Here is a 57,671-nt window from a genome sequence, read left to right on the forward strand (position 1 = left end):
TTTTATTATTCTGCTCCGGCTTGAGCATCTTGCTCATTACTCTATTTCCCCCTTTATGGAGCCGGTTTCATGACAACTGCAACAACTTTAACGATCCGCCGCCCAGATGATTGGCATGTTCATTTTCGCGATGGTGATATGCTGAAAACTGTAGTGCCCTATACTAGTCAGTTTTTCGGTCGTGCCATTGTCATGCCAAACCTTGTCCCCCCAGTTACGACCATTGAAATGGCTAAAGCCTATCGTGAACGCATTATGCAAGCGGTTCCTGTGGGTCATCAATTTACGCCATTAATGACTTGTTATTTAACCGATACGACGAATGCCGATGAACTCATTCGTGGTTTCCAAGAAGGGGTATTTACAGCGTGTAAGTTATACCCTGCTAATGCGACAACCAATTCAAGTCATGGTGTTTCTGATATCAAAAATATCTATTCAGCACTTGCTGCAATGGAGCAAGTTGGCATGCCACTATTGATCCATGGTGAAGTCACTTCAAGTGATATCGATATTTTTGACCGCGAGGCGCGTTTTATCGAGCAAGTCATGGAACCACTCAGAAAAAGGTTTCCTAAATTAAAAATTGTGTTTGAGCACATCACGACAAAAGAAGCTGCTCAATATGTACAAGAGGCAGACAATTATTTAGCTGCAACATTAACACCGCAACATTTAATGTTTAACCGTAATCACATGTTAGTGGGTGGTGTACGCCCTCACCTATATTGCTTACCTATTTTAAAGCGTAATGTGCATCAAGAAGCACTACGTGCAGCCGTTGCATCTGGTAATGAGCGCTTTTTCTTAGGGACCGATACGGCGCCTCACGTACAACATCGTAAAGAGTCATCTTGTGGTTGCGCGGGCGTATTTAATGCACCGACCGCACTCGCAGCTTATGCAACGGTATTTGAAGAACTCGGTGCACTGGCACATTTTGAAGCCTTTTGCTCATTAAATGGGCCTAAGTTCTATAATCTTCCTGTTAATGAGGGCTTTATCCAATTAACAAAAGAAAAAAATATCACTGCCTCATCGATTGATTGCGGTCATGATAAATTGATCCCATTTCTCGCTGATGAAGATGTATCTTGGTCTGTACGCGTTGTTAGCTAATCATTTTGACGGGAAGCTAATCACTTCCCGTTAGTCTATTAATCCCTTTTCTGTGACTTTTTTGCATAATCTGTCATTTAGATGCAAAAAAAACGACTTTCCTCTTTTCAAATGACAAAATCCTTTTATACTAAGTGATACTCGTTATGAGTATCTCGCCCTTAGTCAGTTATCGATATGTATTTATCACGTAGTATGATTAGGAGGTGTCTATGAATAGAAAAAATGATGTGATTCAAACCCACCCTGTTGTTGGTTGGGACATCAGTACCGTTGATGCCTATGATGCAATGATGCTGCGTTTGCATTATTTGCCAGAAAAAAGTGAAAATAGTGAAAGTGCTGTTGTTGACAAGACAATGTGGTTAACAACCGATGTAGCAAGGCAGCTGATTAATATTCTACAAGCCGGTATCGATAAAATAGAATCTGGTGATTATGTAGAACCAGATTTTAAAACGCACTAGAGAAAGTAATGGATATTCGGGTTTATCCCCAATATCCATTAGCACATTCAATGCCTTCTTATTCTTAATTTAAATAGATTCAATCTTTATATTTAATATAGTTAATATTAATAGCATAAAATTGATAATTGTTATTTTCGATTTATTATCAAAAACAAACAAAATTAATTATTTTTTATCATTAGTTTATTGACTTTAATATCCCTTACAATTTATTGTAATATTCTTTTCGAACAAGGATGTTCCTTATGAGAATACTAGTGATTGATGAGTGTTATTATACTCGAATTGGCATTACTGAATATTTATCATCTAATAAAAAATTAGAATTTATCAGTGTGGGGTGTATTGATGAAGCGATTAGTTGTATTAATGACACCAAGCCGACAATAGTCCTTGTGAATTTAACTTACTATTGCCATCACTCTAATTATTGCTTATCACTAAAAAAACTTTTAACATCATCGAATGAAACAAGGTTTTATATTTATATCAATGCCACCTACCCAATATCAGACAAGCCATTACTATTAAAGGACAACTATTTTATTATGTCTAAAAAAATCATTATTCCTACTTTAGATAAAGTGATTAATGATTCAGAACATATCAAGGAAACAATAAAACTAACAAATAAATCAAACTCATCAATATTTACATTAAAAGAACAGTGCATTATTAATAGTTGGATGAATGAAACACCTAATCACCTTATATCTAAAAAATTGGGGATCAGTAATAGTACGGTTTATTCACAAAAGAGGCATATCGTCACAAAAGTGTATGTTAAAAATCGTATAGAGCTTTTCTTTATTTATAATATTTTTAAATATCTCTATTAAAAAAAAGCCCTACATAGGGCTTTTTTAAAAATTAATCATCACTATTTAATAAGCCATCCTCTAAACGATGACGTGATTTATTAAATATTTTATTGCTGACTTCACGGCCTGCTCGGCGGGCACGTTGCTGCTCTTCAGGTAATTTCATTTCTTCAGTACATGCAGCGCTACAGCAGCCTTCATATTTCTCAGCACAAGATGGGCATTGGATAAATAATAAATGGCATCCATCATTCCGACAGTTAGTATGTGAGTCACAAGGTTCACCACATTGGTGACAATGCGCTAATACTTCATCAGTGATACGCTCTCCCATGCGGTTATCGAACACAAAGTTTTTCCCTTTGAAACGCAAAGGTAAACCCTGTTCTCTCGCTTTACGCGCATACTCAATAATACCACCTTCAACATGGTAGACGTTTTTAAAGCCATTATGCAGCATGTATGCGCTAGCTTTTTCACAACGGATCCCACCAGTACAGTACATGACAATGTTTTTATCTTTTTGTTGTTGCAACATGTCAACAGCCATTGGTAGTTGCTCTCTGAAAGTATCAGATGGCACTTCCAGTGCATTTTCGAAATGGCCTACTTCATATTCATAATGGTTGCGCATATCCACAAAAACAGTGTTTGGATCATCAATCATCTCATTCACTTGTTCCGCTTTGAGATACTGTCCCGTCTTTGAAGCGTCAAACGAATCATCTGTAATACCATCAGCAACCACACGATCACGAACTTTCATGCGAAGTACCCAGAAAGATTTTCCGTCATCGTCGATAGCAATGTTAAGGCGTAAGCCATCTAATTCAGGGCTAGTCTGATAAATAAGTTCGCGTAGTGCGTCAACCTTTGATGAAGGTATGCTGATTTGCGCATTGATACCTTCTTTAGCAATATACACTCGCCCAAACACATTAAGTGCTTTGAATTTCACATACCAATCATTTCTAAACTCGACCGGATCTTGGATATTGAAATATTTATAAAAAGAAATCGTTGTTCGCGGCTCAGTCTCAGCCAACATACGTTCTTTAAGAATTTTATTCGAAACTTGATTGTGTAACACTGGCATGGTGTTCTCTTTTCCTTTGTAACTAACTCATCGTTAAAGCTTAAAATCAGATGGTGTCCACGAAGTGTCCACACGAGCTCATTCGCCAATATTATCGCTGTTATTTTGTTAATAAAAAACCCCTAATGTTAAGGGGTTTTGTTTTTCAGTAATACAAAAGGGAAACTTACCGTAATAGATGAGTTTATTTCAACGTGAAATTAAGTTACATTATAACATTAAAATTTGACATTATTTACTCAATCCGACTCATTAACATAGATCGCCTATGAAATTCAAAGCGTTGCTTCTTGTTCTCTGTTTAATATTCACAGCAAAAAGTATTTCTCATCCTCATAGCTTTATCGATATGCAAGTAGTGCCAGATATCAAGCAACAGCAATTTATTGGCCTAACGTTTACTTGGAAAATGGATCCCATGACGTCCGCTGATATTGCTTATGAACTGAAAAATAGTAAGGAAGATGACCCTAAATGGAAAGCTCAGGCAGCAACGCTTATGGCAAATATTCTAGCTCAAGACTATTTCACCGATTTTTATTCGCAAGGCAAAAAAGTGGCCTTCCACACAATACCGAGCCATTACCAATTACGCCGTGAAGGGCTGCAACTAATTTTCTCTTTTAGCATGGTTTTGAAACAGCCTATCGCGATAAAAGGTTCAAATATCGAGTTCATGACCTATGACCCCACCTTTTTTGTCAGCATGACTTACCCCAATCAGCAATCGGTGATTGCCCCACAAGCGCTTAATGCCGCATCATGCCACCTCACCTTGCAAGAGCCTAACGTGTCTGACGAATTACGTTTCTATGCTTATTCACTTGATATTAATCAGACACCTGAAGAGGACACAACCTTAGGGCTGCAATTTGCTCAGAAGGTAAAAATACAATGCCAATAAGTCGATTAGCTCAAGTTTTACGCCCCAAAATTGTCATCAGTCTCTTATTATTCGTAACTCTTAGCGCTGTTGCTTATCAAATTTACCAGTACTGGCCCCTTTGGTTACAAACCAGTGTTGCTTGGCAACGTCAGTTAAATCTTTCTCTGACTGAGTTATTGCAATCAACTCAACGAGCCCCTTTACAAGCAGGAAGCTTACTTGTCGCGGTCAGCTTTCTCTATGGCTTTTTACATGCGGTTGGCCCTGGCCATGGTAAATTGATTATTAGTACTTATATTGCAACACAACCAACTCGCCTAAAACAGAGTGTCCTACTCAGTTTACTGGCCTCCCTGTTACAAGGTGGTGTGGCGGTTGTCCTCGTCTCCGTTATCTTAGTCGTTTTCCAATTATCCACCCGCCACCTCAATATAGTCAGCTTATACAGTGAAAAACTCAGCTATGCATTCGTCATCTTGCTCGGTTTTTTGTTCTGTTTAAAGGCGATTCACCAGTGGTATAAAACCACTCAAAGACGCCCAGCATCTGTATGGAAAATACACACAATTTCACCATCGAAACTAAGCCATGGCGCCGTTCTTAAACCGACACTTTCCACGGATGCTGTTTGCGGTTGTGGTCATCAACACGTTGTTTCAAGTAGTCAATTACAAACGAGTATACGTACACAAATCCTTGTCGTGCTCTCTATGGGGCTACGCCCTTGTTCAGGGGCGATACTTGTTTTGCTATTTTCGTCAGTAATAGGCGTTTATCTGTGGGGAGTACTTGCCGCCCTAGCGATGGCAATGGGAACAGCCTTAACGATTTGTTTAATCGCTTGTTTTGTCTATTTTATGCGTGATAGCGCAATGCGGATAACGAAAACGCGCAGTCCCCTTTTTTCGCCGTATTGGGGAATAGCGATTAGCTTATGTGCTGGGATTGTGTTTATCTTGTTAGGTGTCTTGATGTACCAAAGCTTAACACTCAATGAAGTGAGTTCACCTTTACTTACGCCTCGAATACACTGAGTAATATGCGAAAAAAAGGAGGGCTCCCCCTCCTTGGCATCTGCCGAAGTTACGATGAGGTAGCTACATCGTAAGCGCAATGTCAACTGTCTAAACTGAATGTGACCAGAACCCTCCTCTCTGGCCACCTGTTATTTCTAACCAATAAGTTCAATACGAGCAGGCAATCCTTGTCTTACCGATGCTCCTGAAACCCAATCTAACCACGTGTTTGCCACTTCACGCGTTGGGTCGGCAAAACCTAGGTCATTTAGGTTGATACCTGAACCATTCGCTGCATTCATCGGCATCGGTTCCCCATCAAGAAAGTGCTGTTTCGCCCCCATTTCTTTGTGACCATAGCCATGTTCAATCGCAAGTACCCCTGGCATCACACCGTCTAATACACTGATTTGAGCTTCTACATGACCTCCTGGCGTCGTGATTTTGACCCAATCGCCATGTTTAACCCCCATTTTTTGTGCATCATTAGGGTGAATAGCCACAAGGTTGGTCGGCTTCACATGGCGTAAGCGTTCAATCATCGTGGTAGAACTGCTCATAACATGTGATTTAAATGACATGAGTTTTAATGGCCATTCGTTTGGTGGGAAGATATTGTTGACATCCTCACCATTAGCTAAACGCGGTGGATAATAGGTTGGACATCCACTGTAACGCTCGCCTGTAATGGCATGGCGATTAACCGCAACCGTTGGGTTCCAAATCTGTAAACCTTTTTTCCATTGTGGCCCTGTCGCATCACCATCCCATGCTTTTTCATAAGGAGCAAAACGACCACCACGTGTATAGATATAGGCTACGCGTCTGATCTCTTCAGGTTTTAGTGTTTTCTCCATGGCTGGCATAATGCGTTCCACACCACTGAGCTGAATGTCTTCGCTTGCCGCTTCTGGTACAGGCTTCTCACCCAACCAAGCCATATTCGCTGCCACACGTAGATAATAATCTTCTGCACTGTTCAATGAATGTTTATTGCCATCCATATCTTCAATAACGTTATCACCAAATCCTGGAAGGTTTAGTTCTTTAGCGACCGCAATACAGAATGCTTCCATCGAAATAGGCTGACCATCCGCCGTTTTCGCGGTACGCGGCTCAACAATCGGCCAGCGAGCTGTACTTGCTTTGACCTGGACGCCAGACCAAGGAGCACTGAATCCCCAACTTTCAAAATTATGAGTATCAGGAATGATATAGTCAGCCAATGCGGTGGTTTCATTCATAAAGGCATCAATACCAATGATAAGAGGAAGATGTTTTGGATCTTTCAGTTTCTCTTCCATCACTTGACGGATCCCTGCAATACCGTAAACAGGGTTCGTCATATTGGTGATCCACGCCTTCAATTGATAGGGATATCCCATCAGTGCCGATGCTAATTGCTCTGTTAATTGGCCTTTAGCAAACGGATACCAAGGTGCTTTCGCAGGATAAGGTGATTCACCCGCAGCGACACGAGCCTTGAATTCATCAGATTTTTCATAGACTTCGTTACTACGTGATAATACGACACCCTTTGGTTTCACTTTACCTGCATAGCTCGCTATCTTATAACGAGGACCATCGGTTTCGCCGTTAAATTTGCCGCCACCAACAGAGACTCCCCCTTTGAGGTTTAAGTTACCAATCAGTGCATTCAACATAATGACCGACCAAGCGGTATAAAAACCATTGCCTCCCATCATCCCACCATGGGAAATTACAGCGGCTTGACGATCATAAGAGGTCAAGGCGCGACCCAATGATTCGATCGTCTTCACAGGAACTTGGCAACGTTCGCTATACTCTTCTAGAGTCATGCGCTCAGCCGCTTCTTTTAAGCATTGGAAACTTGATTTCACAGTAACTTCACTACCATCATGTAACGTTACTTTACGCGTCACAAACAGTTGTGCATTCGTGACATCATCAGCAAGTTTTAGCTCACCCGATGCATCCTGTACCAAGTATGCTTTTTTACTTTGTTCATCATCCGCGACTTGTCCATTCAAGTGTGAAGCAAGTAATAATTGTCCCGCTAATGGATGTGCGTCATCAGTGATCACCAAGTGCGTCGAGTTAGTCCAACTCTTCTCCCCCGCTGCTTGCATCGATTTTTCGCTCGGCACACTCAAATAGGCCGCATTATAACGCTCATTTTCGATGATCCAGCGGATCATTCCCATGACGAGCGCGGCATCAGTACCCGGTTGAACAGGTACCCAATGACCATGATCGTTAGCAAGTGTTGTCGTTAACGGTAATGCAGGCGCAACTACGACATAGTTAAAATTATCTCGTAAACGAGCAGACGCTAATTGGCGACCTTGACGTTTAAATGGGTTACCTGACTGTGCTGGTGAGGTTCCAATAAATAAGGCAAAACGAACGTTATCCCAATCGGGTTTGACGTGTGCGTTTTTATCCAAATCATCCATTAATGCACCAGAACCCGCACGATAGGCTAAACCACAATAGGAGCCGTGAGCACCAAAGTTCTTGCTACCAAACGCATTTTGCGCAAAGCGTCGAATGAAACCATCTCGGCCATCATCCCCAGCATTAGTGACTAATAATTGGTTTGCTTTTGGACCTAATTTGGGTTGTGCAGGATCCAGAGGGGTTTCGAGGTCACGAATAGCACGTAGTCCATCAACATGTCCCTCTCCAAATAAATCACCGCCCTCAACCACTTCTTTAATCAGTTGCTCAAAACTAATACGTTCCCATTTACCTTCACCACGCTGACCAACACGCTTCATTGGCTCTAGGATACGTAACGGACTCGTTAGTCCTTCCATCAACGTCGCACCACGTGCACATGCCGTTGAACGATGCTCTAAACCACTTTCTCCCCCCATTTTGTTGAAGGCCGTTTTCAAAGGCATACCATAAGGAAAATGCTTTTCATGAGAAAGTGGATGGTATGGGTTACCTGCAATACGTAATACTTCATTCTTTGCCGTATCAACACGTGCGCGAATACCACACTGTGTCCAACAACCGAAGCATTGTGTCATGGCAACGACTTGTTCTGGATTTTCCTTCCAGCCACCATTCGCTTGGCCTTCAGGACGTAATGAGTTGCCATTGATACGATCTAATGTCACTTTACCGGAGGTGCCATTGGCGAGGCCATCGACTGCACGCTTAGCAACGTCACGGTAACCTGCACCAAACAGTGCTAATCCACCGACAACTAAACCACCTTTAAGCCATTGACGTCTTGAGAATTTAGCCATGTTGCACTCTCCTTGCAAACCAACGAACACCTTCACGAACGATAATAATTAGTGCAATCCACAATCCGAATGTACCGAGTAATGCGAGTAGCCCATCAGTGCCCATCGGGAAATGATATGGATTAACGATAACGTTGTATTTTGGTACCGCTTGAACTTCCATCAAGAATACCCAACGTAAACTCCAAGTTAGCCCCATCGCGACTAATGCAGCAACGGTGATATAACCTATCGAACGAGTCGCCTTCAGATTGAATACTGACATCAATAACGCGGCAACCCATAGTGCACAAATCCCCATTAACATCCACCAGCCAGGGCTTGCTACATCGAGTTGATGACGTACTGCAATACCTGAAATGGTGTCACCTGATAACCATAATGCGAAGCACACGGCTAATAAAAGTAAGGTGATAACCTGAAAACGTGCTAGACGTTGTTGATATTGTGGCTCACGTCGTGCACCTAAACCGATTAAAGCGGGCACTGCTTGCATTGCACTGAAGAATAGCAATACTGGGATCCACCAGCTAAACCAAATTGGTCGTGCGATTAATACTGACGCTTCACGTCCGGTATACAGCAATAACCCTATGGCGGATAGAGCAGACAATAGCGCAACCCAACGCGTTGCTTTAAACTCTTTTTTCCAAATAAACTTAACCAAGAGTGCGATGAAATACAGGCCAGTAAAGGTCGTAAATAAAGGTAACAGCACAGATCCCCACCACATCCATGACCAAATGGTTGGATGGGCATAGAAATGCCATACACGAGCCGTTTGGTGCAGATCCGCTGTCAATGCTAATGGTGCTGTAATACCCATCGTTATCGTGATAAATACCGCTATCATTTCTAAACGGCTATTTTCACTCTTAGCTTGCCAGTGTAAGTAACAAGCGTACAAGGTTGCACATGCTGCAATACCGATAAAAAAGAAATACTGAACCGCCCAAGGCAACCAAAAAAACTCTTGCGGTTGAGCCATAATTTCTGAGATATAAGCCACTTGTTCACTCATCAGAACACCTCCTGCCACAGTGCTGGTTGCCCTTTGCCGGCTAACGGCTGAACAAAAGCATCATCCAGACCTAAATAAAACACTTGCGGTAATGTGCCACTTTCAGGTTTAAGAACTTTAATTTCTGCTTCATGTTCTGTGAGCATTTTCCGAATAGTACTATTCGGATCTTTTAAATCACCGATAATGCGTGCCCCACCAACACAGGATTCAACACAAGCAGGTAATAATCCCACCTCAAGGCGATGAGCACAGAAAGTACATTTATCTGCGGTTTGTGTTGTGTGGTTGATAAAACGCGCATCGTATGGGCAGGCTTGAACACAATAGGCACAGCCAACACAGCGTTCATTATCAATCACCACGATGCCATCTTCACGTTGGAACGTTGCTTGCACAGGACAAACAGGCACACAAGGCGGGTTATCGCAATGGTTACATAAACGGGGCAACAGGACGTTTGTCAGCCCTTCTTCACCTTGCAAAGAGACTTGATATTGGTTAACCGTCGTCCGGAATTGGCCTTGTGGCGTCTGATTCTCAACAGCACAGCTAACAGTACATGATTGACAACCGACACAGCGGCGTAAATCGATCAGCATTCCATAACGCTTTTCAGGATTACCTTCACGACGAGTTGGAGCGAAATTAAGTCCTGCTTCAGCAATCGGTATCAACGATGCCCCGGCAGTCACAGCTCCTAATTGTTGTAGAAATTTTCGTTTACTCAGATCCATAATTGGCTCCAGTAGGACATTGCTAATGCTAAAATAGAGGATAAAAATTGCTATTCTTTTGGTTTTACAGGTTTTATTTACCTGTTACATCAAGCTATTTTTGATAACCCCAGTAATTCTTATTTCTCTTTAAAAACGGTGTGTTATCTTTAATTGGTCTTATTGTAAGAGGGGCAGCGTAACGACCCTATTGTGGTTTACCACATACCCGTAGCTAAATTGATCTAACGCAACTAATAAGCCAAATATGTTAAAGAAATACTCTATGTCTTTGTATCGATTACTGATAATCATTCTTATTGCCGGGTCATTTCCGGCCATGGCAGCAGAATGGAAAATTGGGGTGCTTGCCTTACGCGGTGCTAACTCAACCCAAACCCATTGGCAAACATTAACTGATACATTGAATAATGCGCTGCCTGATGAGCATTTCACTTTGCAGCCGCTTAATTTAGATGAGATGCGTAATGCGATTTCAGAACGCAAAATTGACTTTTTACTCACTAATCCCGCACAATTTATTCAATTAGATAGCCGTTATCATCTACGTTGGTTGCTCTCTTTACGCTCTTCCGTCGAACCCGATAGTACAACGCGCAATGTGATTGGTAGCCTTATTTTAGTGCGCGCTGATAGCGACGTTAACGAAATAAAAGACCTCATCGGTAAGAAGGTGGGGGCAATTTCTCCGGATGCATTTGGAGGCTATCTGTTAGGTTATAAAGTATTGCGAGATATGGGCTATGATGCCGAAAAAGATTTTCGCATGCAGTTCCTCGGCTTTCCTGCCGATGCATTATTGTATGCGTTACGGGATGACTCACTTTCTGCGGCCATTATCCCTGTCTGTTTATTGGAGAATATGGATAAAGAAGGGTTAATTGATAAAAACCATTTCCGTCCTTTAATCGAACATGAGAGCAATTTACCCTGTAAAACCAGTACAGAACTCTACCCGAATTGGTCGTTTGCCGCGCTGAATGATGTTCCTGATAATTTAGTTGATAAAGTGACTAAAACACTGCTTTCATCGGATAAGTCAGGTATGCGCTGGGGAGCCCCCGCCTCGGTCAATCAAGTTGAGACGCTATTGCGTGATGTGAATCAACACCCACAACAACGCCAAATTTGGCAAGATATTGTGAGTTGGCTGATCCAGCATCAAATCACTATCAGCATCGCGGTACTGTTTTTTATTCTACTTGGCATCAACCATGTTTGGATCGCATTTTTAGTTCGTCGCAAAAGTCGACAACTCGAAGACGCGCACAATCGCTTACGACAACAAGAAGCCAACTTAGCAAAGGCGCAACGGCTGAATATATTAGGCGAAATGGCTTCTGGGTTTGCTCATGAGTTAAACCAACCTCTTTCGGCAATCCGCCACTATGCCCAAGGCTGTATTTTACGTCTTCAAAAAGAGTCAGATGAACATCCACTGATTAACGCCCTCACTAAAATTGATAATCAAGCGCAGCGCGGTGGTGATATTATTCGCAATCTTCGGTTATGGGCAGGAAAACCAAACCAAGAAGTTGCGTTACCTTTAAGTGAGCAATATGTCATACCGACCATACAACATATCTGGCAGCTACTACGAGTTCCACAGCATTATCCACTCGTCAAACTGATTTTACCTAATAGCCATGATGTCTGCTTGAAGCTCCCAGAAACACTACTTGACCAATTACTCTCCAATCTAATCAGTAATAGCTTACAGGCTGGTGCAAAGACTTTATGTTTTAGTTTTCACTTTGCACCAGAACGATTTTTATTGGTTTTACAAGATGATGCCGGTGGTATGGCGCCTGAACAGCTCACTCAAGGGATTACGCCCTTTGCGACGACGAAAAAAGAGGGACTCGGACTTGGCTTAGTGATTTGTCAGCGGCTGATTCAAAGCCAAGGAGGGGATATTCGTATTGAAAATAATCTGAGTGAGGAGGGGTTAAATGGCCTAAGAGTGACCTTAATCTTTCCTTATGAGGAAAAAGTATAAACACCAACCGCCTTCATACATCGACGGATAACATGAAGGCGAGGGTCATCTATTTTCAAGGTGATGTTCAATGAGAATGGAGTCATATCCCCTCACGCTAAATTTTAATGAATGTCGATTTACTTTCGCATACTATTGATAACATTAATCATGTGAATATGAGACAATCACGCTTCACCCGTTTAGATATTGATACCCCAGTTTGATGAAATGAGGTACTTATTCATGCCTGTTATACATCTGGTGGACGATGATCCTGCTGTCACGGATGCCTGCCAATTTCTTCTTGAAACACTCGGTTATACCGTTGTGGTTTGGAATGACAGTGAACAATTTATCCAACAAGCAAATCTTCATCAAGAAGGTGTGGTACTGCTCGATATGCGCATGCCAAAACTTGATGGCCGCCAAGTCCATCAATTACTCAAAGAACAGCAAAGTACATTAGCAGTCATTTTTCTTTCTGGTCACGGTGACATCCCTATGGCTGTCGAGCAAATCAAACTGGGTGCGGTCGATTTTCTCCAAAAACCCATTGATAGCCAATTGCTCGCTAAAACACTCGAACAAGCTCAAACAAAAACAACGCAAGCGACGGCCAGTTACCTCATCCAGCAACGCTACCAAACACTGACACCGAGAGAGAAAGAGATTTGCAAGTATGTCTTACAGGGCTTAATCAACCGAGAAATTGCAGACGTCGCCTGTGTATCAGTGCGAACTGTTGAAGTACACCGCTCCCGAATGATGGAAAAAATGGCTGTGCGTAATATTGCTGAATTAATGAGTACGCTACAGACGGCTAATTTATTAAATGAATAATTTGTTATAATAAGAACATTATTGATAAATAGGCTAATGTTTAAACTAAATCAGTCATTTCATGATGCTTTAGTCGTCAAAACCATAGATTAATCGTTGTTATAATAACAATGTCAATAACGAACAACGGTATAAAATCACTAACCTAATTTTTGGAAACCAATGATACAAGCTCCAAAGTTTCATAAAAGTTTATTACACCCACGTTACTGGCTCACTTGGTTTGGCATCGGCTTGCTGTACCTGCTAGTTCTGTTGCCCTACCCCATGATCTATTGGATGGGCACACGTTTAGGCATGCTATCGAAGCGATTACTGAAAAAGCGTGCACAGATTGCCGATCGTAATTTAGCACTCTGCTTCCCTGAAATGAGTTTAGAAAAACGCCAACAGTACATTAACAAAAATTTTGCATCCGTTGGCATGGGCGTTTTTGAAACAGGAATGGCTTGGTTTTGGCCTGAATGGCGTATCCGTCGCTGGTTTAAAATTGAAGGACGTGAACATATGCTCGCGGCGCAATCAACAGGTCGTGGCATTATCGTTTTAGGGATCCACTTTTTAACCTTAGAGCTAGGAGCAAGAGCATTCGGTATACTTAATCCAGGCATTGGCGTTTATCGTCCAAATGACAATAAGCTGATGGATTGGTTACAGACTCGCGGGCGTCTGCGTTCTAATAAATATATGTTAGACCGGAAAGATGTTAAAGGGATGGTACGTAGCTTAAAACAGGGGGAAATTCTCTGGTATGCCCCTGACCATGATTATGGTCCTCGAAACAGCTCTTTTGCACCGCTGTTCGCGGTAAAAAATGCCGCAACCACAAATGGTTCAGCGATTTTATTACGCCTTGCCGACCCGTTAATTGTACCTTTTATTCCTCGTCGATTACCTAACGGCAAAGGATATGAATTAATCATTCAACCGGCTATCGACAACTTCCCCGTTGATAATGAAGTGGCGGTGGCAACAAAAATGAACCAGCTCATTGAACAAGCGATATTATTAGCCCCAGAACAGTACATGTGGCTACATCGACGGTTTAAAACACGTCCCGAAGGAGAACCTTCATTGTACGGTGATTTAGACAAAATCCATCATTGATAAAACACAGCGGCTGTCGGTTTTCTGACAGCCGCTGTGTTTTAAGCATTACAGTTGAGTAAGGAGTCTATGTTAAACAGAAACAGTTATTGGAAACGTAACCTTTATGTGGTCTGGTTTGGTTGTTTTTTAACGGGGGCTGCATTTAGTCTGATCATGCCTTTTCTTCCGTTATATATCGAAGAACTCGGCGTGACCGATCATAGCTCTTTAAACCTTTGGACAGGTGCGGTTTTCAGTATTACGTTTTTGTTTTCTGCGATTGCAGCGCCGTTTTGGGGGCGATTATCCGACCGAAAAGGCAGAAAGTTAATGCTGTTGCGTTCGGCATTAGGTATGGCCATCGTAATGGTATTAATTGGATTTGCTCAAAATATTTGGCAGTTACTCGCCCTTAGGGCGCTATTAGGCTTACTCGGCGGATTTGTTCCCAATGCTAACGCATTAATTGCGACGCAAGTACCGGTTAAGAAAAGCGGTTGGGCGATGGGCGTGCTCGCAACCGGTGCGGTAAGTGGCGCATTAATTGGTCCGCTTATTGGGGGATTACTGGCCGACCAATATGGCCTACGCCCAGTATTCTTTATTACGGCTAGCGTACTCTTTATTTGCTTTATTGTTACGCTATTTTATGTCCGAGAACGTTTTACCCCAGTTTCACGTCAAGATGCCCTTAATAACAAGCAAGTCTTTGCATCGCTAAAAAATAAAAATCTGGTGATCAGCTTATTTTTTACGACCATGATTATCCAAGCAGCAATGGGCTCAATCAACCCAGTTATTACACTGTATGTTCGTGATCTCGCTGGCACAACAGAAAACTTAGCTTTTATTAGTGGTGTCATCGCGTCTATTCCCGGTATCGCCGCCCTGCTTAGCGCCCCTCGGTTAGGTAAATTGAGTGACCGCATTGGTCCTGAAAAAGTTTTACTGGCGGTATTAGCCGCTTCTATTTTTGTGTTATTCCCGATGGGGCTTGTCAGTAATTATTGGGAGCTTGGCGCACTACGCTTTTTACTCGGGGCATTAAACGCGGCCTTATTACCCGCCGTACAAACATTAATTATTTACAATATCTCTCACCAAGTGACAGGCCGAATTTTTAGCTATAACCAAGCATTACGTGATGTGGGAAACGTCACGGGTCCACTAATGGGGTCATTTGTTGCGGCAAGTTATGGCTTTAGAGCTGTGTTTTTCTTTACCGCAGCCTTGGTGTTATTCAATTTAATCTATTCATGGTACATCATTAAGCGACAATCCCAAGGTTGTCAGTCTCCCTCTGTTTGAATGTGATAGAAAGCAAAAATTTTTTTTCGCTAAAAAAATTCGTTCCATACCGCCCGCTGATAAATGCAGTTATTTATTCATTTCCCTGATTTATTGTAGGTATAACAGCATTTTATGCAAAAAACAGAGAAAACATAACTTAAGCTTATGTTTTTGAAGGCTATGATTGTTTTATAATCATCTCTTTTCTTGTCAACCAAATTCCTGTATTGTCGCCTACCTTATCGTGAAAAGTGCGATTGATATCGACTTTTCACCTTAAAAATACACTTTTAACAAGAAATATATTCTGTTTATAAGTGTTTTTATAATAATGTATGTTAAAAATATGTTTACAAAATTAAGTTAACATATCTATAAATTTTAACACCTACAGATTCGCTAGGTGTATTTCCAAGCACAACCAATCAAAAAATAATTTATCGGAGTTCACAGATGAGTCATTCTGCGACTAAAACAAAAACCTTTTTTGGGCACCCGTACCCACTAAGTTCACTCTTCCTCACTGAAATGTGGGAACGGTTTTCTTTCTATGGTGTACGCCCTCTCCTCATATTATTTATGAGTGCAGCACTATTACAAGGGGGAATGGGGTTACCCATTGAACAAGCATCCGCAATTGTCGGTATCTTTGCTGGTGGTGTTTATATCACCTCACTTCCTGGAGGCTGGCTTGCCGATAACTGGTTAGGGCAACGTCGAGCAGTTTGGTATGGCTCATTGATCATCGCTTTCGGTCACCTATCCATCGCGATGTCCGCCTTCTGGAGTAATACCTTTTTCTTCGTCGGTTTGTTACTGATTGTATTAGGTACGGGTTTATTTAAAACTTGTATTACCGTCATGGTAGGGACACTGTACAAGAAAGAAGATACTCGCCGTGATGGTGGTTTTTCACTATTTTATATGGGCATTAACATGGGGTCATTTATTGCTCCTTTGATTATTGGCCCTCTGCATGAAAAATATGGTTGGCACCTCGGCTTTGGCCTAGGCGGCATCGGTATGTTGATCGCGTTGTTAATTTTCCGTTTCTATGCCATTCCGCAAATGCGCCGATATGATAAAGAAGTTGGATTAGATTCCACTTGGAACCGTCCAACTGTAGAACGTAAAAATGTTGGTAAATGGGTTACTGTTGCAATGGCATTGCTAGCAGTCTTAGTTATCTTAATCGATAATGGCACGATCCCATTCAATGCATCGACAATTGCAAAAAGCTCCGCTTATATCATTGCAACTTGTGTTGGTATCTATTTCTTCTTTATGTTCTTCTTTGCAGGCCTAAATAGCAGCGAACGTTCACGTCTACTGGCTTGTTTAATACTGCTCATTGCTGCCGCATTTTTCTGGTCAGCGTTTGAACAAAAACCAACGTCGTTCAATATCTTCGCGCGTGACTATACCGATCGCCAAATGGGTTCCTTTGAAATCCCAACGATTTGGTTCCAATCTATCAACGCATTATTCATCATTCTGTTAGCGCCGGTATTCAGCTGGTTCTGGCCTTCCCTCGCCAAACGCAATATGAACCCAAGCAGCATGACTAAATTTGTCATTGGTATCCTATTTGCTGCGGCAGGTTTTGCGGTCATGATGATGGCTGCTAATCAAGTTCTAGCGACACAAACGGGGGTCTCTCCCTTCTGGTTAGTATCAAGTATCTTGTTGCTGACATTGGGTGAACTGTGCTTAAGCCCTATTGGGTTAGCCACAATGACATTATTAGCACCACAAAAAATGCGTGGTCAAGTGATGGGCCTGTGGTTCTGTGCTAGCGCACTCGGTAACCTTGCGGCTGGTATTATGGGCGGTAATATCAATAAAGAACAATTGAATTCAATGCCTGAGCTGTTCTCACACGTTTCAATAGCATTAGTTATCTGTGCCATTGTTCTGGCTGCCTTAATTATCCCAGTCAGAAAAATGTTAAAAAACGCAGATGAGAATGAAGCGAAAGCAGAATAATCCTCATTAACGTCTCTATGCCCGATAGGTTTTTACAGCCTATCGGGCATTTTTATTTCAAGCATTAACCTATTATGTTGATGCTTAATTAGCGCTATACTCCTTTCCCTCTTACTCATTTAGCACCCTATTAAACTTGCCTTTGGAAAACCATTATGAGTACTACAACCTTTCCTGTTTATTATGTTGATGCCTTTACTCAACAACAATTTCACGGTAATCCTGCTGCTATTGTGTTACTCGAAACATGGCTTCCAGATGATCAATTAATGGCTATTGCTGCTGAAATTAATCTTTCAGAAACTGCATTCTTAGTTGGAGAGCATATTCGCTGGTTCACACCTAACGTAGAAGTTAAATTATGTGGTCACGCGACACTTGCGACGGCATTTATACTGCATCAGTTTAAGCAACACCCGATTTCACCTTTCGTATTTCAATCTCTTTCTGGAGAACTCATCGTATACAAAAATGAAAAAGGGTTTACACTCGATTTCCCTGTGCTAGAAACAAAACAGGTTGCTGTTACCGATCACCCTCAATTAACCGACATTTTAGGGGGCGATATAGAATCATTATGGCTCGCTAAAGACCGCTATGTCTGCTTTTTAAGTGATGCCAATCAAGTTGCCAACTGTACGCCTAATCTGAGCGCGATGGCAGCGCTCCCTCTACCAGGCCTAACCATTACTGCCCTCAGTGATAACCCAAATGCTGATTTTGTATCCCGTTACTTTGCTCCCGCCAAAGGGGTCGACGAAGATCCGGTAACAGGTACCTCGCATTGCGCTATCGCACCATTATGGGCTGCACGTTTAAATAAAAATCAGCTAATCGGTCATCAAATATCTGCTCGTGGTGGTGTCGTGTTATGTTCAGTCGACAATGAGAGAGTCAAACTGACTGGAGAAGCAACGCTATTTTTAACCGGTAACATCCATATTTAAGCTCACGAATATGTGTTTGACTACGTCCCTATATTCACCCAAAAAATAATTATCAATGAAACATCGCCGGTGTAACTCATTTTGGATAGCGTATAACAATAAATTTATATACCCTAAATAAGGGGAATGTGGCAGCAATGAGGTAATCATTCGCCAGCCACATTCAATATGGATGGCTTGGACATATAAACCGAGTCATCACTACGGTGTGAAATATGGCTAATTTAGTCCCATAGCAAATAATTGTAAGGCAACATTATGCGTTCTGACGTTGATGAGATAATCACGCAAAAAATCGAAGATTCTATTACCAGTGTTTCCAAGGTTATTTTTCCTACAACCACAAACCATCATGATACCTTATTTGGTGGAACCGCCCTTGCGTGGATGGATGAAGTCTCTTTTATTACTGCAACGCGTTTTTCTCGTAAACGTTTGGTCACCGTTTCAACCGAAAAAATCAACTTCACTCACCCGATCCCCTCCGGCACAATTGTTGAATTAGTGGGTAAAGTGAGCCGTGTTGGTAGAACAAGTTTGACAGTAAATGTTTCTATCTTTTTAGAAGATATGTATCGTGAAGGCCGCGAAGAAGTGATCCATGGTCAATTTAACTTTGTCGCTGTCGATGATCATGGTAAACCAACACCACTTTTCGATTTTCAATAGATCAGCATTCAATCTGGGTAGCAAGTCTAAAGTCTTACCTCATGAATGTATTGAGGTATTATTCTAAACGCTACCCTATCACACAGAGTAATCAGTCATTAACCCTGCCTTATTGTAAATAAAAAATAATAACCATCTACTTAAAAGATAACTGTAAAAAGCAGCAATGTGACGATATTGCCAGTTTTTCCTTCCATATTTAAAGATGATTCATAGTAAATAACATACCTACGCAGCCTGATTAACCTCATTTCACACTACAAAAACCGCAATGACTCACCAATAAAAATACCAAATAAACTATAGGGGTCATTTTTTAAAAAAGTATTTTCTATTTAAATCAATACATTATACTCCCCAGTAACTGATTACAAAAAAACGTGATAATTATCACATATAGTCGCGAATTAACTCCCCTGATACCTCCATTTAGTTACATTTACTTAGTCATTAAACGAGTAAAAATAATATAGAGAGGAAATCTATGAGACATGGTGATATTTCGAGTAGTCCTACATCCGTGGGTGTTGCTGTCGTTAATTACAAAATACCTCGCTTGCATAACCGAGATGATGTTATTGAAAATGCAAATAAAATTTCAGATGTCATTGCGGGTATAAAAACAGGCTTTCCAGGTCTTGACCTTATTATTTTTCCTGAATATAGCACCCAAGGGATCATGTATGATCATGAAGAAATGATGGCTACCGCAGCAACGGTTCCCGGTGATGAAACAAGAATATTTTCAGCGGCTTGTAAAGCGAATAAGGTTTGGGGGGTATTTTCTATCACGGGTGAACAACATGAAGAACATCCTTTAAAAGCGCCCTATAACACGCTTATTTTGATCGATGATAACGGTAATATAGTCCAAAAATACCGTAAAATTATTCCATGGTGCCCTATCGAAGGCTGGTACCCCGGCGATAAAACTTATGTTTCTGATGGACCTAAAGGATTAAAAATAAGCCTGATCATTTGTGACGATGGAAATTACCCTGAAATATGGCGTGATTGCGCAATGAAAGGCGCAGAACTCATTGTTCGTTGTCAAGGTTATATGTATCCCGCTAAAGAACAACAGATAATGATGGCAAAAACCATGGCATGGGCAAATAACTGTTATGTTGCTGTCGCAAATGGCACTGGGTTTGATGGGGTTTATACCTACTTTGGGCATTCTGCGATTATTGGTTTTGATGGACATACATTAGGTGAATGTGGTGAAGAGGAAATGGGTGTGCAGTATGCTCAACTCTCAGTAACTGAAATCCGCGATGCTCGCCGATATGATCAATCACAAAACCATCTATTTAAGATTTTACATCGTGGCTATACCGGTATTTATAATTCGGGTGACGGTAATAAAGGGCTTGCTGAGTGTCCTTTTGAATTTTATCGCAGCTGGGTACTTGATGCAGAAAAAACGCAAGAACAGGTTGAAAGCATCACTCGAGATACTATCGGTATTTCAGAATGCCAAGTTTACGATTTACCCACGGATGAAAATAAAATAAAAAATGTTGGTTAACTAAAATCTGAAGTAGTAATTCATTATTGAATAAACGTTAAATATATTAATACTTGCTATTAATTTTCTACATCAAGGATAAATGGAGAGTATTTGGCATCTCTATTAGCCAAATATTATATAAATAGCAACTTGCATGATTAATAGAAATACACTGCTGTTCTTGAATTACTACTTTATCCATTATCATTAATTAGGAACAAACATGCCTTTTATCAATGATATGTTAGCATCGAACCTTCAAGAAAAAAACACTTCATCTCTAAAAATAGAGAAAGGACATTTTCGTTTTATCTTTGACCCAGAAAATGTTATCGAGAATATTGAAAAAACTATCATTGGGCAAGATGAAGTATTAACTCAGCTAAAAGATATTCTTTATTGCATTAAAACCAATATATTTGATCCCAATAGACCATTAACTACATTGTTATTCTTAGGACCAACTGGGGTAGGAAAAACAGAAACAGTCATTGCTTTAGCGAAGGCAATCAATAATGGTAAAGCGCATTATTGCCGAATAAACATGAATACTTTATCTCAAGATCACTATGCAGCCTCTTTATCAGGTGCACCACCAGGTTATTCAGGAAGTAAAGAGTCCTACTCGTTATTTGATACTGATAAAATAGAGGGCAGCTATAATACTCCTGGCATTGTATTATTTGATGAAATCGAAAAAGCCAGCAAAAGCGTCATCAGAACATTACTGAATATTCTTGATACTGGAGAATTAGAACTTGCCAATGGCCAAAAAACGATTAACTTCAAAAATACAATAATTATTATGACGTCTAATTTAGGGTCTAAAGATATTTTAAATGAAAAACAGGGTATAACTAAGTTATGGTCAAAAAAGAGCTATGATAATAAAATCATCTCATTACTTGAAAAACAGTTTGACCCCGAATTTATTAATCGAATAGATAGAAAAATAAGCTTTAAGAAAATAACCTCTGAACAAGCGATTAAAATAATTGATATGCAATTATCCAATCTTAATCAAAGAATAGTACAGTATTCAATTAATATCACACTCGATGTTTTAGCAAAAGTGAAAATAAATTCAATGTGTGACCCACGTTATGGTGTAAGAGATATAAAGCGTATTTTTAAGATACATATAGAACCTTTAGTCGCAAGAGCGATATTCAATAATGAGCACTCAATGCATATAGTGCTCACTGTCGATAATAATCAATTTATCATTAAGAGGTGAACGATGGAGGGGATATTACTTATTTTTATTGGTAGTGTTTTGAGTATAAATGGAATCGCAATTATAAAAGGATATGATGATAAAGAAACGGGAATATTTAATGGTATTATTGGTTGTTTTTGTTTAATTGGTAATATCATTTTAATGATCAATGCTAAAGAGAGTATAGCCTACACTGCAATAGCACAATCTATGCTATTTACCTTCACTTATCTATTTTTAAGTTTTGTGAAAATATATTCCTTATCGGGTAAATTATTTGGATGGTATTGTCTTTTTGTCTTTTTTAATGCCTTATTTTATGCCTATTATGCCAGTTCAGATATTCGCATGGTTGTGCTCTGGTTAGTATGGGCAATATTATGGTTACTGTTTTTTTGTACATTCTCACTGAATATTAAAATTAATCATCTAGGTACGTTAACACTACTCGTTGGTATTGTTACCTGCGCCATACCCGGGCTAATGATGGTGACTAATCACTGGTAATCAACAGCAATAAATAAATCGCTAGTACCCTCTAGATATTGTAGGGGGATTAGCATTATCAGGATTTCACGTTAATTAACCCCTTATAATAGGAAGAACCTCACTTTATACGCCTATCACCGTGTGATAGTTCTATTCTTAACGAGTATGAGATACCGATCGCACTTTCTTAAAATAGAACAACGAAATTGCCTCTTTAAAAAAGCAGGATTTTCCTATAAATAAAAATACATCCGTTCACTACAATACTAACCCTGCATAACACACACCTAAAACTAGTAAATTACGATAATGAACGAGATAAAAACAACTTTACGCACATTCTTATTTTAAAAAGCGTTAGCAAAGTGAGATAAAAAACTAAAACACATTGATATTCTATGCCTAGAGACGTAAAGTATTTAAAGTAAAATTTTGTTGCTAACGCTAATCCTGAGTGTTAATGATGTTGTTATTTGTTTGGACTATCATCTTAACATAGCGCGTACAACCACCTTTACCTTGCTCACTGACACAATATAAGATATTCACAACATTATGTATAAAATCTATTCATTCATTTTACTTTTCATTATTTCGATGCATTCAAGCTTTGCCGCTGTCTCTAACGAAACGATCAAATTGGTTGAAAAAGAGGCTCAAAAAGGTGACATCAAAGCTCAAGTCATGCTGGGTATCGGCTACTACTTGGGAAATGAAGTTAAGAAGGACTACCCGAAAGCTAAAAAATGGTTAACCATGGCCTCTAATAAAGGCAGTGCAGATGCACAGCTTTTTTTAGGCGATATGTACTTAAATGGTAACGGTGTTGAGCCTAATATTGAAACTGCGATTCAATGGTTTGAAAAATCTGCCAACCAAGGTAATCCCGAAGCTCAAAATTATATGGGGCAAATTTATTATCAAGGGATCGGTGTTAAACAAAATTATATCGTGGCTTTTGACTGGTTTAAAAAATCTGCCGATAAAAAATATCCACCAGCACAATTTCAAGTCGGAAAAATGTATGAAAATGGTGAAGGTATCGAAATAGATGATAAAGCAGCCAAACAATACTTGAGTCAAGCCTGCAAAGGCGGTTTAAAAGAAGCTTGTAAAAAATAATTGATACCAAATCGTGCCACAACTCTAGCGAAATTCGTTATGAGTTGTGGATTAGATATATTATATTTTCCTGATAATACTCCTCTCTATTTTTCATCCTACTCCCCCACTATCTGCTCCATTTAAGTCTAAATAGTTCATTGTCTTTAAAATAGTAATGATTAATTTCAATATGCATGGAAATGTTCTAAACTTATAAAATAAAAGACAAAAAGGAGGATTTATGTACAAAACGATTCTAGTTCCGATTGATGTTAGTGAAGACGCACTTACCGACCTTGTCATCCCTCATGTTACTGCCATCCAGAAATTAAATAATGCCGAAGTGCATTTTCTCGCTGTTAGTGCTCCCATTTCTAACTATTTACGCTACGGTGGAACCATTCTTCCTGGCGATTTTCCCGATGATGAAAAACAAGCGGAAATCATCCTCAATGAATTAAAAGAGAAAGTAAAACGCTTTGCTATCCCTGCTGATAAGGTACATGTTACATCCTCTGTAGGTTCAGTTAAGGATGAAATTTTGGCTATCGCCGAAGAGATCAATGCAGATATCATTTTAATTGGTTCTCGCCACCCAAGCATGTCTACCTATTTACTCGGCTCTAATGCTGCATCAGTCGTACGTTACGCAAAAACATCTGTTTTGGTGATCCGCTGAAATATAGGGTAGTAAAAAATAACATTTTTAGTGAAATGTTTGGATTTTAATCTTATTGAGATCATCTCTTTAAGACTAATTCAAGAGATAATAAATACACACAATTTATAAGACTATTACACAAGATTATAGGTTAGATTGAAGCCTCATAAACATTTTCGTGGCTTTCACGCCCTGCTTTCTAGCAGGGTTTTTTCTTAGATAGTTCGGCTAATTTCAATCTAAATCGTTTGAAAATGACCCCATCAAAACTCACTTCACCTTCTTCCACAAAACCATAACGGTAAATAGCCCCCAGTTTTTTACGACTGAGTGGAAGATGAATGGTTATTGAGGGTAATGACATATGAGTCACCGCTTGTTCAAGCATTTTATTCACGATTTTTTTACCGCACCCCCAATAATCTGGATGCAATACTAACGCTAAATCAGCATCTCCATTTTCATCTTGAAACCCTCCCCATCCAATAAACCTACCATCAACAACCAATGCCCATACACCAAATCCATGTGTATGCCAGTGTTGCTCTTTTTGCTTAACCCATTGGTGGCAAAATGGCTCATCAAACTGGTCATATCCAAGGGGCATGTGTGCTAATACGAGAGGATGCGTATTGAGTGCGATAATGTCATTACAGTCTATTTGATTTAAGTGCAGTAGTTGAATGTCCATGCTATATAATTTATCCGTGAATTCCGCTAATAAACAGCCATAATAACAACGAGAGTTGCCATTCTTCAAGTCGCCAGTACTCGCTAATAACTCGCTAAATTGAGTATCGTTAAGCCGCATTGACTATCGACTTAACGCAACACGATAATGATTCAATAAAGTAAAAAGCCCGCTTTTATCACGGGCTAGTGCGTATCAATAAAACCATTATTGCGCTAATGCAGATTGCATCACTTTTTGAAAATCTTCCCAAGAACAATAACCGTTCTTATCGATAGGGCAATTTTTCATAGATAACGTGACGTGTTTAGGTGGGGTTTCTAAAGAAAGGTAGCTATTATCTCTAAGTTGATCTGCTGTTTGATAAACATATTCCACCTTCACATAATCTTTATTATCACTCTTATCATGCCAACGTTGGAAAACTAATTTTCCACCAATTGGGGTATATTCATATTGCTCTGGCAATTGGTACGGATTGAAATCCATGGCTGACATTAAGGAAGCAATATTTGAATCATGACCAACCAGCATAATAAATTTTGCCGTTTCTCCTTTATCGACAGAAACGAAGCCTTTATTGATGTAATTTAATAAAGGATGAGCAACATTTTTAGCAATTAATTTAGGAGAGAATAAAGTTTCCTGATAGCCATTTTTTAACGTGTTTAGCTTACGCCATTTATCTGCTGTATTTACCATTCCCCATGCAACTTGTTTTTCTGGGAACCCTTCATAATATTGCAAATCGATCGCATCGACTGCTGAGTTCGCAATTTTAAGCGCCCCAGCGACACCTGGCTCTTTATTAGCCTCAATAATAAAACGATTATCTTGTGATGAAAGTTCACACAGCTTATCCGTTTTACATTTTGGCGAGTTTTTAATATCAAGAACAGTATCTAGCTCATCGTATCCTGGTTTCAGGTTGAGCTGTTTTAAATGCTCTTCCATCGCTAATAAGGCTTTTTGCTTAAACTCAGAGCTATCGTTAGTAATAATAGGATTAAAGACGGGATCCATAGTGCCAATTTCAGGTTGATGATGAATTTTCACAGTACAACCGGGAAATGCACCCGCGGTGAAAAATTGTGCTGTCGCAATTGTTCTTTGCAAGCTATTTGTATAAACAAATAATTCTTCATTACTCGTTGGGCATAATTCATCGGCGAGTAACTTCTTTTCATCCGCCCATTCCCGAAAATAATGCCCCATATAAACTTCAAGTGCGCCGCCTTTTGTCGTTAAATACCCACTCTTCGCATCCCATGCAGGCCACTTTTTATCGGTAACTTCCGTTAAGATCCCCGTATTAACAATAGGTGTTCGTAAATTATGGCGACTTAATAATAATACTTGGTCGAGTTGCATATTTTCAGCATTATCGGTATTTGCAAATGCAGGCGCGATTGGCGCCAATAGTGCAGCAGATAAACAGAGTGTTAAAACCTTATATTTCATCGAAATACCCCTACCATTTTGTTGTTGTATTTTGTCGCATGACATTAATTTATTGTAAAATAAATAATTTATTCCTATTTCTAGTTGAATTTACTGCTATCTTATAATGAAGTAACTGACTTTTTTTTCTGCGATTAATATCTCAAAAACAGACTTCACTACGAAATAAGAACTAAGCGAGGTCATTAATGGCTATTTATTGTTATAATCGCTTCAACCAAGAATATTAGCGAAACCCTATAAAGGCATGGTTGATATTAACCGCAACGACTGACAATATTCTATTCACCAAATTAGGAGTTTACTCCGATGAGAATTCAAGCCGCTACCCCATCACAATACAATGAAATTATTGATGTTTGGGAGTCATCCGTCAGAGCAACACACGATTTTTTACCTGAAGCAACGTTACAGAAATTAAAAGTCGCCATCTATAAAGAGTATTTACCGCAACTCTCAGTCTATGTTGCGGTTACTGAAGATAATAAAATAACTGGGTTTATCGGTGTTGACCAAAATAAACTAGAGATGCTATTTATTTCACAATCTCATCGAGGTTCAGGGATCGGCAAACAATTACTTCGTTTTGCTATTGAGCAACTCGCAATTACTGACGTTGATGTGAATGAGCAAAATCCACAGGCCATTGGTTTTTACCAGCATATGGGATTTAGGCAATTTGCACGCTCAGAAAAAGATGGTGAAGGTAATCCCTTCCCCATTCTTCATCTGAGGCTACACACAAAATAATATAAGGCTTTTATATGTCAATTATTACACTTGAAACTCCCCGCTTACTTCTACGTGGCTGGACTGAACAAGACAAAGCGCTGTTTTTTGAAATGAATAGTTCCCCTGAAGTCATGCGTTATTTTCCTTTCGTATTAAATAAATCACAAAGCGATCACTTTATGGATACGATTATGGCGCGATTTGCCAGCCAAGGAGGATGGGGATTGTGGGCTGTTGAGTTAAAGTCGACACATGAATTAATTGGTTTTGTTGGTCTAAATATTCCCGAATATCAATTTCCTTTCTCGCCGTGTACCGAAATTGGATGGCGATTACGTCCTCAATATTGGCGACAAGGTTATACCATTGAAGCGGCTCAAGCTGCAATTCAGTTTGCTTTTAATCAACTGAAATTAAATGAGATCGTTGCTTTCACCGCGGTCGCTAACACACCTTCTGAGGGCGTGATGAAAAAATTGGGCATGACGAAAGCCCCTGAAAACTTTGCTCATCCCGCCCTCCCTGAAGGCCATTGGCTACAAGAGCATGTATTATATCGTCTACAAAACCCTTATTTATCAAATTAATCCATCATTATTGCCAAATATCGATCCAAGAACCTTGAGTAAGTTCTAACATGCGCTGAGGTGAAATACGTAATGCACTGTTAACCGACCCTGCGGCAGGTAGTACCTCAGTATATTGTTGTAGCGATATATCACAATATACCGCTAACGCTGAAGGTAAACCAAAAGGACAAACACCCCCAACAGGGTGGCTGGTTAACTCGACCACCTCATCCGCTCTGAGCATTCTTGCTTTCGAACCGAGAGCCTGTTTGACCTTTTGATTATCCAAACGAGCCTCTCCTGCACACACGACAAGGATAACCTCATTTTTTACTTTTAGTGATAGGGTCTTCGCTATCTGATTAGGCTCGACATTATGAACAAGTGCGGCTTGCTGAACAGTGGCTGTCACCCCGTCAGTCTCAATAATCTCGATATCAGGAGCATGTTGGGCGATAAACTTTCTAACAGATTCTATACTCATCGTTGTACTCTTTTGTTATGGTTTGCAAGTGATTATTATTTTTTCGTTTATTGCTTTAGAAATTAAAAAACACCATTAGGTGCCGCAAATTAATGAAAACCACCACCCTAAAATAGGATGTTTTTAATGAAAACTTTTCAGAAAATGTGCGTTTTTTAGCTCTCGGTGCTCACATCACAATGATTTGCTGAATAACGGAGAGCATGCTGAATATGATGGTATAATTGGTGAGTTAGCTTATCATACTCAGGTTCTAAGCCTTTTTCATAAGCTAAAAAAGGCGCTGAATCATTCCATGAACCCATCCCACCAAAAACCCAAGCACCACAAGCCACATCAAATAAGCATTCACAAAGCATTTCATTATTTTTAACTGGTTTTAATAGTTTTTCTGCTTGTGATCTAAAAATAGCGGCAAAACCTGTTTCCCCAATTTGCATTGCTAGCCGTTCAATTTCTTGTAGCGTCTTTAAAAATGCCTGTTGATTATGTCCTTCATTTTGCAATGACGATATGGATTGTTCCGCCACAGTCTCAATTAAAACTGCATTTTCTCCCGTCCATTCCAAAGTAAACAATTTTACACATACATCACCATCCGCGATGACGATCTGTTGTTGTTGATTGAAATAAACCTGTTTGCTTATCATTCCATCCAGATAATCGCGTAATTTATCAAGGAAATATGTAATTTCTACCGTTCTGATAACCTCAACACCCGCTTGGTTACATAATACCCAATGTTTCACATAAGACATTTTTTGCAATAATAAAATATCTTTTTCCCGCTTCATTGCCCTCACAAAACAGTACGCAATATATTGATCAGCCCGCATTATTTTTCCTATGACAACATTCGTGATAAAGAACATTAGCAAAAAAACATACAAAAAAGCCACCGCATAAAATGACGGTGGCTCAAATAACGGCAGTTTATAAGCTTACGGTTTGTTTTTTTCCGCTTCCGCCTCTTTCGCTTCAACTTCACGATACCAACGAGGGTGATGTTTTTTCGCCCAACGTCGGCTGACTTTACCTTCTACCATGCCTTTAATCGACCCTTTAACCCAAAAAGCCATGTACATATGGATCAAAATGGCATGAATTAAGATGATGGCTGCTGCTGCATGAATAAATAAGCTCCAGCGAACCATCCACATTGGGAAGATATGCGCAAAATAAGGACGCCATATTATGATGCCAGTCGCTAAGAGTACAAAAATCATACTCATAATGCTCCAAAACATCATTTTTTGCCCAGCGTTATATTTTCCTACATCCGCTACATGGTGTTCATTACCTTTTAAAACTTCAACGATGTTCTTAATCCAAGGTAAATCCTGTTTATCCGGAATGTTATGTTTCACAAAACGGAAAAACATAAACATCAACACCACAAAAATTAATACACCAAAGAAAGGATGCAGAATCCGTCCCATTTGCGGCGTTCCGAAGGTTTCTGTCAGCCATTGCAATGTTGGGAAAAATAGGGCAATCCCTGACAAAGCAACTAAAAAGAAGCAGATAACCACGGTCCAGTGGCATGCTCGGTCAATAAATTTTGTCCGAACAATCATTTTGCTCTTTTTACTCATGACCATCTTCCTCCTCTTCATCATCCACTTCTTTATTAGGACCAATTCCAACATAGTGGAAAATTAGCCCTGCAAAAGTGGCAATAAAGCCCACCACTGAAAGTGGTTTTAACACCGCCTTCCACAGGTTAATTGGGGTATCAATTTGCGGATTTTTCGGTAAACCATGATATAACTCTGGATTATCCGCATGTTGTAGCACATACATTACATGAGTACCGCCAACACCCTCTGGATCATAGATCCCCGCATTTTTAAAACCACGTTTTTGTAGCTTATCAACACGTTCGGAAGCGTACTCCAGCATTTCTCTTTTGGTACCGAAATGGATCGCGCCTGTTGGACAAGTTTTCACACAAGCAGGCTCTTGCCCTACAGCAACCCTATCCACACACAGTGTACATTTATAAACACGGTTATCTTTTGGATTTAAACGCGGGATATTGAACGGGCAACCCGCGATACAATACCCACAACCAATACAGTGCTCAGATTGAAAGTCCACGATACCATTTGCGTATTGAATGATTGCTCCCGCCGACGGACAGGCTTTTAAACACCCAGGGTCCGTACAATGCATGCAACCATCTTTACGAATTAACCACTCTAGCTTGCCATTTTCAGTGGTTTCGCTAAATCGCATCACGGTCCATGATTTCGCGCTCAAATCCATTGGGTTATCGTAAACACCAACGCAATGACCGACTTCATCACGAATATCGTTCCATTCTGAACACGCAACCTGACAGGCTTTACAACCAATACAGGATGTCACATCTATCAGTTTCGCAACTTCAAACTTATCATCACGCGCCTGTGGGGGAGGCGTAATGCTATTGGTCGCGGAACGTTTAATAATGTCTTGAGATTGCATTCGTTCCCTCCCTTACGCCTTCTCGATATTAACTAAAAACGCTTTATACTCAGGAGTTTGAGAGTTCGCGTCACCAACAGATGGAGTTAATGTATTCGTAATAAACCCTTTTTGGGTTGCACCTTCAAAGCCCCAATGGATAGGTAGCCCGACCGTTTCGATCGGTTTGCCATCCACCATTAATGTCTGCAATCGTTGAGTGACCACAGCCACCGCTTTAATGAAGCCACGTTTACTGCTGACTTTAACCTTATCGCCATTCACGATGCCTTTCGCTTTTGCCAGAGTTTCGCTAATCTCCACAAATTGCTCAGGCTGTACAATCGCATTCAAACGAGCATGCTTAGTCCATGTATGGAAATGTTCAGTTAAACGATAAGTGGTACCGACATAAGGGAATTGCTCGTGATTTCCGAGGCGTTTTTTATCTTCCTCAAAAATACGTGCTGCTGGGTTTGAAACCACATTCGGGTGCAACGGGTTAGTTCCTAATGGCGTTTCAAATGGTTCGTAATGCTCAGGGAATGGACCTTCCGCCATTTTATCAATCGCAAACAAACGACCTAAACCTTCCGGTTGCATAATAAATGGTCCAGTTCCTACTTCAGGCGCAGAAGCATTGAAGTCAGGAATATCATTACCGACCCATTTTTTGCCATTCCATTCAATCAAGATGCGTTTTTTATCCCATGGCTTACCTTGTGTATCACAAGAAGCACGGTTATAAATGACGCGACGATTGAGTGGCCATGCCCAAGCCCAGCCTAATGTGTTACCAATGCCAGATGGGTCGCTATTATCACGATTTGCCATCTGATTGCCTTTTTCTGTCCAGCTACCTGTATAGATCCAGCAAGATGATGCCGTAGAACCATCATCGCGTAATAACGCAAAAGAACTGAGTAGCTCGCCTTTTTTCGCTTGCAAATTACCATCCGCATCATAGAGGTCAGCCAATGCAATACCGTTATTTTCCTTGGCTACTTCTTCTGATTCAGGATGGAATTGACGCTTGTAATCCCAACGCATCTGCATAAGCGGATCACGACCCTGACCACCTTCTTGCTCATAAAGCTCACGGATTTTATACAAAATGCCGGTTAGGATTTGACCATCATTACGTGCTTCACCAGGTGCATCTGCGGCTTTCCAGTGCCACTGTAGCCAACGGCCTGAATTAGCGATCGAACCATCTTCCTCAGCAAAACATGTTGATGGCAAACGGAATACCTCAGTTTGAATGGATGCCGTATCAACATCATTCATTTCACCATGGTTTTGCCAGAAGTTAGCCGTTTCAGTGACGAGTGGGTCAACAACAATTAAATACTTCAGTTTACTTAAGCAGCTAACCACTTTGTTTTTATCTGGGAATGACGCAACAGGGTTAAAGCCTTGGCAAATATAGCCATTGACTTGTTCTTTGCTCATCATGTCAAAATACTTCATCACATCATAAGCTTGATCCCATTTTGGTAACCAGTCATAACCCCATTGGTTATCTTTTTGTGCCGCATCACCATAGAAAGACTTCATCAAGCTAACAAAGAATTTTGGATAATTACTCCAATAGTTAACCTGATTGGGTAAAGTGGCTTTTGGCGTATTCGCGGCCAAATAACTCTCCACCGTCAGCATTTTTTCAGATGGCAAAGTGAGATAGCCAGGTAAGCTAGTCGATAACAAGCCCAAATCGGTAAGACCTTGGATGTTTGAGTGTCCACGTAGCGCATTGACTCCGCCACCTGCCATTCCCATGTTACCCAATAGCAATTGGATCATCGCCATTGTGCGAATATTTTGCGCGCCAACCGTATGTTGGGTCCAACCTAATGCATACAAGAAAGTCGTTGTCCTATCCGCCACACTTGTTGAAGCTAAGATTTCACAAACTTTCAAGAAGTCATCTTTCGGTGTACCACAAATTTGTTCTACAATTTCAGGTGTATAACGAGAAACATGCTGCTTCAGTAAGTTCCATACACAACGTGGGTTTTGTAGCGTGTCATCACGTAGTGCGTGACCATTTTCATCAAATTGGTAGTTCCATGTCGTTTTGTCATAAGCACGTTTTTCCGCGTTATAACCACTAAATAAACCATCCTCAAAGCTGAAATCATCTCTGACCAACAACGCTGCGTTGGTATAGTGTTGAACATACTCCGCATTAATTTTATTATTTTCAATCAGATATAGCAGAACCCCTGATAAGAAAGTAATATCAGTACCTGAGCGAATTGGTATGTAGTGATCGGCCACAGATGCCGTACGAGTGAAACGCGGATCGATCACAATCAGTGTCGCATCGTTGTTATTCTTCGCTTCTATCGCCCAACGGAACCCAACAGGGTGAGCTTCCGCAGCATTTCCGCCCATCACAACAACAACATTCGCATTTTTAATATCAACCCAGTGGTTGGTCATCGCACCGCGACCAAATGTTGGAGCAAGACTTGCTACCGTTGGTCCGTGTCAGACACGTGCTTGGTTATCGACGGCTAACATGCCGAGGGAACGTGCAAATTTCTGAGTTAACATACCCGTTTCGTTGCTTGCCGCTGATGCACAAAGCATCCCCGTCGATAACCAACGATTTACTGTTGTACCTTGTTCATTTTTTTCGATGAAATTGGCATCACGATCATCTTTCATTAACCGTGCAATGCGGGTAAAGGCATCATCCCAACTGATGCGTTGCCATTTATCAGAACCTGGCGCGCGATATTCAGGATAACGTAAGCGGTTTTCACTATGGATATAATCCAGTAGCCCAGCCCCTTTAGGGCATAAAGCTCCTCGATTGACAGGATGATCAGGGTCCCCTTCAACATGGAAAATAGCAGATTTAGCATTCATGGCACCATCGCCCATGCTATAAATTAATAATCCACAACCTACAGAACAGTAAGTACAAGTATTACGAGTCTCTTTAGACCTGAGTAATTTATATTCACGTACATTAGCCATTGCCATTGAAGGCATAAAACCTAACGCAGCTACTGTCGTACCTGCCATCCCGCCGGCACAGATTTTAAAAAACTTTCTGCGACTGACGTTCATTGCTTCCCTCTTTATATTTATTGTATAAATCGGAGGGAGAATATCAACGTATGATAATTATATATTGCCTAAAATCAATGAATGTGAAAATAAAAGGTAAATTAATATTAACTGAGTAGTTAATCCTCAATTAAATATACTACTAATAGAGTAATATTTTAAAATAATGATACAGATCAAATAACAAGAAAACACATTAAATATAAAAACAAAGTCAGGATCAATTTTTAGCGTATAACACTTGCCTCAATAATAAACGCTTACTTAATTTAAATTAAGTTTTCCTTATCAATATTCACTAAATCATCTCTACTCTGACACGCCTTCTATATTAAAAAAATTTATTAATAATAAAAAAGCACTCTATTCCCATAACTAAAATTTACATTTTTATGTCAAATTAATTTAACTTTATTTCCAACCGCTAATAATAATTCCAGCACCAATAAATACCACCAGCGCACCAATCCAATCGGTTGTCGTCAGAGAGACGCCATCCACCACACGTAACCATAATAATGCTGTAGCAATATAAATTCCACCATAAGTTGCATAAATTCTGCCGCTAGACTCAGGGTGGAGCGTCAGTAACCACACAAACACCATAAGGCACAGCGCCGCAGGTAATAATACCCATGCACCAGCTTGTTTTTTCATCCACAAATAAGGGAAATAACAACCTGCAATTTCAGCTAACGCAGTTAAGAAAAACAAACCAATAATTTTTAATGACATAATAATATTCTCTAACGTAGGGTCTAGGGCTCAAACACGAGGAACTTTGATGACTTGATTATTTGACTTTAATAATTCGATACATTCCTGTGCACCGCGTTTTAATACCTGCCCTTTTAAACAAACTATATGAATCGGTAACTCTAACCCATTTGGCGTATTTTTAAACTCTAATCGCTTAAGCGTACCGTGTTTTAACTTATCTTTAATTAATGAAATTGGTAAGTTACCCCACCCCATTCCGGCTTCAACTAAACCTAATGCCATTGCAAAGTTATCTGTTCGCCAATAATTACTTGCCACAACGGCACGAATATCACTCAACTCATGTTCAAAACTGGTTATGACAATCTGCCGAGTTTGAACAAGATCTTCCATATATAAAGAAGATGCCTGTTTAATCGATGGATGAGCCGCTGAAATGGTTGCAACCAACAATTCATAACCAATACATTGGAATTGTTCTTGAGCGTTAACAGAAATACCACCAAAGGCAATCGCAAGGTGTAGGCGGTTCTGGTGTAATAACGACAGAATGTCATCTTGGGGGGCCGTCATTAACTCGACGTGCATTAAAGGATAACGCTGACTCAATGTTTTCAATGAATCAAATAATAAATTGGGGTTAATGCCTTCTGCAATCCCGATAGTTAAGATGCTTTCCACCCCTTGTGTTAACTCTCGCGAAAAAACATTTAACTGCCGCAGATTATCGACAATGGTACGCGCATAAGGCTCTAGAGAAAGGGCCTTTTCAGTAGGCTTAGGTTCTCTAGTATGCCTTTCAAACAGCAAAAAACCCAACTCAGCTTCCAAATTAGCGATCGCCATACTCACCGCAGAGGGAACTCGATGCAACGCTCTTGCAGCAGCCGAAAATGAGCCTTTCTCCAGTACAGTCAAAAAGATAGTGAGATTTTCGCTATTAAATGGCATATCCAACCTTTCAATTATATTGATATTAGCTGACTTTTATTATCATCAATGTTGATTTAATTTACCAGACTAAAACACACAGTATGTAGGATAAAAAAATGCAAGGTATCAAACGAAAAGTCGTTTTTATTACCGCCTATGAAGTGATTGGCTGGTTAATTTCATCACTGGCACTTGCCTTTCTTTCTGGTAATTCGGCAGAAACCACAGGGCCATTAGCGCTTGTTATCACGACGATTGCCGTGAGCTGGAATTTTATTTTCAATACCGCATTCGAATATTGGGAGTCAAAACAAACATCGAGGATCAGGACATTCCGTCGACGGTTTGCCCATGCAATTTTATTTCAGCTAACCTTAGTGGTCTTTTTAATTCCACTTATTGCATGGTGGTTATCGGTTAGTTTGCTGCAAGCCTTAATACTCGATTTTGCGTTAATTATATTTATTCCTATTTATACTTTCTTCTTTAATTGGGCTTTTGACAAAATATTTGGCTTACCTAAATCGGCCTTACCACAAGAAGAGAATATGATTCAGTAATATGACGTTAATGATATGCCATCTTACATAAAGATGGCAAAGTCATTAGCTTTTAACAAAAAATAAAGACACTTTTTTCGCTAGCGGTAAAACAATTAATACTGTCGGAAAAGCTATCATCCATGATAACAACCAAGAACTTAACCAAGGTGCGAATATTTCACTATTCAAGCCCAAGGCTTTTACAATACTAATAAAAGAAACAATACCGCTCATCACTAATGATAAGAAAAAAGGAATAAGAAAAATCAAAGCTCTGGTAGGAAGTTTGGGGATCCCCAAAATTGTATTTTTATTTTCTAATGACATTCTATAGACTCCAAATTACACGCATACAACAGCATATAACTGTTGCATAACAAAGTTATATGCGTTGATTAACGTAAACGCTTACGAGTCTTTTAGACCAATAGAAAGTCATATTTTAAGTATATCTTTCTGCTTGTCAAATAGTATATCTCAACAGTAATTCCGATCTTAATTATCCATAACATGTGGTTGGCTCTTACCTAATGAGCAATTATTCTACAAACCCAACTCTGCTGATTAATTACCATTGATCACCGCCGCGAAAATCACAATACAGTGAAGCACTCAAATCAATTTCACCATCAGCTTTCCAGCCCATAACCCCACCTTCTTCTTCAATAGAGCGGATATAGTGGCCTTGCTTTAATTCGAATAGTTTGCCTTTCCATACTCTCCAGCCAACCGAATGATACAATTTCTCTCCTTCTTCCGAAGCCGATAACAAACCTAACGGATAACATGAACCAATGATTTTATTCGTTTGTAACATCAATTGTCGCCCAATCCCTTGACGTCGATAGTCATGTAAAACCACCATAGCTTCAACATAACCAACAGAAATAGGCGCTTCATTGATTGCCATATGACGCTGAATTATCGCAACATGGCCAACCATTTTTTGTTGGTCAAAGGCAACCACATGCATTCCACCGAGAGTATGTGCAAAATCATCATGCGTAAAATCCCCTTCAAAGCCTTCCACAAGCAAGTGATAAAGCCTCTCTTTTTCATCTTGTGATAATTGGGATGTATGCAGATTGCGATATTCGATAGCCATAAAAATCCTATATAAGCATTGATAAAAATCGTAGTCAGTATATTCAAAACATTTATCAAATAACGGAAAAAATGTGCTGTGCTGTTGAACTCAACGCCTCACGGCTGAGTGATGTGATGCTTTATTTGTGTACTCATAAACTGATAGAGTTGATTAAACTCTTCTATTGATGAAACAGCACGAATAGGAAAAATAATAAAATCGTTGTCACTGGTTTGTACAAATATCAGTTCGTTATCTCGTTTGACTTTTTTTACTCGCGGCCAAAACACTTTATAACTACTGTTATCTTGGATGAACTCAATAAAATATCGATTTATTTTGATATGACGTAGATAGGTTTCATCATTCTGTTCTTTATTTTCATATTTTTTCATAAAATAATTTTCTAACTTTTGAGATAGAAAAAATGCGAATAATGCAACAACAACCAAAGCCAAGCCTAACCAGCTCATTCTCTGTAACCGTGCTATTTCAGGGTCGATATCTGTTGATAACATTAGCAGAGATAACACGATAAAAATAATGAATAGGCCACCAATACTCAGGCTGTATAAACCGATCTTTGCTAAATAGAGTACCCACTGATAAGGCTTAGCGATTTCAATTCTTTGATATTCTTTTATCTGTTTTTGGATCTTTCTTATTTCAGAAATAGAAAGTGAAAATTTGACTTCGTAGCGATCTTTCATCTTACAGATACTTAATAGTGATAGTGGCTCTGATACGCTCAAAGTATCATAACATTGCTAACTCTAATAGCCACGATGAAACAGAGATGCCATACCTGTCGCAGTGGGTAAGTCATCGAATAACAATGCATAATACCCACTCGTCGCGAATAGATAGCGTTTAAAATGTATTCGTAAGCTTCCCTCTAACAATAACCTTTGCAGGTTTTGCCGTTTCATCCGATGCTCTTCTCACCGCCATATTAATCACTTGCCACGATATTTCTTGCAAATCGTGTGAAATACAAGGGAAGTTAAAACCATAGATTGATGAATAAGAAACTTCATCAATGCTGAACAATGAAACATCATCTCGCAATGATATTTGATTTTTAATACAAGCCTTAATAATTCCTAACGAAATTTGGTTATTACAACCAACAAAAAAATCGGGAGATTTATTTTTTTGAAGATAACTATCTGTAATCTTATAGGCTTCATCCATCAGAAAATCCGCATATAAAATCTCAACATGATTAACACTACCTTGTAAAGCGGCTTTCAGCCCTGTCACCCTATCGCGGGCAACATTTGAATCTTCAGGCCCTGATACGATAACAACACTTTTTGCATCCTGCGATTGGATAAAACGCCCTGCTTGCAGCCCACAATCTAAATTATCGATGTAGACACCACTACATTGTTTAATATCCACTTCCCGATCAACAAGGATAACGGGAATATTAAGCAGTTCAAGTTGCTTAAAGTAAGCGGGCTGATAAAAACGGTCAGAAGAAACAACCGAAAGAATAATCGCATCCACATTGTAACCAATCAGTTTTTCAATGATTCGCGCTTCATTTTCTTTCGATTCGTAAGAGTCAAAAACTAATGTGTCATAACCGACTTGATAGGCTTCTTGTGTCATCAATTTCGCTAACCCCCCGAAAAAGGGGTTTCCCATATCAGGGGTAACGATGCCTATCGTTTTTGATGATTTCGCACGTAGATTACGAGCAACCGCATTAACAACATAACCGATTTTATCCGCCGCTTCTAAAATCCTTTTCAACGTCTCGGGATGAACTTTATCTGGCTGAGAAAAAGCACGAGATGCTGTAATTTTACTTACATTAGCAAGTGCCGCTACGTTTTCTAACGTCACTTTCTGTGACTTATGCTCTGCCAATTTCATCTCCTTATTAAATTAAGTATCATTTCGTACCATTATAGTATCATTTAATCGTTTCAGTCATGTAAAACCCACAATATTATTCAATACCTTCTAAACGACGTACTCGAGGATCCGTAAAAATATCGAACTCATCACGACTTTCGCTGGAAAACTCTGACACTACCGCCCCCATGCTACCCGCTTTAAACCAGTGTAGTGTATTCGGTTTGATGGTGTACTGCTCCCCCGGCTTCAATAGAATAAAACGGTTACATTGATACCATTGCTCATCCCCTTCCGGTTTATGACAAATGGGGTCACCTGATTCATTTTCATTCAATGTTAATGAGTCATCATCAACAAACAAGTACACCTCCCCCCAACGACAACGAAAGGTTTCTTGCTTACCGATTGAAGAGCCGAACGGTGGGTGCCGATGTTCTGGGCACACTTGATCAGGAAAAAGAACCAATTCTTTAGCACAATAACGTTCGTTATTACAATAAGTTAATAGTTGTAAGCCTGAACGAGGATAATCAGGTAATCCAAAACTCGCAATCTCAATACGTGCTTTTTCTTCTTCAGTGATACGCAGTTGTGCTTTCTCTAGGAAATTAACGACTTGCTGTTGATATTGTGCTTTATTCATCAGATGAATCTCCTTAATGATACCGATAACATTATAGCGGCATCATGGTTACAAAAAATGTGATCCACTAGCCTATTTCCCCCCTTGCATTTACAAAAATGCTACTCATTTAATGAAACTACAACCTACATCACATAAAAATAATAAAATTCGATCTAATATCCGCATCATTAAAATGATATCGATACCATAAAAATGAGCCAGAGGTAATCATGAAAGCATTAGTACTCGAAAAAGCAGGAAAAATTTCTATTCAGGATTGGCAAAGCCCTGAAGTCCTCGGTGAGGATGACGTCGAAATTAAAATTCATACTGTGGGTATTTGCGGTAGTGATGTTCACTACTACCAACATGGGCGTATTGGTCCATTTGTCGTTGAAAAACCGATGATTCTAGGGCATGAAGCATCAGGTGTGATCACCGCTGTCGGTAAAAATGTCACTCATTTAAAAGTCGGTGATCGTGTTTGTATGGAGCCTGGCATTCCTAATTTACAATCAACGCAATCACGTGCGGGCCTCTATAACCTAGACCCTGCGGTTCGATTCTGGGCAACTCCGCCGATTGACGGTTGTCTGCGTGAAAGCGTCATTCATCCAGCCGCCTTTACCTTCAAGCTTCCTGAGAATGTTTCTTTTGCTGAAGGCGCAATGGTTGAACCTCTTGCTATCGGTATGCAAGCTGCGACAAAAGCAGAAATTAAGCCCGGTGATATTGCTCTCGTTATTGGTGCAGGTACCATCGGCATCATCACCGCGTTGTCTGCGCTCGCTGGCGGCTGTTCAGACGTTATTATCTGTGATTTATTTGATAAAAAATTGGAAGTTGCTAAGCAATATCCGGGGCTACACCCAATTAACAGTAAAGATACCCAAGCCATCGCGGATAAAGTTAACGAATTGACGGAAGGTAATGGCGTGAATGTTCTGTTTGAGTGCAGTGGTGCCAAAGCCGTTATTGCCAACATCACTGAACACATGGCGCCGGGTGGAACCGCTGTGCTCGTTGGTATGCCAATCGATCCTGCACCTTTAGATATCGTGTCTGCACAAGCGAAAGAAATTACCTTTAAAACCATCTTCCGTTACGCAAACATGTACCCACGTACTATCCGTTTACTCAGTGCCGGCAAACTTAATGTAAAACCATTATTATCAGCAACCTATAAGTTTAAGGACAGTGTTGAAGCTTATGAGCGCGCTGCCGAAGGTCGCCCAACCGATATTAAGATTGTATTAGAAATGGAGTAATACATGACACTGTATGCTGGGATCGATTGCGGTACGCAAAGTACTAAAGTCGTTATCGTTGATAGCGAAAGCGCACAAATATTGGGTGAAGGTTCCGCGCCTCACCCTCTCATAAGCGAAGCATCTGGGCGCCGTGAACAGCATGCTTCTTGGTGGACAGATGCACTGGAAATAGCATTTCACCAAGCAATTAATAACGCTGGAATTGAGGGTAAAGAAATTGCTGCTGTTGCCGTTTCGGGTCAACAACATGGTTTTGTGCCACTCGATAGTCAAGGTCATGTTATCGCCCCCGTTAAACTATGGTGCGATACTGAAACGGCCGCAGAAAATCAAAACATTGTTGATGCATTAGGTGGCACAGAAGGTGCTTTATCCCAACTAGGGTTAATGCCTCAAACGGGTTATACCATTTCTAAAATTTTGTGGCTAAAAACACATCATCCTGAACTTTGGGAGCAGTTAGACACGGTGTTGCTGCCACATGATTACCTTAATTTTTGGCTAACGGGTGTTCGTATTGCTGAATTTGGCGATGCATCAGGAACTGGGCTACTGAATATTCGCACGCGTGAATGGGATACTCATACCATCAATCTGATTGATGATTCAGGCCGTTTACAGCGAGCGCTTCCTCCGTTGGTTACCGCTGAAACCTGTATTGGTACTGTATTGCCGGAAATTGCTTGTCGATTAGGCATATCGAGCCAAACAAAAGTGGCGACTGGTGGCGGTGATAATATGATGGCAGCCATTGGCACTGGCAATATTGTACCCGGTATCATCACAATGAGCTTGGGGACTTCAGGCACACTCTTTACCTACTCGAAAACGCCTGTTGTCGCAAATTCAGAGATGATTGCTGGTTTTTGTTCATCAACAAATGGCTGGTTACCATTAATTTGTACAATGAATGTGACCTCAGCAACCACGGCAGTACAAAAATTCCTCAATCTTGATTTAAAGAGCTTTAATCAAGCCTTAGAACAGACCGAACCTGGCGCTAATGGTTTGAAAATGTTGCCATTCTTTAATGGCGAGCGCGTTCCACAATTACCGCAAGCTAAAGCCAGTATTCATAATATTGATAGCAGCAATCTCAATGCTCAAAACCTAAGCCTCGCCGTTGTTGAAAGTGCAACTTATGGCCTACGTTTTGGTATTGATTTATTCCGTAAACAAGGAATACATGCTCATGAAATTCGTCTCACTGGCGGTGGCGCGAAAAGTGCCAAATGGCGTCAAATTGTTGCAAATATTATGAATGTTCCTGTTATTTGCGTCACTAACAGTGAAGCGGCGGCGTTGGGCGCGGCAATTCAAGCTATCTGGTGCGATACCTTAACTGAACATGATGATAAAACAGCATTATTAGAAAAAATTTGTCGGCAATTTGTGCATCTTGATGAGAGCACACTCGTCATACCCGACAACCAAAACGTATCTTGCTATGAAGGTTTATATCAAGATTACCTTTCGTTACTCCAAGCTGAATATCCAGAGGTGGCAATATGACAAACTCGGTGGACATTCAAGCGGATGAACTTTTACATATCACTGGGGTTAAAAAATCATTTGGGCCTGTAGTGGCATTAAAAAATGCACAATTTAGCCTGAAAAAAGGGTCTATTCATGCTTTATGCGGCGGAAATGGCGCTGGCAAATCGACCTTTTTAAGTATCCTAATGGGGTTCATCCAGCCTGATTCGGGTGACATCATAGTGAAAGGCAAACATTGCCATTTTCATCAACCAAAAGATGCACTTAATGCAGGCATTGCAATTGTTCAACAAGAGCTTAGCTCAATTCCTGATCTCACCATTGCTGAGAATATCTGGTTAGGTCGCGAACCTAAAAAGCTCGGCTTTGTCGATTTCAAAAAAATGAATCAGCTAACGGCTGATTTAATGGCAGACTTGCATTTTGATCTCTCACCCACAGAAAAAGTGCGTAATCTCAGTGTTGCTGAACAACAGCTGGTCGAGATAGCCAAAGCACTGTCTCACTCTGACGCTGATATCATCATTATGGATGAGCCGACATCCGCAATTGGTGAAGAAGATGCACAAAAGATTTTTGACGTTATTACTCGTTTAGCGCAAATGGGGAAAGGGATTATTTATGTTTCCCACCGTCTCTCTGAAATATTTCAAATTGCTGACACTTTTTCTATTTTCCGCGATGGCACATTTATTACGGAAGGTGCAATTGCAGATATCACACGTGAGCAGCTCATTGAACATATTATTGGTGGTGAATTTAAAGATGAATTTGCCAAATTTAATCAGCCTACCAATGAAACGATCTTAACTGTCGAACAGTTAAGTTGGCTCGATAAAATCAAAAATATCAGTTTAACCCTTAAAAAAGGGGAGATTCTGGGAATATATGGACTTGTCGGCTCAGGGCGAAGTGAATTTCTCGATCTTATTTTTGGTATTGAGCACGCCTCTGCGGGAACCATTAAAGTTAACAATACTGAATTAGGCAAGCACTCTCCTCAAGATGCGATCAAAGCTGGTATTGCTTATGTAACTGAGGATAGAAAAGAAACAGGTTTAATGTTAGGCCGTTCAATTAATGAAAATATTAACATCGCCTCTTTTTCAGAGATTAGTCGTGCCAGTTTCATTAATGAGAAGAAAGAACAAGCTCGCGCCGATGACATGATCAAATTATTCAACATTAAAACCCCCGATGCCGATCAACTGGCAGGAAATCTCAGTGGCGGTAATCAACAAAAAGTCGTTCTAGGCCGTTGGGCACTGCTTGACCCTGAAGTGATGTTACTTGATGAACCTACTCGGGGTATTGATGTTGGCGCCAAAAAAGAGATCTATCGTTATATGTCGGAATTTGCTCTGAAAGGTAAAGGGATCATCATGGTCTCCTCCGAATTATCGGAAATTATCGGGATGAGCGATCGCATTATTGTCTTCCGTAACGGTGAGCTTGCTGGCGAACTTTCTGCTGCTGAAGCAACTCAGACAGAATTAATGAAACTTGCTGTTTAATTCAGTGACATTGATTTTTATTTTAAATAATAAAGAGAAAAACAATGAATAGTACTTACTCTACACCAACACCGGGGATGTCCTTTCTCGCTCGCAATAAGAAGAATATGCATAAGTACGGCATTATTATGGCTTTCTTTGTTCTTTGCCTGATTGTCGCTGTTATTGGTGAAGTGCAAGTGGCGCGCGGCGAATGGACAAATAACTATTTCCTTAGCCAAGACAATATGCTGATTGTCTTACGTCAAATATCCATTAACGGTATTTTAGCGATAGGGATGACCTTCGTTATTATTACTGCTGGTGTTGACTTATCAGTCGGCTCTGTTCTTGCTCTTAGTGGTATTGTTGCTGCTCGTTTTGCCACAACAAATGCTGGCTTATCGATTGGCGATACTGCAAATGCCGTGATGGTGCCCATGATCATTGCCTTAGGCATCGGTATTATCTGTGGCCTGATTAACGGTACTATTTTAGCTAAATTCAATCTCCAGCCCTTTATCGTAACGATGGGAATGCTCTCAGCAGCCCGTGGTTTAACATTATTAACCACTGACGGTAACCCTGTTTCTCAACTTAATAGTGACTTTAGGTGGCTAGGTAACGGCTACATCTTTGATATTCCTGTACCTGTCGTGTTATTGATCGTCATATTCGCACTTGCTTGGGTGCTGCTAAATAAAACAACATTCGGCCGCTATGTTTATGCCGTAGGTGGAAACCCTAAAAGTGCAAGAACATCAGGTATCAGTGTCATCAAAGTAAAAGTCCTAGTTTACACCCTGTGTGGTGCGTTAGCTGGTATTGCCGGATTGATCTTAACGGCAAGAACGGGTTCTGCACAAACCAGTGCTGGTGGTGCTTATGAATTAGATGCCATCGCCGCCGTTGTTATCGGTGGAACCAGTATGTCTGGTGGTGTAGGCACCTTGGTTGGTACTTTCTTTGGCGTATTGATCATCGGTGTCATGAACAATGGATTAGATTTATTGGGCGTTCCTTCTTATTACCAACAAATTATTAAAGGCGCCTTGATCGTCATTGCCGTACTGCTCGACCCTTCACGTAAACAAAGACGTGATTAATTAAAACAACACTGAACCCTAACTGTGAAAGGTATTATAATGAAAAAAATGACTAAAATTGCAGCTCTTACCTCTGCATTATTTATCAGTAATATGGCGATCGCCGCCAAAGAAGATCCCGTCAAAATTGCTATTTTGATGTATGGAATGAAAGCGGAATTCGTGCAATTAATGGAAAAAGCGGCCAAAGAACACCCTGCGGTTAAAGACGGTGAAGCAGTAATTACCGTCTATGATGGCCGTTATGACCCGATGGTACAAAATAACCAAGCAGAAACGGCTATTCAGACCAAGACCGATGCGATTATCATCAATCCAATGGATTATGAAGCAAACATTGATGTCGTCACTATGGCAAATGATGCCAAAATCCCGGTTATTGTGACTAACGCACGCCTTAATACCGATAAAATGACCGCGGAAGTCGTTTCAGATGACGTTTTAGGTGGCTATATGGAAGCCAAAAATGTCCTCGAGAAAATGAACTGTGAAGGTAATGTCGTTATCATTGAAGGCCCTAAAGGGGGTAGCGGTGAAATCCAGCGTGGTGAAGGTAACGATAAAGCTATTGCAGAATGTGGCCCAGGTAAAATCAAAGTATTAGAGCGCAAGACTGCAAACTGGTCACGTGCAGAAGCGATGCCATTAATGGAAAACTGGTTACAAAAACATCGCGGCAAAATCAATGGTGTTATCGCGCAAAATGATGAAATGGCGCTGGGAGCAATCGAAGCAATCAAAGGTGCGGGCCTTGAGGTAAATAGTTTTGCGATTGCCGGGGTTGATGGGGTTTCCGATGCCATCATTGCTGTTCAAAATGGCGAAATGGTATCTATCCTGCAAGATGCAAACGCACAAATGCAAGGCTCTATCGATATTGCCATGAAATCCGTTAAAGGTGATAGCTATCAACCGAAGTCTGCTATCTGGAAACAGTATGCAGATCAATTACAGTGGAACGATGGTAAAGACAAACGTTATCAAATTCCTTGGACTGTTGTCACAAAAGACAACGCACAACAACTCTTAGACGCTCGTCAATAAGCACATCTCATCGTCACTCATCACTTGGGTGACGATGAATTACCCAACATTATGCACTCTTGGTAATTTTGTTATTTCTAATTCCGTTTCCTTTATTTTATTACACTCTACTTTGTGACCATTTTTATAAACAAAATAGTAATGCTTATTATCGCCTGTTGTTTTAACTAACGAATCTCCATTTAAAAAATTATAGATTTTATATTTGATATTATTATCGCTATAACGAACCGTTGGATGAGAAATAATAAAACTAGAGCCCCACTTCAATGTCGTAATCAAATAATTGGTATGGAGTATTGTCATCACATCTCTTTCAGGACACTGTAACTGATATTCTTTCATGGCTTGCGCTGGCATATAAGCCGCACACAACATAGCTATCGCAAAAACCCTTTTTATCATTGTGACTCCATATTAAAAATAATCTGAACCATCTTCATCCAAGGTCTGAGAATGGCTTCTATAAAAACATTTCATTCCCTCAATTGCAAAAAATTTTGATGATGAATTGAGCACCTAATGTATTCTTCAATCACACATGTATAAAGCCCCTCATACTGACGGGGCTTTAATATTAAATGAGTTATTTTTCATAGAGCTTATTAGCCATATCAATGCTATCAGCATTGACATCTTTAATATGGTCTCGAGTTAACCGATAAACCACAGGGCTTAGCATGATCAATGCAATCAAGTTTGGAATTGCCATCATGGCATTCAAGGTATCAGCTAATAACCATACAAAATCAAGTGATTGTGTCGCGCCTATAGGTAAAGCAATTAACCATAATATTCTAAATACCTTAATTGCCCTCAAACCAAATAGATATTGCACACATTTTTCACCATAGAAGCTCCACCCAAGAATCGTCGTAAACGCAAATATGGCTAAAGCAACTGCAACAATATAGTTCCCACCAGGAATTGCTGATTGGAAAGAAGATGCGGTGAGTGTTGCACCTGTTTCACTTGTCAGCCATCCCCCCGTAATAATGATCGTTAAACCTGTTACCGAACAAACAATAATCGTGTCGATAAATGTGCCTAACATGGCAATCAAACCTTGGCGAATAGGATTTTGCGTTTTCGCTGCGGCGTGTGCGATAGGTGCGCTACCTAAACCCGCTTCGTTGGAAAATACCCCTCGAGCGACACCAAAACGAATAGCGGCCCAAACTGCCGCACCAGCGAATCCTCCTTGAGCTGCAACTGGTGTAAATGCAGAAGTCACAACTAAAGAAAATGCAGCGGGAATTTCGCTGAAATTAATCCCTAACACCAACAAGCCAGCACCAAAATAAGCGACTGTCATAAAGGGCACTAATTTCCCTGCCACATCAGAAATACGACGTAAGCCACCAATTAAAACAGCACCAACCAGTATGACAAGCGCCCCAGCAGTTAACCATTTATGTATACCAAAATTACTTTCTAATACATCTGCTACCGAGTTTGCTTGCACTGTATTACCAATACCGAAACTTGCACATGCACCAAAAAGCGCAAAGAGCGTTCCTAACCAAATCCATTTCGGCCCTAAACCGTTTTTGATGTAATACATTGGGCCGCCCACATATTGCCCATATTTGTCAACTTCACGGAAACGGACCGCAAGTACAGCTTCAGAATATTTCGTTGCCATACCGACTAATGCCGTCATCCACATCCAAAATAGTGCTCCAGGCCCTCCCATAACAACAGCAGTCGCAACACCAGCAATATTCCCCGTACCAATGGTCGCTGATAATGCAGTCATTAAGGCATTAAATGGTGAGATTTGCCCTTCCCCTCGGGATTCATTCTTTTGAAATAATAATTTAAACCCTGTCCCGAGTTTACGAATAGGCAAAAATGCTAGCCGTAGCTGCATATAGATCCCAACGCCGAGGATACCTATCAACATCGGTACCCCCCATACAATACTGTTTAACTCACCTAGCCAAGTTGTTATCAGCTCCATCCTACCCTTCCCCCATTTTTTATTGCTCTTTATTTGTCCATTACAAATCCATAACATTTTCTTATAATTTTTAATAAAGACGATAAACAGATTTAGTGCGAGAAAAAATTTCACAAAATGACATTATTAGTGAAAGAATGTGAGTGACGTCACTAGTTACTATTTGAATTTAAATCATACGAGTTATTTTTTGGACGCAGATCATCCTGAATAAATCCATCAGACTCATTCAAGATTATTATTGTGATTCGTTTAATCTACATGACGACAAGAAATGGAAGAATATATTGGATATTTTATTTATTTAAACGAAAATTATTTAAATCGCTCACCGAACTGACTAAGTTTCAATCATAAATTTTAAGCCATAATCTTCGAGGTTAATTTAATAACCTCGAAATGACCTTTAAAATAATACTCTACACTTTTATTCAATATCATCTAATAGCGACGGTGAAGGAACAAAAAACAAAGTACCTGTTACTGCTGTACTGTATTTGAGTAACTCATCTGTTGCACCATTTTCTGTTCCTAGAAACATACTTTCTAACATGCGTCGCGTTGTTGTAAAGTATCTTGCATAACCAATAAAATAAGTGCCATATTCATTTTTAGAAGGACTAGAAAATGGCATATTGGCTCGAACAATTTTCAGATCTTCACCCTTTTCATCTTTAATATTCGTGACGACATTATGAGAGCTAGGTATTTTTTGCTCATCCGTTAATTCGATATCATTAAACTTATGACGACCAATCACCTTTTCTTGCTCTTCAACACTCAAGTTTTGCCATGCTGTCATATCATGGATATATTTTTGAACAAATGCATAACTGCCACCAGCGAATTGTGCATCTTCATCGCCAATCACCGCATATTCAGCACGTTCATCTTCCATTTCTGGGTTTTCTGTTCCATCAACGAAACCAATAATTGATCGCCCGTCCATATAGCGAAAACCATGAACTTCATCGATGTGAGTCACGATTCCATTTAATTGCTGGCTGATCATTGAGGCTAGCTCATAACAGGCTGAAACATTCAATGCACGGATATGAAAAAAAAGATCGCCCGGTGTTGATACCGCGGTGTAATGCTCCCCTTTAATTTCTTTAAAAGGACTCAATTGCTTAGGTTTAGGCAATTGGGGAAATAATTGTTCCCAAGCTTCTGCGCCAAATCCCATGACACAACTCGTTTCCAGTGCTGGAAAACGTGTTCTCATACTACGTATTAGACCTGATAAGTTATTACAAAAAGACACCAGTTCATCTCGGTTTTTTTCTTTATCTAAGAGATTAAAAACAAGAAAGTAAGAGTTTTCACCTGGGGTTTTAGTCACATCTTGATATTTCATATAATTTATACCCTTTCTATTTTCATTCATTTTAGGATTGTTATTTGATTTAAAAACATCATAATTTATCTCTTTTATTTAAATTAACCTTTATTAAAAACACCTTTAACGCACTTTTAATAAAAAGATAAAAATATTAATCCCCCATAAACAAGCAAAGAAAATCAAATTTCAATCCAAAAAAGACAATCACATTCTAAAAAATCATCTAATCTTAAAAAACATCTTTAAATTATTTTTATTATTGTCAACTAATAAAAATAACTCTATATAAAATGTTATATCATCATCTAAATTAATTAGAAAGGAAGGGCTTCACACTATTCACTATCCTATAAAGCCTTTATAAAACTTTCGCTGTCATGGTTAAAATAGAGACAAAAAAGCCCTGTTAGGGACTACAGACCGCTGACAAACCTATTATGTTTGGCGGCAAGTCGAATAAGTTTTGAAAATAGACTACGAAAATCAATTTATTGATTTTCGGCTGATAACACAAAGTGGGAAAAACCACGCTTTTATCCCACTTTGTCAACAACCACAAGCCCCGTTAGGGGTTATAGGCTTTCTTTAAGGTATTCACCAACGCCTGTGCCGCAGTAGAAAACTGATTATGTGCTGAATATAGCAAGCCTACACGACGCTCAATAACGGGATTATCCAACTCAAGGCACACCGCCCCCAATTCTTTCATCTGAGTACGACACAGAGCAGGAACAGCACTTCCCCCCAAACCATTTGCCACTAATTGACCAACCGTTACCAGTTGATGGCTCTCAAATGCCACTTTCAACGAACGCCCATTTTTTTTCAGTTCTTCTTCTAACATAAAACGTACCGATGACGGACGCTGTAAAGTAATAAAATCAAGGCTGAGCAATTCTCGCCATGAGATACGTTCACGATTTGCTAGATGACAATCAGGGGGCACTATTGCAATAAAACGTTCGAGACCTAAAGGTGTAAAATTAACCTGTTCAGAGCAATTAGGCTCAAAAACGATACCTATCTCAACCCGTCCTTCATGAACCATCTCGATCACTTGTTCATTAATCACATCATGAACCGTAATATTGATCCCAGGATAACGCATACGAAATGTTTTAAGTATTGGTGGTAACACATTCGTCGCAAATGATGGCATAGCCGCGATAGAAACCTTACCACACTGAAGATTAAAGTGTTGGCGCATCGCTTCTTCTGTACTGTCCCAATCAGAGAGTAGCTGACGAGACATCTTCAGCAAAGTTTCACCTTCTGGCGTTAACATCACTTTGCGGGTTGTCCTCAATAATAACGGTCCCCCTAACGTTTCTTCTAACCCCTTAATCGTCAAACTAAGTGCTGGCTGAGACATATTTAATCGTTCACTGGCATGGGCAAAACTTAAAGTGTGAGCTACCGCTGAAAATGCGCGTAGCTGTTTGATACTCATCCTCATGACCAACCTCGTTAACCTTATGAATACATTTAATTAACATTATATTAATAAGAAAAACAAATGAATCCGTCACAAATTTAAAATTAACAAATCATTTTTGGTCATGAATCATGTCTGTAAAGACAACTGAAGGAGTATTTCTATGGCTGGACTCGATAAACGTGTTACCTCCTATCAAGACGCGCTTGAAGGGTTAACTGATAATATGGTCGTGCTTGCTGGCGGCTTTGGGCTATGTGGTATCCCTGAAAATCTCATCTCAGAAGTTCGTCGCCGTAGAGTGAAAGAACTGACTGTTGTATCTAATAACTGTGGTGTTGATGGATTTGGTCTAGGCGTACTCCTTGAGACACAACAAATACGCAAAATCATTGCCTCTTATGTCGGCGAAAATGCCTTATTTGAAAAACAGGTTCTCAATGGGGAGCTTGAAGCATTACTCACCCCACAGGGCACATTAGCTGAGCAATTACGCGCAGGTGGTGCCGGTATTCCCGCTTTTTTCACTGCAACGGGTTATGGAACCCCCGTTGCAGAAGGTAAAGAAGTTCGTGAATTTGATGGGCGTCACTACATTATGGAAAAAGCGATCACCGGTGACTTTGCACTCATTAAAGGATGGAAAGCCGACTGGTATGGCAATGTCATTTACCGTAATACCGCACAAAATTTTAATCCACTTATGGCTGCCGCTGGGCGCATTACCGTTGTCGAAGTCGAAGAAATCGTTCCTCCAGGTGAGCTTGACCCTGCCATGATCCACACCCCCGGCATTTTTGTCGACCGCCTAATACAAGGTCACTTTGAAAAACGCATCGAACAACAAACTCTGCGTAGTTGAGGGCTATAAACATGTTAACACGCGAACAAATGGCAATGCGTATTGCCCGTGAATTACAAGACGGTTATTACGTGAATCTCGGCATCGGTATCCCGACACTGGTTGCTAACTACATTCCTGATGACATCGATGTGATGTTGCAATCAGAAAATGGTTTATTGGGTATTGGGGCTTTTCCAACGCGAGAACAGCTTGACCCAGACATGATTAATGCAGGAAAACAAACTATTACTGCTCGCAAGGGGGCGGCTATTTTTGATTCCGCATTATCCTTTGCCATGATCCGAGGCGGCCATGTTGACTTAACGGTATTAGGTGCATTTGAAGTTGATGTCAATGGCAATATCGCCTCATGGATGGTTCCTGGAAAAATAGTTAAAGGTATGGGCGGAGCAATGGATTTAGTGGCGGGTGCTGACAATATCATTGTTGTGATGACCCATACTGCCAAAGACGGAAAATCTAAATTACTACCTGCCTGTACTCTACCCTTGACGGGAGCTGCCTGTATCAAACGGGTTCTAACGGATTTAGCGTTACTTGATATTGCTGATGGAGCATTTATTTTACGCGAACGCGCTCCAGGAATAAGCATTGATGAAATCGCGATGAAAACGGCTGGAAAATTAATTATTCCAGAACATGTTCCTGAAATGAATGTTGCCTAATTAAGGAGTAAATGATGCAAAACGTCGTTATAGTTGCAGCCACACGTACGCCTATTGGGGCTTTTCAGGGAGCATTATCCTCTCTTTCAGCCGTTGAACTTGGCGCGACCGTGATCCGTTCACTCCTCGAAAAAACGGCTATCTCGGCAGATGAAGTCGATGAAGTCATACTCGGGCAAGTATTAACAACAGGCTGTGGGCAGAACCCTGCCAGACAGGCTGCCTTAACTGCGGGGCTCTCCGAAACAACCCCAGCGATTACAATTAACTTAGTTTGTGGCTCAGGTCTTGCAGCAGTGAAACAGGCAGCTCAAGCGATTCGTTGTGGTGATGCCAACATTGTGATTGCAGGTGGGCAAGAAAATATGAGCAAAGCCCCTTATTATCTTGATGGCGCCCGTTCAGGAATGCGTCTGGGTCATCACACAATAAAAGATAGCCTAGTACATGATGGATTATGGGATGCTTTCAATGATTACCATATGGGGATCACCGCAGAAAATTTAGCCGAACAATTTAACATAAGCCGTGAACAACAAGACCTATTTGCCTTGAATTCTCAGAAAAAAGCGGCAATGGCAATAGAAACCGGTCGCTTTGCCAGTGAGATCACTCCTGTCAATATCCGACAAAAGAATAAAACTACGATAACCGTCGATACCGATGAACAACCGAGACCGCATATTCAAGCTGAAAAGTTAGCCCAGCTTCCTCCCGCATTCCGCGCTAACCATGGTTCAGTGACCGCTGGAAATTCATCTTCAATTAATGATGGTGCTGCCGCCGTCATGCTAATGAGTGAACAAAAAGCTCAAGCACTCGGTCTGCCAATTTTGGCTCGAATTGTGAGTTATGCGGTCTCAGGGGTTGACCCCGCCATCATGGGAATTGGTCCAGTCGATGCATCACGTCGCTGTTTAGCCAAAGCGGGATGGCGCATTGACGATTTAGACCTAATTGAAGCGAATGAAGCGTTCGCGGCCCAAGCGCTCGCGGTGAGCAATACGTTAGGTTGGCATAGCGAAAAAGTTAATGTTAATGGGGGAGCAATTGCACTGGGCCACCCTATTGGCGCATCGGGATGCCGTATTCTTGTCACTCTACTTCATGAAATGGCTCGTCGAGATGTCTACAAAGGGTTAGCCACCCTCTGTGTTGGCGGAGGCCAAGGCATTGCATTAGCCGTTGAACGACCAAAAGGAGCGTCTTATGCAGAATAATCATTTTAGCGTTATCGGTGCAGGCTTAATGGGCGTTGGGATTGCCACGCATTTTGCAAGACATGGACATACAATTTGGTTGTATGACACTGATGATACAAGAATTGCTGAAATCGGCACTGTTGCTAACCACATTCTTGATGAGTTGATTGCCGCTGAACAATGCTCTCCAGATGATAAAGAACAGATTATCCTGCGTTTAAAAGGAACGACTTCATTAAATGACATCGCGCCATCGAATTTAATTATCGAAGCTATACCTGAAAAATTGGACTTAAAGCATGCACTGTATGCCCAACTTGAACAACTTATTTCGCCAAATGCTATTATTGCTAGCAATACCAGCGGTTTTCTTCCCGATGTGCTAGCAGCAAACCTTACCTACCCAGAGCGTTTATTAATCGCTCATTTTTGGCATCCTCCTCATTTTATTCCGCTTGTAGAAATTGTTCCTAGTTCAGCCACACAACCTGAATATCTCAATATGCTGCAAAAGATACTCGTTAGCATGCAATTGGAGGCTGTGGTACTAAACCGTGCTGCACCAGGCTTTATTGGTAACCGTTTACAATTTGCCTTACTCCGAGAAGCGCTACACATCGTGAACAGTGGCATTGCTAGCGTTGAAACCGTCGATCAAGTCATGAGAGCGTCATTAGGACGACGCTATGCAATGATAGGTCCATTTGAAGCTGCGGATATGACCGGGCTTGCTACTGTGCAAGATATTTATCGTCATTTACTACCTGAATTGGCAAACGGAAGTGACATGGTCGCCTTAATCGATGAAAAAGTTAAGGCTGGGCATATAGGGATACGTAGTGGGCAAGGGTTTTATCGCTGGGATGATTCACGCAAGGAATACATTCAAAAACGCAGAGAACACCAATTACGTTCTGGCTTAAAACCATAACGTCTCTTTGATTTTCCACAAGCACAAGCAAAAAATTGAGGTGCCATAATGAGTGTATTAATTGCCCTAGCCGCACTGTGCCTTCTAATGTTGGCAGCCTATCGTGGATATAGCGTTATTCTATTTGCGCCAATCGCAGCTCTCGGTGCTGTACTACTCACCGACCCTAGTGCTGTAGCGCCAGCCTTCACAGGGCTATTTATGGAGAAAATGGTCGGTTTCGTAAAATTATACTTTCCCGTCTTTCTTCTAGGTGCCGTATTTGGAAAACTAATTGAATTATCTGGTTTTTCTCATTCAATCGTTGCCGCTGCCATCAAAATATTAGGGCAACGCCACACTATTCCAGTCATCGTATTAGCCTGTGCATTATTAACCTATGGCGGAGTTTCCTTATTTGTGGTGGTCTTTGCTATTTACCCATTTGCCGCCGAACTCTTTAGGCAAAGTAATATCCCCAAACGCTTGATCCCAGCAACAATCGCTCTTGGTGCTTTTTCTTTCACCATGGATGCGTTGCCGGGTACCCCACAAATACAGAATATCATCCCAACCAGTTTTTTTGGGACAACCGCTTGGGCAGCTCCTTGGCTGGGTTTAATTGGTTCATTATTTATCATTTTACTTGGCCTTATCTATTTAGAACGTCAAAGACGTAAGGCCAAAATAAAAAATGAAGGTTATGGAACCGAATTACTTAATGAACCAGAAACGCCCAAAAATATTGATCTGCCTAATCCTATTGTCGCTATTTCACCTTTAATTTTAGTGGGTGTCTTAAACTTAGTATTCACTTATCTCATTCCTAAATGGTATGGGCCAGAACACGAATTAATGTTACCGGGGCTTGCTGCGCCCATCATGACTAACTTAAGTAAAATTACTGCAATTTGGGCTGTTGAAGCCGCCCTGCTATCCGGTATTTTATTAGTTATCATTTTGGGGTTCCGTAATATCCGTGGGCGTTTAGCTGAAGGAAGCCGAAGTGCTGTTAGTGGTGCGATTCTTGCCGCTATGAATACAGCGTCTGAATACGGTTTTGGTGCCGTTATTGCCGCATTACCGGGATTCTTAGTTCTCTCTAACGCGCTTTCAACCATTCCGAACCCATTACTTAACGAAGCTATTAGTATCACGACATTAGCAGGTATCACTGGCTCAGCATCCGGAGGAATGAGTATTGCATTAGCGGCAATGGCCGATAATTTTATTGCGGCGGCTCACGCTGCACATATCCCTCTTGAAGTCTTTCACCGTATAGCATCAATGGCTAGTGGTGGCATGGATACCCTTCCTCACAATGGTGCGGTGATCACATTACTCGCTATTACAGGTTTGAGCCATAGGCAAGCTTATGGTGGGATCTTTGCTATTACCATCATTAAAAGTCTCGCCGTCTTTTTCGTCATCGGTGTCTTTTATATGACAGGTATTGTGTAAGCCTCCTATTCAAAATGAGCCGCATTATGCATGAGTTAGTGCACAGTAAATTGATCGTTAACAATACGGTAGCTCAAAAACACCTTATTGATTTGTTTTATACAGTTCGCTTTATTTGAGGAGAATAATCATGAATTTACATGGAAAAACAGTACTTATTACAGGTTCCACTAGCGGTATAGGATTAGGAATTGCACAAGTATTCGCCCAAACTGGCGCCAAAATTATTCTCAATGGATTTGGCGATATCGAGATGGCAAAAGCCGCGGTGGCACAAAAACAAAATGGCAATATACCGGGTTACCACAATGCCGATCTAAGCGATGAAAAACAAATCATCGATATGATGCACTATGCAGATAAGGAATTTGGCGGTGTGGACATTCTGATTAACAATGCAGGGATCCAACATGTCTCCCCAACAGAATCCTTTCCTGTCGATAAATGGAACGCTATCATCGCCATCAATCTTTCGTCTGTATTTCATACCACGCGGCTAGCCCTACCAAATATGCTTAAACATAATTGGGGAAGGATTATCAATATTGCTTCTGTACATGGTCTAGTCGCGTCAAAAAATAAATCCGCTTATGTGGCGGCTAAACATGGTGTCATAGGCTTAACCAAGAGCGTCGCTCTTGAAACCGCTCGCACTAATGTTACCTGCAATGCCATTTGTCCGGGATGGGTATTAACCCCACTGGTACAGCAACAGATCGATAAGCGTATCGCTGATGGAGCAAAGCCCGAAGCAGCACTCAAAGACTTACTCGAAGAAAAACAGCCGTCAGGCCAATTTGTTACACCTCAACAATTAGGCGAATTAGCCCTCTTTTTATGTTCTGATAGCGCCACACAAGTCAGAGGCGTTGCTTGGAATATGGATGGTGGATGGGTAGCCCAATAAACACCCATTGAAGTTAGGCAGTCGTTGTGGTTAATTATTCTACTATTAAATAATACTAACCATCCATACCACTGCCTTATTTATTATTTTTGATAACACATATTCCGCTGATAAATTATTTGAAACTTAAAATAAATCATCAATGAATCCGTTTATTTTTAGTGAATATCACTCTTTAAAATAAAAACATTGATCACACCAAAGCATGCGATAGTTTTAATCCTTAAAACTATCTCCATCCTCATAAGGATAGTCGTCGTGACAATAGAAGAAAAAAAGTCTACCTTATTTATCAACTTAGTCCAACACTTGGTAGAGCAGCCTTTACATGGCTAGATGGTTCTAATTTCATCGCCCGTATATTGTCAGGAAATACCGTTGAGCACTATGTCTCTCTATTACAATCCACTATCCAAAAAAAGAATTTAAATTGGATTGTTTATAAAGATAATACAGAGTCAGATATTGAAATGTTGATACAACAAAATGCCTCCCTGCTTATTTGTATTCCAGGATTAAAATACCAATTTTACAAAAAGGATTTTGACACAAAAAATATTATCTACCTGAGTACAATGGAATATGCCAACAGCGATACAACCTCTGTGATAAAAAGAATAGAAGAAATTGAAAGGCAATCATAGCTTGTTACCTAACTCTCTATTGCTCAACAACGCCCTTGTGATAACAAGAGCACACTATTTCCGAGTCAATACTGGCCATCATGACGATTTTTATTTTGCTACACCGTCATAACACTAGCACTCTCAACAATATCATATCTATTACGACCTTTTGATGCTTGCTTGATATGGTGTAAGCGAGCGCTCATTATTTTCTCAACAGGCATAGACAGTTATCATTATCAGAAGTTTTAGAATATTTTTATAAGACTCACATCCAATATCACGAACACATTGTTTGGCTCTTCCGATATTTCTCGTTATAGCTACACTGCTCTGATATTAAGAAACTCACCATGAAAACTCACATGCTAACATCGTGTTATTTGATCAGTTTGAAGCCTTAGATGCCATGGCACCCGTTGAAATTGTTGACCCTTTGCCAAACT

54 protein-coding genes (1 of these 54 running past the window's edge) are annotated in these 57,671 nt (G+C 40.4%); 32 read left to right on the top strand and 22 right to left on the bottom strand.

Annotated elements, in window-relative coordinates; translation table 11 throughout:
* The first annotated feature begins 69 nt into the window (after positions 1-69).
* The 3 genes from pyrC (at position 70) to P2E05_RS13115 (ending at position 2,428) form a co-directional block, all read left to right on the top strand.
* Positions 70-1,119 (top strand): dihydroorotase, encoded by a 1,050-nt coding sequence (gene pyrC / locus P2E05_RS13105; protein ID WP_154624502.1) that lies wholly within the window; start codon positions 70-72, stop codon positions 1,117-1,119.
* A 212-nt stretch (positions 1,120-1,331) separates the two neighbouring features.
* The gene (gene bssS, locus P2E05_RS13110) at positions 1,332-1,586 is read left to right on the top strand and encodes a biofilm formation regulator BssS (protein WP_154635662.1); all 255 of its coding nucleotides are present in this window, start codon (positions 1,332-1,334) and stop codon (positions 1,584-1,586) included.
* A gap of 248 nt (positions 1,587-1,834) precedes the next feature.
* Positions 1,835-2,428 carry a LuxR C-terminal-related transcriptional regulator gene (locus P2E05_RS13115; RefSeq protein WP_163862390.1) on the top strand — a complete coding sequence of 198 codons (594 nt, stop codon included), beginning with the start codon at positions 1,835-1,837 and terminating at the stop codon, positions 2,426-2,428.
* A 31-nt stretch (positions 2,429-2,459) separates the two neighbouring features.
* Here P2E05_RS13115 and P2E05_RS13120 read toward each other — a convergent pair whose 3' ends face one another.
* Complete coding sequence (locus P2E05_RS13120) at positions 2,460-3,506, bottom strand: rhodanese-related sulfurtransferase (RefSeq protein ID WP_272657459.1); 1,047 nt, start codon at positions 3,504-3,506, stop codon at positions 2,460-2,462.
* 268 nt (positions 3,507-3,774) lie between these two features.
* On the opposite strand from P2E05_RS13120, the gene P2E05_RS13125 reads away from it, so the two are divergent.
* Together P2E05_RS13125 and P2E05_RS13130 are read left to right on the top strand one after the other, a co-directional pair.
* The gene (locus tag P2E05_RS13125; RefSeq protein ID WP_154623003.1) at positions 3,775-4,410 is read left to right on the top strand and encodes a DUF1007 family protein; all 636 of its coding nucleotides are present in this window, start codon (positions 3,775-3,777) and stop codon (positions 4,408-4,410) included.
* On the top strand, positions 4,401-5,426 hold the full coding sequence (locus P2E05_RS13130) for a nickel/cobalt transporter (protein ID WP_272657460.1): 1,026 nt from the start codon (positions 4,401-4,403) through the stop codon (positions 5,424-5,426). The genes P2E05_RS13125 and P2E05_RS13130 overlap by 10 nt, the downstream gene beginning before the upstream one ends.
* 137 nt (positions 5,427-5,563) lie before the next feature.
* Here P2E05_RS13130 and ttrA read toward each other — a convergent pair whose 3' ends face one another.
* The 3 genes from ttrA to ttrB are packed head-to-tail and all read right to left on the bottom strand — an operon-like array spanning position 5,564 to position 10,408.
* Positions 5,564-8,650: a tetrathionate reductase subunit TtrA gene (gene ttrA, locus P2E05_RS13135; protein ID WP_163862398.1), complete on the bottom strand. Its 3,087-nt coding sequence runs from the start codon at positions 8,648-8,650 to the stop codon at positions 5,564-5,566.
* The gene (gene ttrC, locus P2E05_RS13140; protein WP_154623006.1) at positions 8,643-9,671 is read right to left on the bottom strand and encodes a tetrathionate reductase subunit TtrC; all 1,029 of its coding nucleotides are present in this window, start codon (positions 9,669-9,671) and stop codon (positions 8,643-8,645) included. Before ttrC ends, ttrA begins: the two co-directional genes overlap by 8 nt.
* Positions 9,671-10,408 (bottom strand): tetrathionate reductase subunit TtrB, encoded by a 738-nt coding sequence (gene ttrB, locus P2E05_RS13145; RefSeq protein WP_154623007.1) that lies wholly within the window; start codon positions 10,406-10,408, stop codon positions 9,671-9,673. The genes ttrC and ttrB overlap by 1 nt, the downstream gene beginning before the upstream one ends.
* A gap of 265 nt (positions 10,409-10,673) precedes the next feature.
* On the opposite strand from ttrB, the gene ttrS reads away from it, so the two are divergent.
* From ttrS to P2E05_RS13205, 12 genes are all read left to right on the top strand, one after another.
* Complete coding sequence (gene ttrS / locus P2E05_RS13150; RefSeq protein WP_196712959.1) at positions 10,674-12,407, top strand: tetrathionate respiration histidine kinase TtrS; 1,734 nt, start codon at positions 10,674-10,676, stop codon at positions 12,405-12,407.
* A gap of 225 nt (positions 12,408-12,632) precedes the next feature.
* Complete coding sequence (ttrR, locus tag P2E05_RS13155) at positions 12,633-13,229, top strand: tetrathionate respiration response regulator TtrR (RefSeq protein ID WP_154623009.1); 597 nt, start codon at positions 12,633-12,635, stop codon at positions 13,227-13,229.
* A gap of 162 nt (positions 13,230-13,391) precedes the next feature.
* A complete protein-coding gene (locus P2E05_RS13160; RefSeq protein ID WP_154623010.1) occupies positions 13,392-14,336 on the top strand; it encodes a Kdo(2)-lipid IV(A) acyltransferase in 945 nt (314 codons plus the stop codon).
* A 69-nt stretch (positions 14,337-14,405) separates the two neighbouring features.
* On the top strand, positions 14,406-15,626 hold the full coding sequence (gene mdtG / locus P2E05_RS13165; protein ID WP_154623011.1) for a multidrug efflux MFS transporter MdtG: 1,221 nt from the start codon (positions 14,406-14,408) through the stop codon (positions 15,624-15,626).
* A gap of 435 nt (positions 15,627-16,061) precedes the next feature.
* On the top strand, positions 16,062-17,594 hold the full coding sequence (locus P2E05_RS13170; RefSeq protein ID WP_154624628.1) for a peptide MFS transporter: 1,533 nt from the start codon (positions 16,062-16,064) through the stop codon (positions 17,592-17,594).
* Between the two features lie 155 nt (positions 17,595-17,749).
* On the top strand, positions 17,750-18,541 hold the full coding sequence (locus tag P2E05_RS13175; protein WP_272657462.1) for a PhzF family phenazine biosynthesis protein: 792 nt from the start codon (positions 17,750-17,752) through the stop codon (positions 18,539-18,541).
* 258 nt (positions 18,542-18,799) lie between these two features.
* On the top strand, positions 18,800-19,210 hold the full coding sequence (locus P2E05_RS13180) for an acyl-CoA thioesterase (RefSeq protein ID WP_154624630.1): 411 nt from the start codon (positions 18,800-18,802) through the stop codon (positions 19,208-19,210).
* 484 nt (positions 19,211-19,694) lie between these two features.
* Positions 19,695-20,741, top strand: coding sequence for an aliphatic amidase (locus tag P2E05_RS13185; RefSeq protein WP_154624631.1), 1,047 nt, complete (start codon positions 19,695-19,697; stop codon positions 20,739-20,741).
* 205 nt (positions 20,742-20,946) lie between these two features.
* Positions 20,947-21,960 carry an AAA family ATPase gene (locus tag P2E05_RS13190; RefSeq protein WP_249999030.1) on the top strand — a complete coding sequence of 338 codons (1,014 nt, stop codon included), beginning with the start codon at positions 20,947-20,949 and terminating at the stop codon, positions 21,958-21,960.
* Between the two features lie 3 nt (positions 21,961-21,963).
* The gene (locus tag P2E05_RS13195) at positions 21,964-22,449 is read left to right on the top strand and encodes an AmiS/UreI family transporter (RefSeq protein ID WP_154624633.1); all 486 of its coding nucleotides are present in this window, start codon (positions 21,964-21,966) and stop codon (positions 22,447-22,449) included.
* Positions 22,450-22,986: 537 nt separating this feature from the next.
* Positions 22,987-23,553: a tetratricopeptide repeat protein gene (locus P2E05_RS13200; protein ID WP_154624634.1), complete on the top strand. Its 567-nt coding sequence runs from the start codon at positions 22,987-22,989 to the stop codon at positions 23,551-23,553.
* Positions 23,554-23,776: 223 nt separating this feature from the next.
* A complete protein-coding gene (locus P2E05_RS13205) occupies positions 23,777-24,214 on the top strand; it encodes a universal stress protein (protein ID WP_154624635.1) in 438 nt (145 codons plus the stop codon).
* A 181-nt stretch (positions 24,215-24,395) separates the two neighbouring features.
* On the opposite strand, the gene P2E05_RS13210 is transcribed toward P2E05_RS13205, so the two are convergent.
* Together P2E05_RS13210 and agp are read right to left on the bottom strand one after the other, a co-directional pair.
* On the bottom strand, positions 24,396-25,007 hold the full coding sequence (locus P2E05_RS13210) for a GNAT family N-acetyltransferase (RefSeq protein WP_276122821.1): 612 nt from the start codon (positions 25,005-25,007) through the stop codon (positions 24,396-24,398).
* An 87-nt stretch (positions 25,008-25,094) separates the two neighbouring features.
* Entirely contained in the window at positions 25,095-26,348 is a 1,254-nt protein-coding gene (gene agp / locus P2E05_RS13215) for a bifunctional glucose-1-phosphatase/inositol phosphatase (RefSeq protein ID WP_163862415.1), read from the bottom strand.
* 309 nt (positions 26,349-26,657) lie between these two features.
* On the opposite strand from agp, the gene P2E05_RS13220 reads away from it, so the two are divergent.
* Together P2E05_RS13220 and P2E05_RS13225 are read left to right on the top strand one after the other, a co-directional pair.
* Positions 26,658-27,098 (top strand): acetyltransferase, encoded by a 441-nt coding sequence (locus tag P2E05_RS13220; protein WP_154624637.1) that lies wholly within the window; start codon positions 26,658-26,660, stop codon positions 27,096-27,098.
* Between the two features lie 14 nt (positions 27,099-27,112).
* A complete protein-coding gene (locus tag P2E05_RS13225; protein WP_272578084.1) occupies positions 27,113-27,667 on the top strand; it encodes a GNAT family N-acetyltransferase in 555 nt (184 codons plus the stop codon).
* A gap of 7 nt (positions 27,668-27,674) precedes the next feature.
* Here P2E05_RS13225 and P2E05_RS13230 read toward each other — a convergent pair whose 3' ends face one another.
* The 7 genes from P2E05_RS13230 to P2E05_RS13260 form a co-directional block, all read right to left on the bottom strand.
* Complete coding sequence (locus tag P2E05_RS13230; protein WP_276122822.1) at positions 27,675-28,133, bottom strand: YbaK/EbsC family protein; 459 nt, start codon at positions 28,131-28,133, stop codon at positions 27,675-27,677.
* A gap of 155 nt (positions 28,134-28,288) precedes the next feature.
* Complete coding sequence (locus P2E05_RS13235; protein WP_196712954.1) at positions 28,289-28,969, bottom strand: hypothetical protein; 681 nt, start codon at positions 28,967-28,969, stop codon at positions 28,289-28,291.
* 105 nt (positions 28,970-29,074) lie between these two features.
* Positions 29,075-29,728 carry a formate dehydrogenase-N subunit gamma gene (gene fdnI, locus P2E05_RS13240; protein ID WP_154624641.1) on the bottom strand — a complete coding sequence of 218 codons (654 nt, stop codon included), beginning with the start codon at positions 29,726-29,728 and terminating at the stop codon, positions 29,075-29,077.
* Complete coding sequence (gene fdxH, locus P2E05_RS13245) at positions 29,721-30,602, bottom strand: formate dehydrogenase subunit beta (protein ID WP_154624642.1); 882 nt, start codon at positions 30,600-30,602, stop codon at positions 29,721-29,723. Before fdxH ends, fdnI begins: the two co-directional genes overlap by 8 nt.
* 12 nt (positions 30,603-30,614) lie before the next feature.
* Positions 30,615-33,662 (bottom strand): formate dehydrogenase-N subunit alpha, encoded by a 3,048-nt coding sequence (fdnG, locus tag P2E05_RS13250; RefSeq protein ID WP_154624643.1) that lies wholly within the window; start codon positions 33,660-33,662, stop codon positions 30,615-30,617.
* A gap of 411 nt (positions 33,663-34,073) precedes the next feature.
* Positions 34,074-34,397: a YnfA family protein gene (locus P2E05_RS13255; protein ID WP_196712951.1), complete on the bottom strand. Its 324-nt coding sequence runs from the start codon at positions 34,395-34,397 to the stop codon at positions 34,074-34,076.
* A gap of 30 nt (positions 34,398-34,427) precedes the next feature.
* The gene (locus P2E05_RS13260; protein WP_154622956.1) at positions 34,428-35,333 is read right to left on the bottom strand and encodes a LysR family transcriptional regulator; all 906 of its coding nucleotides are present in this window, start codon (positions 35,331-35,333) and stop codon (positions 34,428-34,430) included.
* Positions 35,334-35,431: 98 nt separating this feature from the next.
* On the opposite strand from P2E05_RS13260, the gene P2E05_RS13265 reads away from it, so the two are divergent.
* Positions 35,432-35,875, top strand: coding sequence for a PACE efflux transporter (locus tag P2E05_RS13265; protein WP_163862421.1), 444 nt, complete (start codon positions 35,432-35,434; stop codon positions 35,873-35,875).
* 45 nt (positions 35,876-35,920) lie between these two features.
* Here the strand turns inward: P2E05_RS13265 and P2E05_RS13270 are convergent, their stop codons facing one another.
* The 5 genes from P2E05_RS13270 to P2E05_RS13290 form a co-directional block, all read right to left on the bottom strand.
* Positions 35,921-36,184, bottom strand: coding sequence for a DUF2798 domain-containing protein (locus P2E05_RS13270; RefSeq protein WP_154622954.1), 264 nt, complete (start codon positions 36,182-36,184; stop codon positions 35,921-35,923).
* A gap of 241 nt (positions 36,185-36,425) precedes the next feature.
* Positions 36,426-36,962 carry an aminoglycoside N-acetyltransferase AAC(2')-Ia gene (gene aac(2')-Ia, locus P2E05_RS13275; RefSeq protein WP_247047841.1) on the bottom strand — a complete coding sequence of 179 codons (537 nt, stop codon included), beginning with the start codon at positions 36,960-36,962 and terminating at the stop codon, positions 36,426-36,428.
* A 98-nt stretch (positions 36,963-37,060) separates the two neighbouring features.
* Positions 37,061-37,654 carry a YcxB family protein gene (locus tag P2E05_RS21690; RefSeq protein ID WP_154622952.1) on the bottom strand — a complete coding sequence of 198 codons (594 nt, stop codon included), beginning with the start codon at positions 37,652-37,654 and terminating at the stop codon, positions 37,061-37,063.
* Between the two features lie 160 nt (positions 37,655-37,814).
* Positions 37,815-38,828, bottom strand: a complete 1,014-nt coding sequence (locus tag P2E05_RS13285; RefSeq protein WP_195848154.1) for a LacI family DNA-binding transcriptional regulator — start codon at positions 38,826-38,828, stop codon at positions 37,815-37,817.
* Between the two features lie 76 nt (positions 38,829-38,904).
* Positions 38,905-39,456, bottom strand: a complete 552-nt coding sequence (locus P2E05_RS13290; protein ID WP_154622950.1) for a D-lyxose/D-mannose family sugar isomerase — start codon at positions 39,454-39,456, stop codon at positions 38,905-38,907.
* Positions 39,457-39,668: 212 nt separating this feature from the next.
* Between P2E05_RS13290 and P2E05_RS13295 the strand changes: the two genes are divergently transcribed.
* The 5 genes from P2E05_RS13295 to P2E05_RS13315 all read left to right on the top strand — a co-directional run bounded on the left by P2E05_RS13295 (position 39,669) and on the right by P2E05_RS13315 (position 45,849).
* Complete coding sequence (locus P2E05_RS13295; protein ID WP_154622949.1) at positions 39,669-40,706, top strand: NAD(P)-dependent alcohol dehydrogenase; 1,038 nt, start codon at positions 39,669-39,671, stop codon at positions 40,704-40,706.
* Positions 40,707-40,709: 3 nt separating this feature from the next.
* The gene (xylB, locus tag P2E05_RS13300; RefSeq protein ID WP_272578087.1) at positions 40,710-42,221 is read left to right on the top strand and encodes a xylulokinase; all 1,512 of its coding nucleotides are present in this window, start codon (positions 40,710-40,712) and stop codon (positions 42,219-42,221) included.
* Positions 42,218-43,720 (top strand): sugar ABC transporter ATP-binding protein, encoded by a 1,503-nt coding sequence (locus P2E05_RS13305; RefSeq protein WP_154622947.1) that lies wholly within the window; start codon positions 42,218-42,220, stop codon positions 43,718-43,720. Before xylB ends, P2E05_RS13305 begins: the two co-directional genes overlap by 4 nt.
* Before the next feature lie 44 nt (positions 43,721-43,764).
* Positions 43,765-44,805: an ABC transporter permease gene (locus tag P2E05_RS13310; RefSeq protein ID WP_154622946.1), complete on the top strand. Its 1,041-nt coding sequence runs from the start codon at positions 43,765-43,767 to the stop codon at positions 44,803-44,805.
* A gap of 93 nt (positions 44,806-44,898) precedes the next feature.
* Positions 44,899-45,849 carry a substrate-binding domain-containing protein gene (locus P2E05_RS13315; RefSeq protein WP_375097499.1) on the top strand — a complete coding sequence of 317 codons (951 nt, stop codon included), beginning with the start codon at positions 44,899-44,901 and terminating at the stop codon, positions 45,847-45,849.
* Between the two features lie 39 nt (positions 45,850-45,888).
* Here P2E05_RS13315 and P2E05_RS13320 read toward each other — a convergent pair whose 3' ends face one another.
* The 4 genes from P2E05_RS13320 to P2E05_RS13335 form a co-directional block, all read right to left on the bottom strand.
* Positions 45,889-46,254: a hypothetical protein gene (locus P2E05_RS13320; RefSeq protein ID WP_196712947.1), complete on the bottom strand. Its 366-nt coding sequence runs from the start codon at positions 46,252-46,254 to the stop codon at positions 45,889-45,891.
* A gap of 181 nt (positions 46,255-46,435) precedes the next feature.
* Positions 46,436-47,812 (bottom strand): alanine/glycine:cation symporter family protein, encoded by a 1,377-nt coding sequence (locus P2E05_RS13325; protein WP_154623233.1) that lies wholly within the window; start codon positions 47,810-47,812, stop codon positions 46,436-46,438.
* A 427-nt stretch (positions 47,813-48,239) separates the two neighbouring features.
* Positions 48,240-49,169, bottom strand: a complete 930-nt coding sequence (locus P2E05_RS13330) for a Dyp-type peroxidase (RefSeq protein WP_154635618.1) — start codon at positions 49,167-49,169, stop codon at positions 48,240-48,242.
* A gap of 550 nt (positions 49,170-49,719) precedes the next feature.
* A complete protein-coding gene (locus P2E05_RS13335) occupies positions 49,720-50,610 on the bottom strand; it encodes a LysR family transcriptional regulator (protein WP_154623977.1) in 891 nt (296 codons plus the stop codon).
* 142 nt (positions 50,611-50,752) lie between these two features.
* Here P2E05_RS13335 and P2E05_RS13340 point away from each other — a divergent pair, with 142 nt between their 5' ends.
* The 7 genes from P2E05_RS13340 to P2E05_RS13370 all read left to right on the top strand — a co-directional run.
* Entirely contained in the window at positions 50,753-51,451 is a 699-nt protein-coding gene (locus P2E05_RS13340; RefSeq protein ID WP_154623978.1) for a CoA transferase subunit A, read from the top strand.
* An 11-nt stretch (positions 51,452-51,462) separates the two neighbouring features.
* Entirely contained in the window at positions 51,463-52,119 is a 657-nt protein-coding gene (locus tag P2E05_RS13345; protein WP_154623979.1) for a 3-oxoacid CoA-transferase subunit B, read from the top strand.
* Positions 52,120-52,133: 14 nt separating this feature from the next.
* Entirely contained in the window at positions 52,134-53,339 is a 1,206-nt protein-coding gene (locus P2E05_RS13350) for an acetyl-CoA C-acetyltransferase (RefSeq protein WP_269723236.1), read from the top strand.
* Positions 53,329-54,252, top strand: a complete 924-nt coding sequence (locus P2E05_RS13355; RefSeq protein WP_163862433.1) for a 3-hydroxyacyl-CoA dehydrogenase family protein — start codon at positions 53,329-53,331, stop codon at positions 54,250-54,252. The genes P2E05_RS13350 and P2E05_RS13355 overlap by 11 nt, the downstream gene beginning before the upstream one ends.
* Positions 54,253-54,297: 45 nt before the next feature.
* Positions 54,298-55,692: a GntP family permease gene (locus tag P2E05_RS13360; protein ID WP_247047680.1), complete on the top strand. Its 1,395-nt coding sequence runs from the start codon at positions 54,298-54,300 to the stop codon at positions 55,690-55,692.
* Between the two features lie 130 nt (positions 55,693-55,822).
* Positions 55,823-56,599, top strand: coding sequence for a 3-hydroxybutyrate dehydrogenase (locus P2E05_RS13365; RefSeq protein WP_196712943.1), 777 nt, complete (start codon positions 55,823-55,825; stop codon positions 56,597-56,599).
* A gap of 1,002 nt (positions 56,600-57,601) precedes the next feature.
* A protein-coding gene (locus P2E05_RS13370) for a hypothetical protein (RefSeq protein WP_154623984.1) crosses the window boundary here: on the top strand, positions 57,602-57,671 show its 5' end (the start). It continues 152 nt past the right edge of the window; the window shows 70 of its 222 coding nt (coding positions 1-70); its start codon is at positions 57,602-57,604; its stop codon lies off the right edge, out of view.

It is taken from the genome of Providencia stuartii, from assembly GCF_029277985.1.
GTDB classification, from domain to species: Bacteria; Pseudomonadota; Gammaproteobacteria; order Enterobacterales; family Enterobacteriaceae; genus Providencia; species Providencia zhejiangensis.

What these genes read in the sequence shown, in the direction of transcription:
- pyrC (WP_154624502.1), top strand. Translation starts at nt 70, where the DNA reads ATGACAACTGCAACAACTTTAACGATCCGCCGCCCAGATGATTGGCAT.
- bssS (WP_154635662.1), top strand. Translation starts at nt 1,332, where the DNA reads ATGAATAGAAAAAATGATGTGATTCAAACCCACCCTGTTGTTGGTTGG.
- P2E05_RS13115 (WP_163862390.1), top strand. Translation starts at nt 1,835, where the DNA reads ATGAGAATACTAGTGATTGATGAGTGTTATTATACTCGAATTGGCATT.
- P2E05_RS13120 (WP_272657459.1), bottom strand. Translation starts at nt 3,506, where the DNA reads ATGCCAGTGTTACACAATCAAGTTTCGAATAAAATTCTTAAAGAACGT.
- P2E05_RS13125 (WP_154623003.1), top strand. Translation starts at nt 3,775, where the DNA reads ATGAAATTCAAAGCGTTGCTTCTTGTTCTCTGTTTAATATTCACAGCA.
- P2E05_RS13130 (WP_272657460.1), top strand. Translation starts at nt 4,401, where the DNA reads ATGCCAATAAGTCGATTAGCTCAAGTTTTACGCCCCAAAATTGTCATC.
- ttrA (WP_163862398.1), bottom strand. Translation starts at nt 8,650, where the DNA reads ATGGCTAAATTCTCAAGACGTCAATGGCTTAAAGGTGGTTTAGTTGTC.
- ttrC (WP_154623006.1), bottom strand. Translation starts at nt 9,671, where the DNA reads ATGAGTGAACAAGTGGCTTATATCTCAGAAATTATGGCTCAACCGCAA.
- ttrB (WP_154623007.1), bottom strand. Translation starts at nt 10,408, where the DNA reads ATGGATCTGAGTAAACGAAAATTTCTACAACAATTAGGAGCTGTGACT.
- ttrS (WP_196712959.1), top strand. Translation starts at nt 10,674, where the DNA reads ATGTCTTTGTATCGATTACTGATAATCATTCTTATTGCCGGGTCATTT.
- ttrR (WP_154623009.1), top strand. Translation starts at nt 12,633, where the DNA reads ATGCCTGTTATACATCTGGTGGACGATGATCCTGCTGTCACGGATGCC.
- P2E05_RS13160 (WP_154623010.1), top strand. Translation starts at nt 13,392, where the DNA reads ATGATACAAGCTCCAAAGTTTCATAAAAGTTTATTACACCCACGTTAC.
- mdtG (WP_154623011.1), top strand. Translation starts at nt 14,406, where the DNA reads ATGTTAAACAGAAACAGTTATTGGAAACGTAACCTTTATGTGGTCTGG.
- P2E05_RS13170 (WP_154624628.1), top strand. Translation starts at nt 16,062, where the DNA reads ATGAGTCATTCTGCGACTAAAACAAAAACCTTTTTTGGGCACCCGTAC.
- P2E05_RS13175 (WP_272657462.1), top strand. Translation starts at nt 17,750, where the DNA reads ATGAGTACTACAACCTTTCCTGTTTATTATGTTGATGCCTTTACTCAA.
- P2E05_RS13180 (WP_154624630.1), top strand. Translation starts at nt 18,800, where the DNA reads ATGCGTTCTGACGTTGATGAGATAATCACGCAAAAAATCGAAGATTCT.
- P2E05_RS13185 (WP_154624631.1), top strand. Translation starts at nt 19,695, where the DNA reads ATGAGACATGGTGATATTTCGAGTAGTCCTACATCCGTGGGTGTTGCT.
- P2E05_RS13190 (WP_249999030.1), top strand. Translation starts at nt 20,947, where the DNA reads ATGCCTTTTATCAATGATATGTTAGCATCGAACCTTCAAGAAAAAAAC.
- P2E05_RS13195 (WP_154624633.1), top strand. Translation starts at nt 21,964, where the DNA reads ATGGAGGGGATATTACTTATTTTTATTGGTAGTGTTTTGAGTATAAAT.
- P2E05_RS13200 (WP_154624634.1), top strand. Translation starts at nt 22,987, where the DNA reads ATGTATAAAATCTATTCATTCATTTTACTTTTCATTATTTCGATGCAT.
- P2E05_RS13205 (WP_154624635.1), top strand. Translation starts at nt 23,777, where the DNA reads ATGTACAAAACGATTCTAGTTCCGATTGATGTTAGTGAAGACGCACTT.
- P2E05_RS13210 (WP_276122821.1), bottom strand. Translation starts at nt 25,007, where the DNA reads ATGCGGCTTAACGATACTCAATTTAGCGAGTTATTAGCGAGTACTGGC.
- agp (WP_163862415.1), bottom strand. Translation starts at nt 26,348, where the DNA reads ATGAAATATAAGGTTTTAACACTCTGTTTATCTGCTGCACTATTGGCG.
- P2E05_RS13220 (WP_154624637.1), top strand. Translation starts at nt 26,658, where the DNA reads ATGAGAATTCAAGCCGCTACCCCATCACAATACAATGAAATTATTGAT.
- P2E05_RS13225 (WP_272578084.1), top strand. Translation starts at nt 27,113, where the DNA reads ATGTCAATTATTACACTTGAAACTCCCCGCTTACTTCTACGTGGCTGG.
- P2E05_RS13230 (WP_276122822.1), bottom strand. Translation starts at nt 28,133, where the DNA reads ATGAGTATAGAATCTGTTAGAAAGTTTATCGCCCAACATGCTCCTGAT.
- P2E05_RS13235 (WP_196712954.1), bottom strand. Translation starts at nt 28,969, where the DNA reads ATGCGGGCTGATCAATATATTGCGTACTGTTTTGTGAGGGCAATGAAG.
- fdnI (WP_154624641.1), bottom strand. Translation starts at nt 29,728, where the DNA reads ATGAGTAAAAAGAGCAAAATGATTGTTCGGACAAAATTTATTGACCGA.
- fdxH (WP_154624642.1), bottom strand. Translation starts at nt 30,602, where the DNA reads ATGCAATCTCAAGACATTATTAAACGTTCCGCGACCAATAGCATTACG.
- P2E05_RS13255 (WP_196712951.1), bottom strand. Translation starts at nt 34,397, where the DNA reads ATGTCATTAAAAATTATTGGTTTGTTTTTCTTAACTGCGTTAGCTGAA.
- P2E05_RS13260 (WP_154622956.1), bottom strand. Translation starts at nt 35,333, where the DNA reads ATGCCATTTAATAGCGAAAATCTCACTATCTTTTTGACTGTACTGGAG.
- P2E05_RS13265 (WP_163862421.1), top strand. Translation starts at nt 35,432, where the DNA reads ATGCAAGGTATCAAACGAAAAGTCGTTTTTATTACCGCCTATGAAGTG.
- P2E05_RS13270 (WP_154622954.1), bottom strand. Translation starts at nt 36,184, where the DNA reads ATGTCATTAGAAAATAAAAATACAATTTTGGGGATCCCCAAACTTCCT.
- P2E05_RS21690 (WP_154622952.1), bottom strand. Translation starts at nt 37,654, where the DNA reads ATGAAAGATCGCTACGAAGTCAAATTTTCACTTTCTATTTCTGAAATA.
- P2E05_RS13285 (WP_195848154.1), bottom strand. Translation starts at nt 38,828, where the DNA reads ATGAAATTGGCAGAGCATAAGTCACAGAAAGTGACGTTAGAAAACGTA.
- P2E05_RS13290 (WP_154622950.1), bottom strand. Translation starts at nt 39,456, where the DNA reads ATGAATAAAGCACAATATCAACAGCAAGTCGTTAATTTCCTAGAGAAA.
- P2E05_RS13295 (WP_154622949.1), top strand. Translation starts at nt 39,669, where the DNA reads ATGAAAGCATTAGTACTCGAAAAAGCAGGAAAAATTTCTATTCAGGAT.
- xylB (WP_272578087.1), top strand. Translation starts at nt 40,710, where the DNA reads ATGACACTGTATGCTGGGATCGATTGCGGTACGCAAAGTACTAAAGTC.
- P2E05_RS13305 (WP_154622947.1), top strand. Translation starts at nt 42,218, where the DNA reads ATGACAAACTCGGTGGACATTCAAGCGGATGAACTTTTACATATCACT.
- P2E05_RS13310 (WP_154622946.1), top strand. Translation starts at nt 43,765, where the DNA reads ATGAATAGTACTTACTCTACACCAACACCGGGGATGTCCTTTCTCGCT.
- P2E05_RS13315 (WP_375097499.1), top strand. Translation starts at nt 44,899, where the DNA reads ATGGCGATCGCCGCCAAAGAAGATCCCGTCAAAATTGCTATTTTGATG.
- P2E05_RS13320 (WP_196712947.1), bottom strand. Translation starts at nt 46,254, where the DNA reads ATGATAAAAAGGGTTTTTGCGATAGCTATGTTGTGTGCGGCTTATATG.
- P2E05_RS13325 (WP_154623233.1), bottom strand. Translation starts at nt 47,812, where the DNA reads ATGGAGCTGATAACAACTTGGCTAGGTGAGTTAAACAGTATTGTATGG.
- P2E05_RS13330 (WP_154635618.1), bottom strand. Translation starts at nt 49,169, where the DNA reads ATGAAATATCAAGATGTGACTAAAACCCCAGGTGAAAACTCTTACTTT.
- P2E05_RS13335 (WP_154623977.1), bottom strand. Translation starts at nt 50,610, where the DNA reads ATGAGGATGAGTATCAAACAGCTACGCGCATTTTCAGCGGTAGCTCAC.
- P2E05_RS13340 (WP_154623978.1), top strand. Translation starts at nt 50,753, where the DNA reads ATGGCTGGACTCGATAAACGTGTTACCTCCTATCAAGACGCGCTTGAA.
- P2E05_RS13345 (WP_154623979.1), top strand. Translation starts at nt 51,463, where the DNA reads ATGTTAACACGCGAACAAATGGCAATGCGTATTGCCCGTGAATTACAA.
- P2E05_RS13350 (WP_269723236.1), top strand. Translation starts at nt 52,134, where the DNA reads ATGCAAAACGTCGTTATAGTTGCAGCCACACGTACGCCTATTGGGGCT.
- P2E05_RS13355 (WP_163862433.1), top strand. Translation starts at nt 53,329, where the DNA reads ATGCAGAATAATCATTTTAGCGTTATCGGTGCAGGCTTAATGGGCGTT.
- P2E05_RS13365 (WP_196712943.1), top strand. Translation starts at nt 55,823, where the DNA reads ATGAATTTACATGGAAAAACAGTACTTATTACAGGTTCCACTAGCGGT.